This window comes from Actinoplanes sp. NPDC026670, assembly GCF_040638175.1.
GTDB lineage: Bacteria > Actinomycetota > Actinomycetes > Mycobacteriales > Micromonosporaceae > Actinoplanes.
The window spans coordinates 115,344-171,552 of the sequence record NZ_JBEZXU010000006.1 but is presented as its reverse complement, the minus strand read 5'-3'; the positions used below and the strand labels follow the sequence as shown (position 1 = coordinate 171,552).

54 protein-coding genes (2 of these 54 only partly in view) are annotated in these 56,209 nt (G+C 71.3%); 24 read left to right on the top strand and 30 right to left on the bottom strand.

Annotated features, from left to right (window positions below; translation table 11 throughout):
- From AB0E94_RS08535 to AB0E94_RS08525, 3 genes are all read left to right on the top strand, one after another.
- Window positions 1–3,361, top strand: partial view of a tetratricopeptide repeat protein gene (locus AB0E94_RS08535; protein WP_360324014.1) — the 3' portion only. 506 nt of this gene lie to the left of the window's left edge; the window shows 3,361 of its 3,867 coding nt (coding positions 507–3,867); the start codon falls outside the window, past its left edge; the stop codon is at window positions 3,359–3,361.
- 600 nt (window positions 3,362–3,961) lie between these two features.
- Window positions 3,962–4,186 (top strand): hypothetical protein, encoded by a 225-nt coding sequence (locus AB0E94_RS08530; protein WP_360324012.1) that lies wholly within the window; start codon window positions 3,962–3,964, stop codon window positions 4,184–4,186.
- Window positions 4,186–5,046: a pyridoxal-phosphate dependent enzyme gene (locus tag AB0E94_RS08525; protein WP_360324010.1), complete on the top strand. Its 861-nt coding sequence runs from the start codon at window positions 4,186–4,188 to the stop codon at window positions 5,044–5,046. Before AB0E94_RS08530 ends, AB0E94_RS08525 begins: the two co-directional genes overlap by 1 nt.
- 88 nt (window positions 5,047–5,134) lie before the next feature.
- Here AB0E94_RS08525 and AB0E94_RS08520 read toward each other — a convergent pair whose 3' ends face one another.
- The 4 genes from AB0E94_RS08520 to AB0E94_RS08505 are packed head-to-tail and all read right to left on the bottom strand — an operon-like array spanning window position 5,135 to window position 9,070.
- Entirely contained in the window at window positions 5,135–5,944 is an 810-nt protein-coding gene (locus tag AB0E94_RS08520) for an ABC transporter ATP-binding protein (RefSeq protein ID WP_360324008.1), read from the bottom strand.
- On the bottom strand, window positions 5,941–6,996 hold the full coding sequence (locus AB0E94_RS08515) for an iron chelate uptake ABC transporter family permease subunit (RefSeq protein ID WP_360324006.1): 1,056 nt from the start codon (window positions 6,994–6,996) through the stop codon (window positions 5,941–5,943). Before AB0E94_RS08515 ends, AB0E94_RS08520 begins: the two co-directional genes overlap by 4 nt.
- Entirely contained in the window at window positions 6,993–8,036 is a 1,044-nt protein-coding gene (locus tag AB0E94_RS08510) for an iron ABC transporter permease (RefSeq protein ID WP_360324004.1), read from the bottom strand. The genes AB0E94_RS08515 and AB0E94_RS08510 overlap by 4 nt, the downstream gene beginning before the upstream one ends.
- On the bottom strand, window positions 8,036–9,070 hold the full coding sequence (locus tag AB0E94_RS08505) for an iron-siderophore ABC transporter substrate-binding protein (RefSeq protein WP_360324002.1): 1,035 nt from the start codon (window positions 9,068–9,070) through the stop codon (window positions 8,036–8,038). Before AB0E94_RS08505 ends, AB0E94_RS08510 begins: the two co-directional genes overlap by 1 nt.
- 299 nt (window positions 9,071–9,369) lie before the next feature.
- Here AB0E94_RS08505 and AB0E94_RS08500 point away from each other — a divergent pair, with 299 nt between their 5' ends.
- Both AB0E94_RS08500 and AB0E94_RS08495 read left to right on the top strand, forming a co-directional pair.
- Complete coding sequence (locus tag AB0E94_RS08500) at window positions 9,370–13,962, top strand: family 78 glycoside hydrolase catalytic domain (RefSeq protein ID WP_360324000.1); 4,593 nt, start codon at window positions 9,370–9,372, stop codon at window positions 13,960–13,962.
- 198 nt (window positions 13,963–14,160) lie between these two features.
- Window positions 14,161–14,685, top strand: a complete 525-nt coding sequence (locus AB0E94_RS08495) for a hypothetical protein (RefSeq protein ID WP_360323998.1) — start codon at window positions 14,161–14,163, stop codon at window positions 14,683–14,685.
- Window positions 14,686–14,790: 105 nt separating this feature from the next.
- Here AB0E94_RS08495 and AB0E94_RS08490 read toward each other — a convergent pair whose 3' ends face one another.
- Window positions 14,791–15,144: a hypothetical protein gene (locus tag AB0E94_RS08490; RefSeq protein ID WP_360323996.1), complete on the bottom strand. Its 354-nt coding sequence runs from the start codon at window positions 15,142–15,144 to the stop codon at window positions 14,791–14,793.
- 363 nt (window positions 15,145–15,507) lie between these two features.
- On the opposite strand from AB0E94_RS08490, the gene AB0E94_RS08485 reads away from it, so the two are divergent.
- The 3 genes from AB0E94_RS08485 (at window position 15,508) to AB0E94_RS08475 (ending at window position 18,640) form a co-directional block, all read left to right on the top strand.
- Window positions 15,508–16,767, top strand: coding sequence for an FAD-dependent monooxygenase (locus tag AB0E94_RS08485; protein ID WP_360323994.1), 1,260 nt, complete (start codon window positions 15,508–15,510; stop codon window positions 16,765–16,767).
- Entirely contained in the window at window positions 16,742–17,455 is a 714-nt protein-coding gene (locus AB0E94_RS08480) for a helix-turn-helix domain-containing protein (protein WP_360323992.1), read from the top strand. Before AB0E94_RS08485 ends, AB0E94_RS08480 begins: the two co-directional genes overlap by 26 nt.
- Before the next feature lie 231 nt (window positions 17,456–17,686).
- Window positions 17,687–18,640 (top strand): hypothetical protein, encoded by a 954-nt coding sequence (locus tag AB0E94_RS08475; protein WP_360323990.1) that lies wholly within the window; start codon window positions 17,687–17,689, stop codon window positions 18,638–18,640.
- A 147-nt stretch (window positions 18,641–18,787) separates the two neighbouring features.
- Here the strand turns inward: AB0E94_RS08475 and AB0E94_RS08470 are convergent, their stop codons facing one another.
- The 8 genes from AB0E94_RS08470 to AB0E94_RS08435 form a co-directional block, all read right to left on the bottom strand.
- The gene (locus tag AB0E94_RS08470) at window positions 18,788–19,102 is read right to left on the bottom strand and encodes a hypothetical protein (protein WP_360323988.1); all 315 of its coding nucleotides are present in this window, start codon (window positions 19,100–19,102) and stop codon (window positions 18,788–18,790) included.
- A 1-nt stretch (window position 19,103) separates the two neighbouring features.
- A complete protein-coding gene (locus tag AB0E94_RS08465) occupies window positions 19,104–19,832 on the bottom strand; it encodes a hypothetical protein (protein ID WP_360323986.1) in 729 nt (242 codons plus the stop codon).
- 26 nt (window positions 19,833–19,858) lie between these two features.
- Window positions 19,859–20,194, bottom strand: coding sequence for a type VII secretion target (locus tag AB0E94_RS08460; protein ID WP_360323984.1), 336 nt, complete (start codon window positions 20,192–20,194; stop codon window positions 19,859–19,861).
- On the bottom strand, window positions 20,191–20,514 hold the full coding sequence (locus AB0E94_RS08455; RefSeq protein WP_360323982.1) for a hypothetical protein: 324 nt from the start codon (window positions 20,512–20,514) through the stop codon (window positions 20,191–20,193). Before AB0E94_RS08455 ends, AB0E94_RS08460 begins: the two co-directional genes overlap by 4 nt.
- A 101-nt stretch (window positions 20,515–20,615) precedes the next feature.
- The gene (locus AB0E94_RS08450) at window positions 20,616–23,312 is read right to left on the bottom strand and encodes a BTAD domain-containing putative transcriptional regulator (RefSeq protein ID WP_360323980.1); all 2,697 of its coding nucleotides are present in this window, start codon (window positions 23,310–23,312) and stop codon (window positions 20,616–20,618) included.
- Between the two features lie 86 nt (window positions 23,313–23,398).
- Window positions 23,399–24,181, bottom strand: coding sequence for a BTAD domain-containing putative transcriptional regulator (locus AB0E94_RS08445; RefSeq protein WP_360323978.1), 783 nt, complete (start codon window positions 24,179–24,181; stop codon window positions 23,399–23,401).
- A 58-nt stretch (window positions 24,182–24,239) separates the two neighbouring features.
- Window positions 24,240–24,554, bottom strand: coding sequence for a hypothetical protein (locus tag AB0E94_RS08440; protein ID WP_360323976.1), 315 nt, complete (start codon window positions 24,552–24,554; stop codon window positions 24,240–24,242).
- 184 nt (window positions 24,555–24,738) lie between these two features.
- Complete coding sequence (locus AB0E94_RS08435; protein WP_360323974.1) at window positions 24,739–27,495, bottom strand: BTAD domain-containing putative transcriptional regulator; 2,757 nt, start codon at window positions 27,493–27,495, stop codon at window positions 24,739–24,741.
- Between the two features lie 120 nt (window positions 27,496–27,615).
- On the opposite strand from AB0E94_RS08435, the gene AB0E94_RS08430 reads away from it, so the two are divergent.
- A complete protein-coding gene (locus AB0E94_RS08430) occupies window positions 27,616–28,305 on the top strand; it encodes a winged helix-turn-helix domain-containing protein (RefSeq protein ID WP_360323972.1) in 690 nt (229 codons plus the stop codon).
- 182 nt (window positions 28,306–28,487) lie between these two features.
- Here AB0E94_RS08430 and AB0E94_RS08425 read toward each other — a convergent pair whose 3' ends face one another.
- The gene (locus tag AB0E94_RS08425) at window positions 28,488–29,900 is read right to left on the bottom strand and encodes an FAD-binding oxidoreductase (protein WP_360323970.1); all 1,413 of its coding nucleotides are present in this window, start codon (window positions 29,898–29,900) and stop codon (window positions 28,488–28,490) included.
- Window positions 29,901–29,984: 84 nt separating this feature from the next.
- On the opposite strand from AB0E94_RS08425, the gene AB0E94_RS08420 reads away from it, so the two are divergent.
- Complete coding sequence (locus AB0E94_RS08420; protein WP_360323968.1) at window positions 29,985–30,407, top strand: HIT family protein; 423 nt, start codon at window positions 29,985–29,987, stop codon at window positions 30,405–30,407.
- A 57-nt stretch (window positions 30,408–30,464) separates the two neighbouring features.
- Here the strand turns inward: AB0E94_RS08420 and AB0E94_RS08415 are convergent, their stop codons facing one another.
- Complete coding sequence (locus tag AB0E94_RS08415) at window positions 30,465–30,893, bottom strand: OsmC family protein (RefSeq protein ID WP_360323966.1); 429 nt, start codon at window positions 30,891–30,893, stop codon at window positions 30,465–30,467.
- 216 nt (window positions 30,894–31,109) lie between these two features.
- On the opposite strand from AB0E94_RS08415, the gene AB0E94_RS08410 reads away from it, so the two are divergent.
- The 3 genes from AB0E94_RS08410 (at window position 31,110) to AB0E94_RS08400 (ending at window position 33,685) form a co-directional block, all read left to right on the top strand.
- Window positions 31,110–31,853 carry an SDR family oxidoreductase gene (locus AB0E94_RS08410; protein ID WP_360323964.1) on the top strand — a complete coding sequence of 248 codons (744 nt, stop codon included), beginning with the start codon at window positions 31,110–31,112 and terminating at the stop codon, window positions 31,851–31,853.
- Window positions 31,854–32,273: 420 nt separating this feature from the next.
- Window positions 32,274–32,477, top strand: a complete 204-nt coding sequence (locus tag AB0E94_RS08405) for a cold-shock protein (RefSeq protein ID WP_360323962.1) — start codon at window positions 32,274–32,276, stop codon at window positions 32,475–32,477.
- A gap of 362 nt (window positions 32,478–32,839) precedes the next feature.
- Window positions 32,840–33,685: an NBR1-Ig-like domain-containing protein gene (locus tag AB0E94_RS08400; protein WP_360323960.1), complete on the top strand. Its 846-nt coding sequence runs from the start codon at window positions 32,840–32,842 to the stop codon at window positions 33,683–33,685.
- A gap of 33 nt (window positions 33,686–33,718) precedes the next feature.
- On the opposite strand, the gene AB0E94_RS08395 is transcribed toward AB0E94_RS08400, so the two are convergent.
- From AB0E94_RS08395 to AB0E94_RS08385, 3 genes are all read right to left on the bottom strand, one after another.
- Window positions 33,719–34,117, bottom strand: coding sequence for a spore-associated protein A (locus AB0E94_RS08395; RefSeq protein ID WP_360323958.1), 399 nt, complete (start codon window positions 34,115–34,117; stop codon window positions 33,719–33,721).
- Between the two features lie 14 nt (window positions 34,118–34,131).
- Window positions 34,132–34,542: a spore-associated protein A gene (locus AB0E94_RS08390; RefSeq protein ID WP_360323956.1), complete on the bottom strand. Its 411-nt coding sequence runs from the start codon at window positions 34,540–34,542 to the stop codon at window positions 34,132–34,134.
- 164 nt (window positions 34,543–34,706) lie between these two features.
- On the bottom strand, window positions 34,707–35,504 hold the full coding sequence (locus tag AB0E94_RS08385) for a hypothetical protein (protein WP_360323954.1): 798 nt from the start codon (window positions 35,502–35,504) through the stop codon (window positions 34,707–34,709).
- Between the two features lie 88 nt (window positions 35,505–35,592).
- On the opposite strand from AB0E94_RS08385, the gene AB0E94_RS08380 reads away from it, so the two are divergent.
- Both AB0E94_RS08380 and AB0E94_RS08375 read left to right on the top strand, forming a co-directional pair.
- Window positions 35,593–35,862, top strand: a complete 270-nt coding sequence (locus AB0E94_RS08380; protein WP_360323952.1) for a hypothetical protein — start codon at window positions 35,593–35,595, stop codon at window positions 35,860–35,862.
- Window positions 35,862–36,554, top strand: a complete 693-nt coding sequence (locus AB0E94_RS08375) for a hypothetical protein (RefSeq protein WP_360323951.1) — start codon at window positions 35,862–35,864, stop codon at window positions 36,552–36,554. The genes AB0E94_RS08380 and AB0E94_RS08375 overlap by 1 nt, the downstream gene beginning before the upstream one ends.
- A 36-nt stretch (window positions 36,555–36,590) precedes the next feature.
- Here the strand turns inward: AB0E94_RS08375 and AB0E94_RS08370 are convergent, their stop codons facing one another.
- The 4 genes from AB0E94_RS08370 to AB0E94_RS08355 form a co-directional block, all read right to left on the bottom strand.
- The gene (locus tag AB0E94_RS08370; RefSeq protein ID WP_360323949.1) at window positions 36,591–36,887 is read right to left on the bottom strand and encodes a hypothetical protein; all 297 of its coding nucleotides are present in this window, start codon (window positions 36,885–36,887) and stop codon (window positions 36,591–36,593) included.
- Window positions 36,884–37,168 carry a hypothetical protein gene (locus AB0E94_RS08365; protein ID WP_360323947.1) on the bottom strand — a complete coding sequence of 95 codons (285 nt, stop codon included), beginning with the start codon at window positions 37,166–37,168 and terminating at the stop codon, window positions 36,884–36,886. The genes AB0E94_RS08370 and AB0E94_RS08365 overlap by 4 nt, the downstream gene beginning before the upstream one ends.
- A 455-nt stretch (window positions 37,169–37,623) precedes the next feature.
- Complete coding sequence (locus tag AB0E94_RS08360; protein ID WP_360323945.1) at window positions 37,624–39,087, bottom strand: amidase; 1,464 nt, start codon at window positions 39,085–39,087, stop codon at window positions 37,624–37,626.
- 24 nt (window positions 39,088–39,111) lie between these two features.
- On the bottom strand, window positions 39,112–39,666 hold the full coding sequence (locus AB0E94_RS08355) for an ABATE domain-containing protein (protein WP_360323943.1): 555 nt from the start codon (window positions 39,664–39,666) through the stop codon (window positions 39,112–39,114).
- A 99-nt stretch (window positions 39,667–39,765) separates the two neighbouring features.
- Here AB0E94_RS08355 and AB0E94_RS08350 point away from each other — a divergent pair, with 99 nt between their 5' ends.
- Both AB0E94_RS08350 and AB0E94_RS08345 read left to right on the top strand, forming a co-directional pair.
- Window positions 39,766–40,224 carry a DUF664 domain-containing protein gene (locus AB0E94_RS08350; protein WP_360323941.1) on the top strand — a complete coding sequence of 153 codons (459 nt, stop codon included), beginning with the start codon at window positions 39,766–39,768 and terminating at the stop codon, window positions 40,222–40,224.
- Complete coding sequence (locus tag AB0E94_RS08345) at window positions 40,221–41,363, top strand: aminotransferase class I/II-fold pyridoxal phosphate-dependent enzyme (RefSeq protein ID WP_360323939.1); 1,143 nt, start codon at window positions 40,221–40,223, stop codon at window positions 41,361–41,363. The genes AB0E94_RS08350 and AB0E94_RS08345 overlap by 4 nt, the downstream gene beginning before the upstream one ends.
- A 91-nt stretch (window positions 41,364–41,454) precedes the next feature.
- On the opposite strand, the gene AB0E94_RS08340 is transcribed toward AB0E94_RS08345, so the two are convergent.
- From AB0E94_RS08340 to AB0E94_RS08330, 3 genes are all read right to left on the bottom strand, one after another.
- Entirely contained in the window at window positions 41,455–42,510 is a 1,056-nt protein-coding gene (locus AB0E94_RS08340) for a hypothetical protein (RefSeq protein WP_360323937.1), read from the bottom strand.
- 182 nt (window positions 42,511–42,692) lie between these two features.
- Window positions 42,693–43,250 carry a dihydrofolate reductase family protein gene (locus tag AB0E94_RS08335; RefSeq protein WP_360323935.1) on the bottom strand — a complete coding sequence of 186 codons (558 nt, stop codon included), beginning with the start codon at window positions 43,248–43,250 and terminating at the stop codon, window positions 42,693–42,695.
- A 57-nt stretch (window positions 43,251–43,307) separates the two neighbouring features.
- Window positions 43,308–44,348, bottom strand: a complete 1,041-nt coding sequence (locus AB0E94_RS08330) for a hypothetical protein (RefSeq protein WP_360323933.1) — start codon at window positions 44,346–44,348, stop codon at window positions 43,308–43,310.
- Window positions 44,349–44,533: 185 nt separating this feature from the next.
- On the opposite strand from AB0E94_RS08330, the gene AB0E94_RS08325 reads away from it, so the two are divergent.
- Entirely contained in the window at window positions 44,534–45,580 is a 1,047-nt protein-coding gene (locus AB0E94_RS08325; RefSeq protein ID WP_360323931.1) for a GTP-binding protein, read from the top strand.
- A 42-nt stretch (window positions 45,581–45,622) separates the two neighbouring features.
- Here the strand turns inward: AB0E94_RS08325 and AB0E94_RS08320 are convergent, their stop codons facing one another.
- The 3 genes from AB0E94_RS08320 to AB0E94_RS08310 all read right to left on the bottom strand — a co-directional run bounded on the left by AB0E94_RS08320 (window position 45,623) and on the right by AB0E94_RS08310 (window position 47,905).
- Entirely contained in the window at window positions 45,623–46,057 is a 435-nt protein-coding gene (locus tag AB0E94_RS08320) for a hypothetical protein (protein WP_360323929.1), read from the bottom strand.
- A gap of 71 nt (window positions 46,058–46,128) precedes the next feature.
- A complete protein-coding gene (locus AB0E94_RS08315) occupies window positions 46,129–46,581 on the bottom strand; it encodes a hypothetical protein (RefSeq protein ID WP_360323927.1) in 453 nt (150 codons plus the stop codon).
- Between the two features lie 256 nt (window positions 46,582–46,837).
- Window positions 46,838–47,905, bottom strand: coding sequence for a DUF2855 family protein (locus tag AB0E94_RS08310; RefSeq protein WP_360323925.1), 1,068 nt, complete (start codon window positions 47,903–47,905; stop codon window positions 46,838–46,840).
- A 146-nt stretch (window positions 47,906–48,051) separates the two neighbouring features.
- On the opposite strand from AB0E94_RS08310, the gene AB0E94_RS08305 reads away from it, so the two are divergent.
- The 5 genes from AB0E94_RS08305 to AB0E94_RS08285 all read left to right on the top strand — a co-directional run bounded on the left by AB0E94_RS08305 (window position 48,052) and on the right by AB0E94_RS08285 (window position 51,944).
- Window positions 48,052–48,603, top strand: coding sequence for a sigma-70 family RNA polymerase sigma factor (locus tag AB0E94_RS08305; RefSeq protein ID WP_360323923.1), 552 nt, complete (start codon window positions 48,052–48,054; stop codon window positions 48,601–48,603).
- Window positions 48,604–48,695: 92 nt separating this feature from the next.
- Window positions 48,696–49,565 (top strand): zf-HC2 domain-containing protein, encoded by an 870-nt coding sequence (locus tag AB0E94_RS08300; RefSeq protein WP_360323921.1) that lies wholly within the window; start codon window positions 48,696–48,698, stop codon window positions 49,563–49,565.
- Window positions 49,566–49,570: 5 nt separating this feature from the next.
- A complete protein-coding gene (locus AB0E94_RS08295) occupies window positions 49,571–50,257 on the top strand; it encodes a hypothetical protein (protein ID WP_360323919.1) in 687 nt (228 codons plus the stop codon).
- Window positions 50,254–51,069 (top strand): hypothetical protein, encoded by an 816-nt coding sequence (locus AB0E94_RS08290; protein WP_360323918.1) that lies wholly within the window; start codon window positions 50,254–50,256, stop codon window positions 51,067–51,069. Before AB0E94_RS08295 ends, AB0E94_RS08290 begins: the two co-directional genes overlap by 4 nt.
- Before the next feature lie 11 nt (window positions 51,070–51,080).
- Window positions 51,081–51,944, top strand: a complete 864-nt coding sequence (locus AB0E94_RS08285) for an ABC transporter ATP-binding protein (protein WP_360323916.1) — start codon at window positions 51,081–51,083, stop codon at window positions 51,942–51,944.
- On the opposite strand, the gene AB0E94_RS08280 is transcribed toward AB0E94_RS08285, so the two are convergent.
- Window positions 51,928–54,693, bottom strand: coding sequence for a BTAD domain-containing putative transcriptional regulator (locus tag AB0E94_RS08280; RefSeq protein WP_360323914.1), 2,766 nt, complete (start codon window positions 54,691–54,693; stop codon window positions 51,928–51,930). The genes AB0E94_RS08285 and AB0E94_RS08280 overlap by 17 nt on opposite strands.
- A gap of 166 nt (window positions 54,694–54,859) precedes the next feature.
- On the opposite strand from AB0E94_RS08280, the gene AB0E94_RS08275 reads away from it, so the two are divergent.
- Entirely contained in the window at window positions 54,860–55,909 is a 1,050-nt protein-coding gene (locus tag AB0E94_RS08275; RefSeq protein ID WP_360323912.1) for a GGDEF domain-containing protein, read from the top strand.
- Between the two features lie 61 nt (window positions 55,910–55,970).
- Here AB0E94_RS08275 and AB0E94_RS08270 read toward each other — a convergent pair whose 3' ends face one another.
- On the bottom strand, window positions 55,971–56,209 hold the final stretch of the coding sequence (locus AB0E94_RS08270) for a helix-turn-helix transcriptional regulator (RefSeq protein ID WP_360324160.1). The gene runs 937 nt beyond the window's last position; the window shows 239 of its 1,176 coding nt (coding positions 938–1,176); its start codon lies off the right edge, out of view; its stop codon occupies window positions 55,971–55,973.

Here is a 56,209-nt window from a genome sequence, read left to right as displayed (position 1 = left end):
GTGGCAGGCCGTCGTCGGCATGGCCGTCGGCGCCGACAGACAGGCCCAGCAGCGCACCGCCTACGCCATCCCGGTGCAGGTGCTGGCCCGATACTGGCCCGACCTCGGCGAGCACGTCGACGAGGCGGCGCTGAGCCCGGCCGAGCAGGACGACCTGCAGGCGACCCTGGCGCTCCCGCTGGACCCCGGTGGCATGCTGCCCGGCCTGGCCGAGGTGGACATCCACGACCTCGGCGTCTCGCCGGCGATCTCCACGACCGCGGAACAGCCGCTCAACCCGTACGTGGAGCGCGCCAACGCCGAACGGGACCTCGAACAGGCGCTGGCCACCCAGCCGTTCGTCCTGCTCGTCGGCAAGTCCAAATCCGGCAAGTCACGGACCCTGATCGAGGTGTTGCGCCGCTGGTACGACGGCCGGGGCGCCCGGATCGCCGTCCCCCAGCCGGACAATCCGGGTCTCGCCACGCTCACCGAGCTGCTGCCCGTCGCCCGGCAGCCCGTGGTGATCTGGCTGGAGAACCTGGAGCGGTACCTCAAACCGGGCGGCCTCGACCTGCGGACCCTGCAGCGGCTCACCACCCGGCATCCGGACGTCACCATCGTGGCCACGATGACCTGGACGGCGTTCGAGTCCGCGCAGGGTTCCACCGCCGACCGTGGGGTGATGACCCGGATCCAGCGCGGCAAGGTGGTCCTGGACAGCCTGCTCACCGACGAGGAACGCGGGCACGCCAGCCGGCTCTACCCGCAGATGGACTTCACCGACCGTGGCATCGGCGAGACCATGGTCGCCGCGCCGCGGCTGGAGAGCCGCTACCACGCCGCCGCCGACGGGAGCCCCTACGAGTGGGCCGTCCTGCGGGCCGTGATCGACTGGCGGCGGGCCGGCGTGGACCGGCCCATCCCGGAACCGGCGCTGCGTGACCTGGCCCGCAGATACCTCGACGTGCCGGTGCCCGGCGACGACCGGGACGCCTTCGACACCGGGCTGCGGTGGGCCTGCCAGCCGGTGGCCGGCAGCATCGCCCTGGTACGCCCGTCCGGCCCCGGCTACCAGGCGTTCGACTACATCGTCGAGTTCGACGAGAGCCAGGGCCGGACCGTCCCGGCCGAGACGTGGGACTGGATCCTCGGGGCGGCCGAACCCGACGACCTGTTCCGGGTGTCGCTGGTCGCCCTGATCCAGGGCCGGACGGACGTGGCCGAGCGGGCCGCGCGCCGGGCGTACGAATCAGCCGCCGACGCCGAGACCGCGGCCCGGTCGGGCGCGCTGCTCGGGGAGCTGCTCATGGTGGCCGGCGACGAGGCGGGCGCCGACACGGTGCTGCGAGCCGTCGCCGAGGGGCCGGCCGAGACGGCCGTGCTGGCCCGGATCAACCTGGGTGTCCTCCTGCTGCACCGGGGTGACCTCAACGCCGCCGAAGAACTGCTGGTGCAGGTCATCGACGCGGCGGAACCGCATGTCGCGGTGGCCGCCGAGGCACAGCTCGGGCAGGTGTGGCTGGCCCGGGAAACCGGCCGGGCGCCGGTGCCGACCGGCCCCGCGACCGTCGACCCGCACGGCGACCTCGCCCTGCCCGAGGCGCTGGCCCGCCGGTTCCGGGCCGAGGTGGCGGTCCCGTTCGCCCAGATGAACCTGGGCAACCTGTTCATGATGCAGGGCGAACTGGACCGGGCCCGCACCCTGCTGGAGAAGTCGTCGGCATCGGGCATCGACGAGGTGGTGCCGCTCGCGCAGGCCAACCTGGGCAGTCTGCTGTTCCTCCAGGGTGACTGGGACGAGGCCCGGACCCTGCTGGAGACGGCTGCTGTCACCAACGACGCCAACGCCACCGCCCAGGCCAAGGTGACCCTCGCGTTCCTGCACATGCAGGGCGACGACGAGGACCGGGAACGAGCCCGCACCCTGCTCACCGAGGTCGCCGCGGCCGGTCACCCCTATCAGTCGCCGAAAGCCGCCGACTTCCTCGGCGACCTGCTCGCGGATGTCGACGCCGACGCGGCCGAGAGCGCCTACCGGCAGGCCATCGACTCCGGGCATCCGGAGTGGGCGCCGACCGCGATGGTCGACCTGGGACTGCTGCTGGCCCGGCAGCGGCAGATCGAACCGGCGATCGCGCTGCTCACCGAGGCCGGGCAGGCGGAGGCGGCCGGCCCCGCGATGCGTGCCGTCGACCTGCTCGGTGACCTGCTCGCCGCGGAAGGTGACCTGGCCGGCGCGGCTGACGCGTACCGCCGGGTGATCGATGCCGACCATCCGGACTGGTCGCCGGTCGCCGCGATCGACCTCGGCATCCTGCTCGCCGACGGCGAGCCGGCGGAGGCCCGGCGGCTGTTCGAAATGGCCGCCGACGCCGACAACGACCGGGTGGCGAGCAGCGCCCGGTTCTGGCTGGGCACCCTTCAGGCCCGGTCCGGGCAGCCGGAACAGGCGGTGGAACACCTGCTGGCGGCGGCCGGGTCGGAGGCCGCGGACGTCGCGTCGGCCTCCCGCTACCAACTGGGCCGCATCGCCGCCGCGGCAGGTGACCTGGACGAGGCGGAGACCCTGTTCCGGGCGGTGATCGCGGCGGAGGACGCCGTGCCGGCCGGGGTCCGGGCGATGGCCGAGACACAGCTCGGGGTGGTGCGGATCCGGCTCGGCGACCCCGACGCGGTCCTGCCGATCGGCGGCGAGGACGTCGAACGGCAGCGGATCGTCGAAGTCATCGAACAGGGCGAAGCCCTCTTCGTCGAGGACGAGGTCGAGGCCGCGATGACGATCCTGACCAGGGTCACCGAGGTCGCCACGGGGGAGACGCTGCTGCGCGCGCGGGTCTCCCTGGGTGCGGCGAGACTCGCGCACGGCGACGTCGACGAGGCGGCGGCGTTTCTGGAGCCAGGGATCGAAGCCCAGGATCCGGCGGTACGGGCGACCGCCCGCCGGTATTTCGGAGGCCTCCTGGTGCGCCGGGGCGAGCATCAGCGCGCGGTCGAGGTGCTGTCGCCGCTCGCCGAGGAGGAGTCGGCGCACCGCGCGGACGGTGAGTTGCTCCTCGGCCGGATCGCCGCGTTCGACGGCCGGATCGGCGAGGCGGTCAGATGGTTCACGGCCGCCGCCGACCACGGTGACGCGGACACCCGCCGCCTGGCCCGGGATCAGCTGGACGACCTGCTGCTCGACACCGAGCCGGAACCCGCGCCCCCGGCGCTGCCGGCCGGTCCCGGCGGTCTGGCCGAGTCGCGTTACCTCCTGCTGCTCGGCGAGGTGGCGGCGGGCGAGGACGCACCCGGCGAGGCGATGTACTGGTTCCAGCAGGTGACCGACACCGCCGACCGCGAACGGGTCACCGCCGGCATCACGTTCGTCCAGGGCGCCTGACCGACTGCGGTCGTTCGTTCCGGGTCAGTCTCCGCGGCGGGCACCCCCGCCAGACGCGGTCGCCGGTCCTTCGGCCAGACGCGGTCGCCGGCGCCCGGCCCGGCATGGTCACCGGCGCGCGACGACCAGCGCACACAATGCCGCAACGTGCGACTTCACCCTCGCCGGGACGACGACCAGCGCACACAGAAGGCACAACGTGTGCGCCCGTCCCCGTCAGAGCGAAGCAGACGCACACGATCGGCGAACGTGTGCGCTGACCATCGCTCCGGCCGGGCGAACGTGTGCGCTGACCATCGCTGCGGTCGGCAGGCCCACTCTCGGCGGTCCGCTCCCGGCATCGCCTCTGGGTAGCTCGCCAAGGTCATGAGACCACACGATGATCTTGCGAAGCTCGCTAAGGATGACGTTGACCAGCACGAATGCGAGACCCACCTCAGCTGCGACCCTGACCTGCAATGACGCTGCCCAAATGGCGAAACTCGAGTGGGCCGGTGATGGGGAATGATCGGGCGCTGTGGATTGGTCTTCGGTGTTCGAGTATCGGGATCGTCGGCCGGGAGTCACACCGCAGCGGCTGGCCGGCTTCGTGGCCGAGGTGTGTCAGCCGCTCACCGAGCAGAGATCGCTGACATCGCCGCCGGGGAGCGCGACCTGCTGGCGGCCCAGCCGATCCTCGCCGTCGAGGGCGGGCGGCCGCACGCGCTCCACCGGATGCTCGAAGGATCCGCGGACCTCCGGCCCTACGTGTTCTACGACGCGGAGGGAAGCCTCGAACCGGTGTGGACGCCGTCGGACAGCGGGCGTCAGGGGATACTCGGGTGATGATCACTTCGGTTCCGCTGGGTACGTGGCCCACGCCCGTAGAGGAGGCGCCCCGGCTGGCGGCCCGGCTCGGGCTGGCGGCGCTGTGGTTCAAGCGTGACGACCTGTGCGGGCTCGGCGGGGGCGGCAACAAGGTCCGCAAGCTGGAGTTCCTGCTGGGTGAGGCGGTGGCCGCCGGCGCGCGTACCGTCATCACGTCGGGTGGCCCGCAGAGCAATCACGCCCGGCTCACCGCCGCGGCCGCCGCCCGGCTGGGGTTGCGGTGTGTGCTCGTCCTGGCCGGTGACCCGCCCGCGGCCGCCGGTGGCAACCTGCTGCTGGACGAGCTGGCCGGCGCGGACGTCAGGTGGGCCGGTGACCGGCCGCTGGCGTCGGCTGTCGAGCAGGAGCGCGGGGACGCCTTCGTGATCCCCTTCGGTGGGTCGTCGGCGGTGTCGGTGGAAGGCTACGCGCGATGCGGCCGTGAGCTACGTGATCAGATCGGCGATTTCGACTCGGTGGTGGTGCCGCTGGGCTCCGGCGGAACGATGGCCGGGCTGGTCCGCGAACTCGGGCCGTCCCGGGTCGTGGGCGTCGACGTCGGCGCGCTGCCCGATCCGGCGGCGGCGGTCCGCGGGCTGCTCGGCGACGAGTCGCTGGACCTGCGCGTGGACCGGAACCAGGTCGGCGCGGGCTATGCCGCGCTGACCGGACCGGTACGGCAGGCGCTGCAGCTCACGGCCCGGCTCGAAGGCGTCTTCCTGGACCCGACGTACACCGGCCGGGCGATGGCGTCACTGATCGCGGGCGGCCACGGGTCCCGTGTGGTGTTCCTGCACAGCGGCGGCGTCCCGGCGTTGTTCGCCCACCCAGCCTGGTGAGCGCACCCAGCCTCGTGAACCCACCAGGCCTCGTGAACGCACCCGGCCTGGTGAAACGGGCCGGGGCGAGATGCCCCGGCCCGTTCGATCAGGCCGAGGCGGGAGCGTCGTGCCGGCCGATCGGGATCACCAGCGGCTTGCCCGACACCGGATCGTCGATGACCTTGCAGTTCATGCCGAAGACCGCCTGGACGGTGTCGACCGTCAGCACAGCGGCCGGGTCGCCCTGGGCGTGGATCGCGCCGCCGGCCATGGCGATCAGATGGTCGGCGTAGCGTGCGGCCATGTTCAGATCGTGCAGCACCATCAGCACCGTGGTGCCGCGTTCCCGGTTCAGGTCGATGAGCAGGTCCAGCACCTCCACCTGGTGACTGACGTCCAGGAAGGTGGTCGGCTCGTCGAGCATCAGGATGTCGGTCTGCTGGGCGAGGGTCATCGCGATCCACACCCGCTGCCGCTGCCCGCCGGAGAGTTCGTCGACCGGGCGGTCGGCCAGTGACAGGGTCCCGGTCATCTCCAGCGCCCGGTGCACCGCCTCGTCGTCCTGCGCGCCCCACCGGGTCAGGACCCGCTGATGCGGATGCCGGCCCCGGGACACGAGGTCGGCCACCACGATGCCCTCGGGGGCGATCGGCGACTGGGGGAGCAGACCGAGCGTCCGGGCCACCTCCTTGGTCGGCTGCTTGTGCAGGTCCTTGCCGTCCAGCACCACCCGGCCCGCCCGGGGGGCCAGTAGCCGGGACATGGCCCGGAGCAGGGTGGACTTGCCGCAGGCGTTCGCGCCGACAATGGCGGTGATCCGCCCGGGCGGCAGCCGCAGATCGAGCGCGTCGACGACGGTCCGCTCGCCATAGCCGAGGGTGACCTTCTCGACGTCGAGCGTGTGGGCTTCGGTCACAGGGAGCCTCCCGCGCGATTGATGCGGATGAGCAGGAACACGAGGTACGGGGCGCCCAGCGCGCCGGTGATCACGCCGACCGGATAGCGGGTGCCGAACGCGTACTGCGCGGCCAGGTCGGCGACGAGCACCAGCAGTGAGCCGACGAGCCCGGCCGGCACCAGGATCGACCCGGCCGACCCGACGAGCCGGGCCGCGATCGGGCCGGACAGGAAGGCGACGAACGCGATCGGCCCGGCGGCGGCGGTGGCGAACGCGATCAGCGCGGTCGCGGCGAGGATGGCGGCGAGCCGGGTCCGTTCCACCGGCACCCCGAGCGCGGCCGCGGTGTCGTTGCCGAGCCGGAGCTGTTCCAGGTTGCGGGTCAGCAGCAGGAGCAGCGGCACGAAGACGATCATCGCGGCCAGCAGTGGCTGCACCTGCTCCCACGAGGCCGAGTTGAGGCTGCCGGTCAGCCACCGCATCGCCGTCTGCAGGTCCCAGGACGCGGCCCGGATGATGACGTAGCTGACGATGCTCTCCAGCATCGCGGCGATGCCGATGCCGACCAGGATCAGCCGGGACCCGAGCATGCCCCCGCGATAGGCGAGCAGGTAGATGGTCAGTGACGTGATCAGCGCGGCGCCGATGGCCAGCAGCGAGACCGTCGTCGCGGACGGGATCTTCATGATCACGATGGCCCAGACGGCGGCGGCGCTGGCGCCGGTGGAGATGCCGATGACGTCCGGCGAGGCCAGCGCATTGCGCAGCATCGTCTGGAACATCGCCCCGGCGATACCGAACGCGAACCCGGTGAGCACGGCCAGCGTCGCCCGCGGCAGCCGCAGCACGCCGACGGTGAAGGTGGCGCCCTGGACCCGCTCGCCGAGGATGACCCGCCACACCTCGTCCGGGCCGTAGAAGGTCTTGCCGGCCATCAGGCTCGTGCCGTAGACGGCCACCACGAGGACGGCCAGGACGGTGACCGTGACCCGGAACCGGCGGGCCCGGCGGGCCCGGCCGCGGGCGATGCCGGCGACCCCTGCGGCCTTGGTGATCGTCGCGCTGCTCATAGGGCCGACACCTTCTGCCGTCGTGCGATGTAGATGAAGAACGGGGCGCCGACCAGGGCGGTGACGATGCCGACGTCGACCTCCGAGGGCCGGGCCACGACCCGCCCGATCACGTCGGCGGTGGTCAGCAGGATCGCGCCGACCAGCGCCGAGTAGGGCAGCAGCCAGCGGTGGTCGATGCCGATCAGCAGTCGGCACACGTGCGGCACGACGAGCCCGACGAAGCCGATCGGGCCGGCGACAGCGGTGGCCGCGCCGCAGAGGATGAACGCGCCGGCGGACGCGATGATCCGGGTACGGATCACGTGCTCGCCCAGCCCGGCCGCGACGTCGTCGCCGAGTGCCAGCGAGTTGAGCTTCCGGGCCGAGGCCGCGCAGATCACCACGCCGACCAGCAGGAACGGCAGGATCATCAGAGCCCGGTCGTACGTCGCGCCGCCGACCCCGCCGATCTGCCAGAACCGGAACTCGTTCATCACGGTGATCCTCGGCAGCAGGATCACGCTCACCAGCGAGCTGAGCGCGGCCGCGGTGACCGCGCCGGCGAGTGCCAGCTTGAGCGGGGTGGGCCCGCCACTGCCCAGCGACGCGACCAGGTAGACGAACGCCGCGGCCACCACACAGCCGGCGATCGCCACCCACACGTAGGCGAACGGGCTGGACAGCCCGAAGAACGCGATCCCGACGACGACGAAGAACGACGCCCCGGAGGTGACGCCGAGCAGTTGCGGGTCGGCGAGCGGGTTGCGGGTGACACCCTGCAGGACCGCGCCGGCCAGGCCCAGCGAGGCGCCGACCAGCAGGGCCATCACGGTGCGCGGCACGCGCTGGAGCACCGCTGCCTCAGCGATGCCGTCGCCGCCGCCGGAGAACGCCGACACGATCTCGTCCAGGCTGATCACCCGGGCGCCGAACGCGACCGACGCGGCACAGGCGAGGGCGAGAACGATCAGGGCGACAGCGAACCAGCCGGTACGGAGCACCGCCGGCCGCCGTGTGGTGACGGCGGCCGGCGGCGCTCCGGTGGTGACAGTGTCCACTAGATCTTGTCGGCGGCGGCGGACAGCGCGGCGAAGTACTGGTCGATGCCCCAGCCGATGGACAGCGGCGACGGGTTGGCCGAGGCCGCGAGCGGCGTCGAGTCCTGCATGCCGGCCACCGAGCCCCGGGCGATCGCCGGGATCTTCGACATCAGCGGGTCCTTCTGTGCGGCGGCGAGGATCGAGCCCTTGGCGTCGTCGTAGGTGATGATGATGTCGACGTCGGCGAACTGGTCGGCCTGCTCGGCGCTGATGGTCTCCCAGAACGTGCTGGACTCGGCCGACTTCTTCGCGATGGCGGCCGGCGTGCCGAACCCGTTGTCGGCCAGGAAGCCGGCCCGCGGGTCGTGCAGGGTGTAGAAGCCGACCTGGCTGAAGTCCTTCGGGTCCAGGTAGGAGAACATGACCTTCTTGCCGGCCAGCTTCGGGTACTTGGCGGCCGCGTCGGTTACCTGCTTCTTCAGCGAGGCGATGAGCGCGTCACCCTGGGTGGCGAGGCCGAGCGCCTGGCTGTTCAGCTTGATCATGTCGTCCAGCGTGGTGCCCCAGGCGAGCTTGGGGTACGCCACGGTCGGCGCGATCTGGCTGAGCTTGTCGTAGTCCTCCTTGGTCAGCCCGCTGTAGGCGGCCAGGATGACGTCGGGGTTGGTGTCGGCGACAGCCTCGAAGTCGATGCTGTCGGCCTCGTCGAACAGCACCGGGGTGCCGGCGCCGAGCTCGGTCAGCTTCGTCTCGACCCACGGCAGGACGCCGTCGCCGTCGTCGTCACCCCAGGCCGCCTTGGCGAAACCGACGGGCACGACACCGAGGGCGAGCGCCACCTCGTGGTTGGCCCAGGCGACCGAGGCGACCCGCTCCGGCTTCGCGTCGATCGTCGTGGTGCCGAAGGCGTGGGTGATGGTGACCGGGAACTGCGCCGTGGCCGGCGCGGAGGAGGTGGCCGCGGGCTCCTCCGACGAGCCTCCGCAGGCGGTGAGGGACAGCGCGACGGCAATGGACGCCGCGGCGGCAAAGAGCCTGGATGGGGTACGCAAGAGAACTCCACGTGTAGCTGGAAGGCAATTCCGACCCAGAGGTTAGGCTAACCTAAGCCTTCGCCGTCCAGCGGGTGTGATCCACACATGGCCCGCGGACCCCGGTTGCCGGGCATTCATCGGGGCTGCTAAGGCCATCCACTGTGGCCGATCGTTGCGCTCGCGTGACGGTGTCCGTACGATCGTGTTACCAATCACCCTGAAACGTTTCACCTACTCGGCGCGCCGTCACGTGCCGCATTTCGGCGTGCCCGATCCACGGCATCTCAGTCATGCAGACCCGATCAGAAGGGCAGACCATGAACCGAGAAACGAGATTGCACCGCACCGCCCGGAGGGCGGGCATCCGACTGCTCACCGTCGCGATCACCCTCGCGACCCTCACCGGCGTTCCCGGCCCGGCGGCTGCCGCGGCCGCTCCCGCACCGACCGTCACCGGCCTGACCGTCGAGGGCGTTCCCGGCGCCCTCGGCCTCGACACGCCGGCGCCCCGGCTCGGCTGGCAGATCGGCTCGGCACAGCGCGGCGTCACCCAGTCCGCCTACCAGGTCCGCGTCGCGTCCACTGCGGCCGGACTGTCCACCGGCCGGCCCGACGTCTGGGACAGCGGGCGGATCACCAGCACCGACTCCACCCAGGTCGCGTACGCCGGCCCCGCCCTGACGTCCGCCACCCGCTACCACTGGCAGGTCCGCGTCTGGGACGCCGCCGGCCGCGGCTCGGCCTGGAGCACCCCGTCCTGGTGGGAGACCGGCCTGCTCAACACCGGCGACTGGCAGGCGAAGTGGATCGGCCGGGACCGCCCCAGCACCTCCTGGTCGGACTACACCGTCGACGTCCGCCTGACGGTGACCCGTGACGCGGCCGGGGTCTTCTTCCGCGCGAAGGGGGTCAACGACGCGTACATGTGGCAGCTCGCCAACTTCGGCAACGCCCCCGTCCTGCGCCCGCACGTGCGCACCGGCGGCAGCTGGCAGTTGCTCAAACAGGTGCCGATCGACGCCGTGATCGCGCCCGCCGACTTCAACAAACCCCACGACCTGCGGATCGAGGCGGCCGGCAGCACCATCCGGACGTTCGTGGACGGCACCCTGGTCGACACCACCGTCGACACCAGGCGCACGAGCGGCACCATCGGGCTGCGCACGTCGAACCCGGAGTCGGCCGTCGTCCACTCGGTGCGGCTCACCGTCGCCGGCAGGATCGAGGTGGACGCCGACCTCACCCGGGGGACCAACCCGTTCACCGCCGGCACCCCGACGCCACAGGGACTGTCCGTCTCCGGCTCGACCGAGACGCTGCTGGCCGAACCGGGCGGCAAGCCACTGCTGCGCCGGGAGTTCCGGGTCGACCGTACGGTCAGCCGGGCCCGGATCTACTCGACCGCGCTCGGTGTCTACGAGTTGTCGCTCAACGGCTCGCGGGTCGGTGACCACCAGCTCGCACCGGGCTGGACCGACTACGCCAAGCGGATCCAGTACCAGACCTTCGACGTCACCGACCAGCTGGTCGCCGGGGACAACACCATCGGCGCGATGCTCGGCGACGGCTGGTACTCCGGCTCCATCGCCTGGCTCGGCGACAAACTCTACGGCGAACGGCCCGAACTGCTCGCCCAGTTGCGCATCGACTACACCGACGGCACCTCGCAGATCATCGGCAGCGACGGAACCTGGCGGTCCGCCGACGGCCCGGTGCTGCGGGGCGACAACATCCACGGCGAGACGTACGACGCGCGGCTCGACCCGCCGGGCTGGCGTACCTCCGCGTTCGACGACACCGCCTGGCCGGCGGCCACCGTCCGCGACACCTCCACCGGCAACCCGACCAGCCGCCTGGTCGCGCAGGTCGACCCGCCGGTCAAGGTGACCGGCGAGCTCGCCGCGAAGACGGTCACCCAGGTCAAACCCGGCGTGTGGGTCTTCGACCTCGGCCAGAACATGGTCGGCTCGACCCGGCTCAAGGTCACCGGCGACGCCGGGCAGACGGTGCGGATCCGGCACGCCGAGGTCCTCAACCCGGACGGCACGGTCTACACCGCCAATCTGCGGACCGCCCAGGCCACCGACTACTACACCCTCGCCGGTACGGGCGCCGAGGTGTACGAGCCCAGATTCACCTTCCACGGCTTCCGGTACGTCGAGCTGACCGGATACCCGGGAACGCCGCCGCTGTCCGCGGTGACCGGGCGGGTGATGGGCACGGCCGCGCCGTTCACCGGTGAGCTGACCACCTCCGACCCGATGGTCAACCAGCTGCAGAGCAACATCGTGTGGGGCCAGCGCGGCAACTTCCTGTCCGTGCCGACCGACACGCCGGCCCGCGACGAGCGGCTCGGCTGGACCGGCGACATCAACGTGTTCGCCGAGACCGCGACGTTCAACATGGACTCGCTGAGCTTCCTCACCAAGTGGCTGGCCGACATGCGCGACGCCCAGTCCGCCAACGGCGCCTACCCCGACGTGGCGCCCCGCAGCTGCTGCGGCGAAGGGGTCTCCGGCTGGGCCGACGCCGGCATCACGGTGCCCTACACGCTGTGGAAACGCTACGGCGACACGAAGGTGCTGGCCGACCACTACGACTCGATGCGCCGGTACGTCGACTACGTGCAGGCCACCAGCCGCGGGCTCCTGCGGCCCGACGCCGGCCCGTACCTGGACTGGCTGAACCTGGACGACCCGACTCCCGCCGGCGTGGTCGGGACCGCTTATGCCGCGTACAGCACCCGGCTCTTCTCCGAAATGGCCGCGGCACTGGGCCGCACCGCGGACGCCGAGAGATATGGCGCTCGCGCCACCGCCGTCGCCGGGGCGTTCGCTGACGCCTACCTCACCGCCGACGGCCGGATCCAGGGTGACAGCCAGACCGCGTACGTGCTGGCCCTGAGTTTCGACCTGGTCCCGGCCGCCCTGCGCGACGCCGCCGGAAAGCGCCTCGCGGAGCGGGTCGCGTCGCGCGGCTACCACCTGTCGACCGGCTTCCTCGGCACGCCCGACCTGCTGCCGGCGCTGTCCGACACCGGCAACCTGGACATCGCCTACCGGTTGCTGACCAACCGGGACTACCCCTCGTGGGGCTATGAGATCGCCCGCGGCGCCACCACGATCTGGGAACGCTGGGACTCGATCAAACCCGACGGCACCTTCGGCGACGTCAGCATGAATTCCTTCAACCATTACGCGTACGGCGCGGTCGGCGACTGGATGTACCGGACCATCGGCGGCATCCGCCCGGACGACAGCGCGCCCGGATACCGGCACGTCACCATCGCGCCGAAACCCGGCGGCGGGCTCACCTCGGCGCGGGCCACCTACCTCTCCCGGTACGGCCGGTTCGTCAGCGACTGGAAACTGGACACGGCCGGGCAGATGTCGCTGAACGTGACCGTGCCCGGCAACACCACGGCCACCGTGGAGATCCCGGCGGCCAGTCGCTGGGCCGTCACCGAGGGCGGCCGTCCGGCCGCCGGGGCCGACGGCGTCCGGTTCGTGCGGATGAACGGGTCCACCGCCGTGTTCACCGTGGGCGCCGGCAGCTACCGGTTCGCGGTCGACACCGTCCGCGGTGATCTCGGCGAGGCCCGGGCCGCCGCCGCTTCCCTGGTGTCCGCGGAACCTTCGGCCCGGGCTCTGCGGATCGCGGTCGAGGCAGCCGACCGTGGGTACGGCGTGGTGTCCCCGGCGGCCACCGCCGCCACCGTGCACGTGGCGCTGGCCGCGGCCGCCGACCTCGACCGCCGGGCCGGCGCCGGCCAGCGGGCCGTGCTGGCCGACATCCGTACCCGCCTGTCCCGGGTGTCGGCCGCCCTGGTCGGCGCGGTCGCGTCGGTGCATGTGCCGGCCGGTGACCTGCTTCCGGGCGCGGTCGTCCGGGTCGAGGCGAGATTGGAGAACCGGGGCGGCACGTCACTGACCGATGTGCGGTTCGCCCTGCCGGCGCCCACCGGCTGGACGGTGACTCCGGTCGCGCCCGCACCGGCGACCTCGGTCCGGCCCGGCGGCACGGTCACCGCGCGCTATGACGTACGGGTCGGCGCCGGCCAGGAACCAGGCGCCGCCGACCTGGCCGGCACCGTCGCCTACCGGCGGCCGATCGGCACCGCCACGCTGCCGATCAGTACCGCGCTGACCATCGCGCCGCCGGTGGAGATCACCGGTGTCGACCCGGGCCGGGACACCGTGGCCCCGGGCGACACGACCGATGTTGTCGTGACGTTGCGTAACCGATCGACGATCCCGGCACGAGGAGAACTCACCGTCACCGCCCCGGGCGGATGGACTGCCGGCCCGGCTCAGTCCTATGACCTGGCCGCCGGACAGGAGCAGGCGGTGACGGTGCCGGTCACCGCGCCGGTGACCGTCACCGAGGGCGCCGCCACGTTGACGGCCGCCACCGGCGCCGGCGCGGCGGAACGGGCCACCGCCGAGATCCGGGTCGTGGTCGCGGTGCCGCCGTCCGGCGCGGTCGACCACGCCGACCTGGGGGACAGCGCCTCGGAACAGGCGCACCATCTGACGGCCTCGGCCACGTCGGGCACCAACACCGAGGCCGGGCGGACCCGGCGGTACACCCAGCAGGGCGTCGCCGGCGGCTACTTCGAGTTCGACCTCGCGGTCACCGCCGGGCAGCCGTTCGTGCTCCGTGTCGTCGAGACCTACAACCAGGCCCAGATCAAGGACTACGAGGTCCTGATCGACGGTGTCGTCGTCCACTCCCGCTCCTACCAGCGCACGGCGGGCGGGGAGGGCACCGTCACCTACCAGATCCTGGTGGACCGGGCCGATCTGATCGCGGACGGCACGGTGCGCGTCCGCTTCCAGGAGGACGCCGACGGCCGCAACTACGACCCGTCCGTCTCCGACGTCTGGTCCCTGCCGGTCACCCCCGCCTGATCCGAGGTGGCCGCGGTCGTCACCCCGTCGACCGCGGCCACCGTATGTCCCCCGGTGGTGCGTCCGGACCCGGCGGTGGCGTCAACCTGGCCGTTCGGAGCAGCGAAATGCCAGCTCACAGGCGCTAGGCTCGCCATTTCGTGCTCACCGGGAGCACAGGCGGAAGCGGGGGAAGCGTTGACCGACGGGGTTCGAACCGTGGAGCTATCGGCCGGGACGGCCGGCCCGGCGAACGCCCGTGGCTGGGCCGCGGCCGCCGGCGCGGCGATCCTCACCGTGCTCTCGTTCTCCTCCGGAGACCTCGGCCTTTACTTCTTCCCGGTCGCACTCCTGCTCTGGGCGGCCGCGATCGTGCCCTGGGCGTTGCGCCGGGGCATCGGCCGCGCTGCCTCCCGCGCCTGGCACGTCACCGCCGCGCTGTTCCTGGCCCTGCCCGCAGCGCTGGCCGGCTCCGCGATCGTCACCGACAAGATGGAGATCGCCTGGTTCGGCGTGGTGCTCTGGGTCGTGCTGCCGCTCGTCCTCGCGGTGCTGTGCGCCTGCGGCGTGCGGGCCGGCTACGCCGTGACCGCGGCGGCCGGCGCGCTGGTCATGGTCGTCTCGCTGCTTGATCAGGGCTTCCTCTTCGCCGCCTTCTGGCTCTTCGGCGCGGTGTACCTCACGATCGGCGCGGCCGGTTTCGCCGCTACCGCCGGAAAGGGCCGACCCCAGCCGGTCGGATGACCAGCGGCAGCAGCCGAAACATCTGGCCTACCCGTTGCCTCCGCCGGACGACCGTTGATCCACTCCGGCGACGGGTGGAGCGTCGAAGGCCGACAAGGCTGCTGCTCACCGGGGTCGGCGTGGACGGTTCCGATCGGCGTGTGCCGGCCCGGATCGCCGGGGTCGCGCCGGGCCGTCCGAGGGGGCGCCGACGGCGCCGGGACTGGAGAACAGCACCGGAGCAACGGCGGGGCGGACAGCCTCCTGCGGCGGCCAGAGCGACGCCACCATCGCGGCGGCGGTGACAGTCACCGACGGCGTCACCCGGTCGAGCAACTGCTGGGCCTGGCCGGCGTCGATACCGCGGGCCGGGTCGATGCGCACACCCGCTTCATCGGCCAGGTCCTCGACGTCATGGCTGGTCACCGTCTTGGCGGCGAGATCGCTGAGCCGCCGGGCGAACTCCTGCACACTGATCATGCGTTGTCCTCTACAACTGGTGACACGACAGAGCCGAACAAGCCGCTGACTTGCCTCGGGCGATCGTTCAATGGGCCTCTGGTGCTGCCGAGTCGAGGCCAGGCAACGGCTGGACGCATCTCAGGGCGACGAACCATCGCAGGTTGGCCGGGCGGGTCGTCGCGCCCTCGATAGTAGCCAGCAACTGGATACCCATCGCGCCGTGACCCTACCGGCCAGCGGCGATCGGCGTCGAACAGCGCAAATGATCGGATACCCGACAAACGAGGCTTGGCGACCCATCGGTGACCGCCAGGCCGATGCATTGTCGTGACCTGAGACACAAACTGACCGAATGAATTATCTGGTCAGTATGGTTCTCGCATGAGTGAACGTAGGCGGGTTCTCATCGTCGGCCTGGGGATCAGCGGCATGGCCACCGCCATCCGGCTGCACGCCACGGGCTGGGCGCCGGTGATCGTCGAGCGGGCGCCCCAACGGCGCACCGGCGGCTACTTCGTGGCGCTGTTCGGCGCCGGCCGGGCCGCCGCCGACCGGCTCGGCATCAGCGCCCACCTGCACAACCGGGCCTCGGAGGTGCCCGGCGTCGACATCGACCGCCACGGTCGGCGCCGGCCCGGACTGACCTTCGCCGACGCGCCCGGCAGCCCGTGGATGCTGTTGCGCGGCGACGCGGAACAGGCCGCCTTCACCGAGCTGCCGCCGGACGTCCCGATCCGCTACTCGACCGGGCCGACCGCGATCGAACAGGACGCCGACGGCGTCACGGTCACCCTGCACGACACCGCAAACGACAAGACCACCATCGAGCGGTACGACCTGGTGGTCGGCGCCGACGGCCTGCGTTCCACCGTCCGGGCCCTGGTGTTCGGCCCGCACGAGCAGTACCTGCACCGGATGAACTACATGGTCGCCGCGTTCCTGTACCCGGGTGTCCCGGCCGGCCTGACCCGGGGCCAGGGCGCCACGATCCTGGAGCCGGGCCGGTCGGCGACCGTCTTCGCGTTCACCGACCGCGACCCGTCGGTGCTGCTCAGCTACCGCACCGACGACGTCGACGCCGAGTTCACCGCGACACCGGGGCAGCGGCTGCGGGCCGCGTTCGGCCCCGAGCCCGCCGGCACCCTGCTCGCCGACCTCCTCGACAGGTTCGAGACCGCCGAGGCGCCCCTGTTCGATTCGGCCGAACAGGTCAAGATGGACACCTGGCACCGCGGCCGGGTCGTCCTGCTCGGTGACGCCGCCTGGTGCGTCACCCTCTACGCCGGCATGGGCGTCTCGGCCGGGCTGGCCGGCGCCGAGTTGCTCGGCACCATGCTGCGGCAACACCCCGGCGACCTCGGCGTCGCCCTCGCCGATTGGGAACGGACCCTGCGGCCCTACCTCGACGACTACCAGCACAGCGCGTACGAGCAGCGCAGCTTCTTCGTCCAGGAGAACCGCCGGCAGATCAGGATGCGGCGCGCGTTCATCCGGCTGCGCACCCTGCCCGGCGCCCGGACCCTGCTCGCCAGGATCCCGCTCGGACCCGACACCAGCAGCAAGGATGCCGATATCGTGGGGTCGCTACCGGCCGCGCCACAGGACAGGATCCCCGTTGTCACCGAACCAGCAGCTGGCTGAGAAGAGCTCGATCAAGGCGGCCCGGGTGCTCGCCGCCGCGGGCGAGCTGCTGCTGACCCGCGGCAGCAGGGGTGTGACGATCGCCGACGTGGCGCAGCGGGCCCACATCGGCAAGGGCACCGTCTACCTGTACTGGAAGACCAAGGAGGACCTGCTGATCGACCTGATCGGCGGTGACTTCCTGGCGCTCGCCGACCGGGTGATGGCGGCCGTGACCGCCGATCCGGACCTGGCCCGGCCGTCCCGGCTGTGCGTCAACGTGCTGAGCACCGCCGCCGACCATCCGTTCGTCAGCGCCCTGCAACACCACGACGACCTGCTCGGCGTGCTCGCCCACGACCCTCGCTCGGCCGACCTGCTCGACCAGCTCGGCCCGGACTCGATGCTGCACACGGCACTGCCGTTGTGGCGGGCCAACGGCATGGCCCGCACCGACTGGGACCCGGCCGAGCAGACGTTCGCGCTGCACTCGATCATCACCGGCTTCCTGGAGACCACCCGCCGCCGCCCCTCACGACCCGCGGTCGTCGACCCGGAGGCGGTGCTCGCCGCGACGGTCACGGCCCTGCTCGGCCCCGACCAGGCGACCCCCGAGCAGGTCCGGGCGACCGCTGCCGAGGGCATCCGCCTGCTGGGCGAGGCCCGGACCACCGCCCTGAGCATCCTGAGACACCCCGAGCTGCTGTGAACCGCCGCCGATAGAGTGCGCGGGTGCTCTCGGAACCAGGTGACATCGACTGGCTGGCGACCAACCACGCGTACGGGCCGGCCGGCGACCTACCGGACGTGTTGCGGGACCTGCGGTCCCCGGACGAGCAGCGCCGCACCGCAGCCACCGACCGGTTCCGGGATCTGGCACTGCACCAGGGTTCGATCTATCCGGCGGCGGTCGCCGCGGTGCCGTACCTGATCGAATTGCTTGCCGACGACCAGGCGCCGGACCGCACGCTCGGGCACGAGCTGTTGGCCGAGATCATTCCCATCGAAGATCTGGACCGGTTGCACGGCATACGCCCCGCACCCGCTCGGCCCGCGACTGCACGAGCTGGCCGAACAGCGCAGCCACTGGTACCTCGCCCGGCAGGAGGACTGGCAGCGGCACGGCGGGTCCCAGCCGATCGAGGTGGACCCGGTGCACCGGCAGGCGTACGAGGCCGTGCGAGCGGGGATTCCGGCGTACCTGAAACTGCTCGACAACCCGGCCCGGGACGCCCGTGCCCTGAGCGCACACCTGCTCAGCCACTTCCCGGAGGCGGCGCCGCAGGTGGTTCCGGCGCTGACCGCCCGGCTCGCCGTCGAGCCGGACCGGGTGGTGGCGGCCTTCCTCTGCCTGGCCACCGGGATGCTGGGTGATCAGGGCGACCACGAGCTGGGCGCCGCCGTTGCCGCCCGAACGGACATGCCGGGAAAGGTCGAGCGCTGGACGGTCCTGATGGGGCTGGTCCGGCTCACCCTCGTTCCATACGAGGCCCTGCTGGAGCAACTGTGTGACTGTCTGTTCCACGGTCCGCTCGAGCTCTACGGGTGGACGTTCCATCGGGAGAACCTGGCCCTCGGCGCCTACCTGGCCCTCGGCGAGCTGGCGGCGATGAGCGTGCCGGGACTCGCGGCGATGCTCCTCGAACGGCTCGCCGAGGGTGGCGACGATGAGAGCCGGTTCGTGTACGCCGTACAGCTGCTGCTGGGTCTGGTTTTTCCGGAGGGGCCGTTGCCGGATGGCGCGTCGCCTTCGGATCTCTCGGACCAGCAGCGTGCCGCCGCCGGTGTGGTGTTGCGCAGCGGGCTGCTGGACAGTGCCTATGTGGCGCGTCTGCTGCGGGAGTGCAACCTGCCCGCTGACGAGGAGACCCTCAGCAGATGGTGCGCAGGCTGAGTCCGCCCACGAGACCCGCGCCGGTCACCACACCGCCCCGAGCAGCATCGGTGGTCACCACTCCAGGTTCGCCGGAGCGTGCAACCACGGGTTCGTTGCGACACGGTCTGCGTGTGGTTTCTGCCCGTCAGACTCGGCGTGCGCTGATCAGGATGGCTCGTCCAGGTCGCGGCCGTATGTCTCGCGCACCGCGTCCCTGAGCTGCCGGCGTCCCTCGTCGTCGAGCTCGGACTCCCACTTCTTGTACGCCTGGACGCCCTCGATGAGCCCCTGGGAGTAGACGGAGCTGCCGCCCACGTCGCGCAGGTTGATCCGGCCTTCGATCAGGTCACGGGCCATCTCGGCCATCACCGGGCCGGCCCGTCCCGCCCGCAGCCGTTCCAGGCTGTCCCGCACGGCTTTGACGAGACGTGGGTCGCCCGCCATCCTCTCGATCTCGCGGTCCAGCGGATCATCCGACATGTCAGGCTCCCGGGACGGCGTAGGGCGCGGACGGCAGCTGAATGCCGGACAGGTCGCCGCCCTGGTAGACGGCGCTCATGACCACGCCGAAGCCGCCCATGATGACGGTCGACGCGGTGCTGATGATGAGCGAGGCGCTGCTGGCCAGGTTGATCATGTCGGCGATGATGAGGGCGACGGCGGAGGATCCGACGAATCCGGCGCCCGCGCCGACGCCGCTCGAATACAGCACCGCGGTTCCGATCCCGAGAATGCCGGCGATGATCGCCTTGTCGACCAGTGCCTGCAGAAGGTTCGCCAGCTGAGTCGCGAAGCCCCAGGCGCCCTTCGCCGCGGTGTGATAGGACTCGCCGATCTCGAGCAGCGTGAATCTCATCTGCGCGACAGTGCTCGCCATCGTCGTGAAGTAGCCGGCGGCCGCATCGTTGGCGTTGCCGTCCCACGTCTCGTCGATGCGATTGAAGTCCTGCTGGAGGTTCACCGCGATCTGTCCCACGCATTCGCCGACGTTCCGCATCGCGTCGCCGAACCTCCAGATGGTGGACCAGTCGCCGCCGATGGCCTCGGTCAGGAAGCCGAGAACGTCGAATTCGGTGACGACGTTGATGATTTCATTGATCCACGAGGTGGGCGATACGTAGTTGAAGAGGAAGCCCGGATCGATGAAGCCGTTGGTGAGCGACTCGTCCGGCTCCACCGGCGGCACCAGGAAGTCGGTTGGTTCTTGCATGTGATTCCCCCGTTGTGGACGGATCCTCAGGCGCCGGCCGGATTGATCGGGCGCTGAGCGGCCGGATAGGAGGAGTCGATCTCGGCGGCGGATTTCAGATCAGTCTGCTCGTACGCGGTGGCGACGGCCTGCACACTCAGCGAGGAGGCGTCGAGCAGCTCCATCATGCGCTGCATCGTCTGGTTCAGCTCGGCCAGGAACTCCGCGTGCCGGCCGTGGAGTTCGCCGAGGATCCCGTTCTCCAGAAGGCTGAACGAGCCGATCTGGTTCGCATATCCTCTGGCGATCTCCGAGGACTCGGCGAGCCGGGCGAGAGTCGCTGCGAAGACCCGCAGATCAGTCGGTTCGACAGTGAACGTCACGGGGACGCCTCCCTCATCACCAGTGCGGCGCCCACGAGCAGCGCCATGCCGGCCACCCCCAGCAGTCCGCAGCGTCGCCAGAGTCTGCTCAGCCGCTGTCCGTCCGTGGTCCGGTGCAGGTTGACCGCATCAATGACACCAGGAACGAAGGCGAACCCGGCCGGGATGAGCAGAAGCCACGCGATCGGTGGTGGCGGGTCGCCTTTGAACAGCAGCACCACATCGGTGAGAAGCGCCAGGAAGTAGAAGAACGCGAACAGGAGCGTGAATTTCCCGACCAGGCGGGCAAGAATCAGCTTCGCCTCTGAGGCCGGATCCATCTCGTCTCCTCACTGGTGAGCCGGCCAACCGTAGCAACACCGATCAGCGGCGCGCTGCCCCTGTTCGTCGCACCGGAGACCCGGCGTACCGCCCGGAGGCATCAGGGACCGAGGGCGGCGAGTTTGGCGTCGACCTCGGCGGCCCAGGCCGGGTCGAGGTCGGTCAGCATGGCGCGGGAACGCAGCCAGGCCCGGTGGGCGGCCCCGGCGTCGCCGCCGGCCAGCAGGCTTTCGGCGAGGCGGTCCAGGGTGCACGCCTCGTTGAAGGTGTCACCGATGTCGTGGAACATGCCGATCGCGGTGTCATAGGACTTCGCGGCGGCGTCGTGGTCGCCGAGATGGTGCTGGGCGTACGCGATGGTGTCCCAGGTCTGGCTCTGCGCCCGGATGTCGCCGAGCGCGACGAAATGATCAAGCGCTTCCCGGGCGTACTCCAGAGCCTTCCCGGCGAAGCCGAGCTGAACCTCGAACCAGCCCATCAGGTTGAGGGTCTCGGCCTGTCCCCGCCGATGATTCAGCGCGCGATACCGGTCGAGGGCGGGCCGGGCGGCCGCGATCGACTCTTCGTGCCGCTGCTGCCTGGTGCGGATCCAGGCAAGACAGAAGCGGGTGTACGCCTCACCGGCACCGTTCCCGCTGCCGAGGAAGAGACCCAGCGCTTCGTCGAGCAGGGTCTCCGCTTCGTCGTAGCGGCGCATGAGCGCGTACACCCGGCCCAGTCCCCGCAGCGCGTGCGCGGTCGCGTCGGGGTCGCCGGACGTGCGCGCGGCGGCGACCGCCACCTCCTGTACCGCCATCCACTCGTGCCAGTGGCCGCGACGTTCCAGGTAGCGCTCCAGCGACCAGGTGATCCGCCACGCGTCGCCGGGGCGGCCGGACGCCGCGGCCAGGCGCGCCGCCGCCACCAGCACCTGCCATTCGGCGTCGAACCAGCGGTCCGGGGCCGCGAGCCGGGCCGCCTCCTCGGGCATGTCGGGCGCCGGGCCGAGCGCGTGTGCGGCCCGGTGGCTCTCGTCGCGGAGATGGCCGAGCAGGCGGGTCACGGCCGGGTCGCGTTCGGCCGGCGCCACCAGCTCGCCGGCGTAGTCGCGGAGCAGGTCGTGCATGACGTAGCGGCGCGGGGCGGGTTCGGTCAGCAGATTCGCGTTGATCAGCTCGGCCAGCAGCGGCCGGACCGTGCCCGCCGGAAGACCGGACAGCGCGGCCGCCGCCGGCGCCGAGATGGACGGTCCAGGATGCAGGGACAACAATCGGAACAGTCGCGCCCCGTCGGGCGTGAGCACACCGTAGGACCAGGAGAACACCGCCCGTGCGGCCGCGAACGCCGTCAGGCTGCCGGTGCCGGCCCGCAACTCGGCGGCGAGCGTGGGCAGGCCCCGTCCGGCGTTCGCGGCGGCGACCGCCAGGGCGAGCGGCAACCCGGCGGTGCAGCGGATGATCTCGTCCACCGCCTCCGGGGCGGCGGCGACCACGGCCGTGCCCACCCGGCGGGCCAGCGACTCCCGGGCCTCGGCCGGCGACAGCACGTCGAGCAGCAACGGCACCGCGCCGTCGTTGGCGACCAGGTCGGTCAGCCGGTTGCGGCTGGTCACGATGACCATGCAACCGGCCGATCCGGGCAGCAGCGGTCGCACCTGGGCGGCGTCGCGGGCGTTGTCCAGCACGATCAGCATCCGGCGGCCGGACAGCACACTGCGATAGGCGCCGGTCAGCGCGTCCGGCTCGGCGGGGATGCGGTGGCCCGGCACGCCCAGCGCGACCATGAAGCGGCGCAGCACATCGCCCGGGTCGAGCACGCTGCCGCTGCGGTCGAAGCCGCGCAGGTTCACGTACAGCTGCCCGTCTCTGAATCGATCGGCCAGCTGGTTGCCGAGCTGGATCGCGAGGGTGGTCTTGCCGATTCCCGCCATTCCGGCGATCGCGCTGATCACGACGGTGCGCGAGCCGTCCTCGGGGGCCAGCGCGGTCAGCCGGTCCAGTTCGGCCCGCCGGCCGGCGAACAGCGGCAGGGGAGCGGGCAGCTGTTCCACACGGGTGGCGCCGGTGGTGTTCGGTGTGCCGAGCCGCAGCGTGTGGCGCTGGGCGGCGAGCAGTTCCGGTCCGGGTGGCGTGCCCAGCTCCTGGCTCAGTCGCTGCCGTACCTCGTCGTAGTGGCGCAGGGCCGCGGCCCGGCCGCTGCTCTCGGCGAGGGCCCGGATCAGCCGGGCGTGCAGCGGCTCGTCCAGCGGACGCCGCCCGGCGGCGGCGGTCAGCGCGGGCAGTACGCGTGTGGTCAGCCCGGCTTCGGTGGCGTGGCCGAGCGCCTCCTCGACGGCGGCCCGTTCCTCGGTGTCGACGGCGGTGAAAGCGGGGTGGTTGCGTGACTCCGGGCGCACGGCGGACGCGACCGTGCCCAGCCACAGGGCGAGCGCGTCGGCGTACCGGTCGGCGGCCGTCTGCGGGTCCGAGGTTGCGCGGGCCGTGCCGAGCAGCGCACGGAACCGCAGCAGGTCGACCGCCTCCGGGGCGGCTGCCAGCCGGTAGCCACGCGGGCCGCTGAGCAGGACGCTTCCCTTGTGGCGCGGCGGCAGTCCGGGTTCCAGGACGCGCCGCAGCCGCATCGCATACTGATGTACGGTCGTCTCCGCGCTGGCCGGCGGCCGCCCGTCCCAGAGGATGTCCACCAGATCGGCCACCGACGCCTCCTGCCGCGGCGCCACGAGCAGTGCGGCGAGCACGGTGCGCTGGGCTGCGGGCCCGAGGTCGACCTCGACTTCGCCCCGCCAGGCACGGATCGCGCCGAGAACAGTGAACCGCACGGCCGAGAACGTACGCGCATGATCCCGGCCGGTGGCGGTGATTGTCGGGAACCGGATGGTTCCCACCGCCACCGATGGGCGTGCGGTTACGGGACGGTCAGGACCGGGGCGCTGCTCAGCACCTGCTGATACATCCGCTGGAGTCCCGGTCCGGGGTCGATGCCGAGCCGGTCGACGAGCAGACGACGGGTTTGGTGGAACGTTTCAAGAGCTTCGGCGCGACGCCCGGACCGTTGCAGGGCGAACATGAGCAGTTCCCGGGGGCGTTCGCGGAGCGGGTGTTCGGCGATCATGTGGGACAGGTCGGCGATCAGATCCTCGTCGCGGCCGCAGGCCAGCTCGGCGGTGATGCGCTCGATCTCGGCGCTGATCCGCAGCTCGTTGATGGCGGTCCGGCGGGCCTGCGCCCAGGCGCCCTGGATGCCGGTCAGTGGCTCGCCCCGGACCAGCGACAGTGCCTGCTGGAGCAGGGCGGGCACCGCATCGGGCCGGGTAGCGCGGTAGGCGCGGGCCTGCTCGACGAGGCTCTGGAACGTGCCGAGATCGAACTCGCCGGGCCCGTTGCGCAGCGCGTAACCGCCGGCCCGGGACTCGATCTCACGGCGGCCGAGGACGGTGCGCAGCCGCGAGACGTAGGTGCGCAGGGTTCCGGTCGCGGTCTGTGGTGGCCGGTCCTCCCAGATCGCGTCGATGAGGTTGTGCAGGGGGATGACCATCCCGCGGTTGAGCAGCAGCACCGCGAGCAGGGTGCGCTGCTGCGGCGAGCCGAGATCGAGCTCGATGCCGTCCCGGAAGGCCCGGACCGGGCCGAGCACCTGCAGAACGAGCGGTGACACCGGATGCCGTGAGGCGAACGTAGAACCTTTCACGAGTGGAGAAGTTACGCAGGGGCGACTGAATACCCAGTTAACGCCGAAGCGTGTGACCTCAAGTGACTGCCGGTAGTCGTACGAGACTTTTCATCACGTCGCGGTGCAGCACCCCGGCCGCGTGGGCGGCGCGCAGCGCGCCGAGGACGGCCACCCCGATCTCCGCGACCCGCTGCGGGGCCAGCGGCCCGTCGGCTCGGCGGTCGGCGCGGCCCGCCTCGGCCAGGCCGGCCGGAGGCGCCAGTTCCTTGACCGCGACGTCACGTCCGAGCAACTCGTCGCGAGCCATCCAGACGCGTCCCATGGTGCCTTCGCCGATGCGGGAGATCAGCCGGTAACGGGCGGCGACAACGCCGTCGATCATGTCGGGCATCGCGGAACCGTATCGGCCGCCGGCCATTTCTCCGAACGGCCCGAAGTGGCGTAGACGATTCGTTGATGTGAATAGCGAGAATGTTCGAGATCAACGACATTTCAGCTGGTGGTACGGGCTCCCGGCGCTGTTTTTGTGGTCCAGCGCGTCGGGCGTACCGAATGATGAGAAGGTGTGAGAAACCTCAAGGCGTCAGGCTTTTCAGTTTTTCTCGGGTCCGGTCGGCCAGTTCGGTGCCGAACTCCTCCAGCACACCGAGGGCGGACTCCCAACTGTGCCGGGCGGCCGCCGGATCACCCATGGCCAGCTCGGCGTCGCCCAGGTCGATCTGGCATTCCGCCACCAGATAGGGGTCGCCGACCTCGACGGCCAGGTCGATCGCCCGGTGCAGGGACACGGCGGCCGCGGTCGGCTCGTCCAGGCGCAGGTGCGAGTAGGCGACCGTGTGCAGGATCGACGCCTCCGCCTGCCGGTGCCGGCCACCGGCCAGGAGCTCCAGCGCCTGCCGGCCGCGGCTGATGGCCTGCCGGTGGTTGCCGTGCTGGGCGTGCGCCCAGCTGATCCCGCCGAGCGCGGACGCCATGCCGTAGTCGTCCCCGGCCCGCCGGTAGACACCGAGCGCCCGCCGTGCATTGGCGACCGTGCCGGCGCGATCCCCGGTCCGGTTCGCCAGCAGCGCCAGTCCGTACAGGACGTTGCCCTGCCCGGACAGGTTGCCGGCCGCCCCGTACATCACCAAGGCCTGCCGGAAATGATCGGCGGCCAGCGACCGGCGCTCGGCCCGGTGACCAGCGGCCTGGCCGACCTGCTCGCCGCTCATCGAGTACATGGTGGCGATCGCCGCCTCGACCCGGGCCCGGTTGTCGAGGTCACCGAGCCGGTCGAGGGCCCGGGCCGCGGCCCGCAGCACCGGGAAGCTGGTGTCGGTCGGCAGCCGCCGCAACATGTACGGGTGCAGGGCCCACTGCAACTGCCAGGTGGCCCGGTCCAGGCCCGTCCGCACGGTGGCGTCGATCAGCGCGAACAGCACCGCCTCCTCCGCGACGAACCAGGCCAGCGCCTGCGGGCCGCCGGTGATCGGCTCCGGCGTCACCCCGCCGGCCGGCGGATCCAGCTCGACCACCGCATACGACGGGTTCATCAGGTGGCAGCCGATCAGCGCGGTGTGCAGGTAGTGGTCCACCACCCGGCGCCGGGCCGGGTCCGCCTCGGCCGGATCGAGCAGCTCGTTCGCGTACGCCCGGAGAAGGTCGTGGATCAGATAGCGGCCCGGCCGGTGCTCGCTGATCAGGTTGTTGCGGACCAGTTCGGCCAGCGGCGCCCGGACGTCGCGGGGCGGCACACCGGTGAGGCTCGCCGCGGCGGCGGTGCTGACGTCCGGGCCGGGGTGGACGCCGAGCAGCCGGAACAGCCGGGCCGCCGGCGCGCTCAACCTCCGGTACGACCAGGAGAACACGATCTGGGTGTCGCCGAGGGAATCCAGCCGGTCCGTGTCGTGCAGTTCCTCGGCGATGGCCGCCAGCGGGAACGCCGGGTTCAGCGCCGCCCGGGCCGCCACCATCGACAGTGCCAGGGGCAGCCGGGCGCAGTGGGCGACGATGGTCTCGACCGCCTCCGGCTCCGCGCTCACCCGGGGCTCGCCGAGCCGGCGGGCGAGCAGGGCGCGGCTGTCCGCGGCCGACAGCACGTCCAGGTTCAGCGGCACCGCACCGCTGGTGATCAGGCCGTGCAGGCGGACCCGGCTGGTCACGATCACCAGGCAGCCGGGTGTGCCCGGCAGCAACGGCCGGACCTGCTCGGCGTCGTGCGCGTTGTCCAGCAGCAGGAGCATCCGGCGGCCGGCCATCCGGGCCCGGAACGCCGCGGACAGCGCGTCCAGCCCGGACGGCACCTCGGCCGGCGCGGCGCCGAGCGAACCGAGCAGCACCTGCAAGGCCCGTGCCGGGTCCAGGGTGTCGTCGTGCGGGTCGAAGCCGCGCATGTTCAGGTACAGCTGGCCGTCCGGGAACCGGTCGGCGACCCGGTGCGCCCAGTGGACCGCCAGGGCCGTCTTGCCGACCCCGGCCATGCCGCCGATCGCGCTGATCACCACCGGCCCCGGCGCTGTCGCACCGTCCAGCAGGGTCATCGCCTCGGCGAGCTCGGCGGCCCGCCCGGCGAACGCGGGCAGGTCCCTGGGCAACTGGGCGGGCCGGTCCGGATCGTCGCGCAGCACCGCCTCGCGGGCGGCGGTCAGCTCCTCGCCGGGATCCAGGCCGAGTTCGGCGGCCAGCCGGCCGGCCACCGCCCGGAAGTGGTCCAGTGCCGCGGCCTGCTGCCCGGCCGCGGCCAGCAACGACACCAGCCGGGCCTGCAACGGCTCGTCGAACGGGTGCAGGCCGGCGGCCCGCCGCACGGTCGGCAGCAGCCGGTCCGCGGCCCCCTCGGCCAGCGCGATGTCGGCGGCGGCCCGGACCGCGGTGGACAGCTCCAACTCGATCGCGGCGAACACCGGATGGCTGCGAAGCCGCTGGGGTGCGTCGGCGGCCACCGGGCCCTGCCACAACTCCAGGCCCGTCGCGTACGCCTCCGCCGACTCCGCTGAGGCGAGCAGACCGCGCAACCGCAGCAGATCCAGGTCGTCCGTGGTGACCGCGATCCGGTAGCCGCCCGCGCCCAGCAGCAGCCAGCGGCCCTGATCGCGGCGCGCCAGACCGGGCTCGAACCGGCGGCGCAGCCCACCGACGTACTGACGGATCACGTTGGGGGCGGTGGCCGGCGGCTCATCCGGCCACAGTGCCGCGATCAGCTCCGAGATGCCCAGCGGCCGGCCGGCGGCGGCCAGCAACAGGGCGAGCAGCGCACGCTGGCCCGGCGAGCCCAGCTGCACCTCGGTGTCGTTCCGCCACGCGCGCACCGGCCCCAGCACCGTGAACCGCAGCACGGCGTCGGTATCCGGCATGGCGCACATTAAACCCGACGGCCGATCGGCTCGCCGCATGCTGCCCGAGGTGGCCGGCCGTGGAGGGTCAATGGCGTGTCAATGATTCATCTGCGGCCGGCCCCTACCTTCGCCGTCACCATGCGAATTGCAGAGGCGGCCCATGCCGCGCACGAGTACACCGGAGCGGCCGTCACCGTGCTGGGCGCGGTCACGATCCGCCACCGTGGGCCGGCGACGCTGGTCACCAATCATCCGCAACGGGAGATCCTGCTCGCGCTCGCCGCCCAGGTGGGCCGCAGCGTGCCCAAGGACGAGCTGATCGACCACGTGTGGGGCCCGGAGGCTCCGCCCACCGCACGCAACATGATCTACCGGCACGTCGGTGAGCTGCGCCGGATGCTCGAACCCGGCCTGCCCCGGCACGCCGAAGGACGACGGATCGTACGCACCCGGGACGGCTACCGCCTGATGGCGACCCTGGACACCCTGGACCTGCTGCGTTTCCGGGACGGCGTCGGCCGGGCCCGGGTGCTCGAAGCCCGCCGGGAACACCACGCCGCCCTGGAGACCTTCGCGGCCATGCTCGCCCTGCGGGCCGGGCCGATGTCGTTCGGTCCCGGCCGAGGGCTGCCGGGCCGCACACCTGTCACCGCGGTACGACACGAGTACCTGGCCGTCTTCAAGGACGCCGTCGACCTCGCCCTGCGCGTCGACCGGGCCGGTGACCTGGTGCACCTGGTCCGCCGCCACGCCGCCGATCTGATGGCCGACCCGGACATGCGCGCCCGTGTCGAACTGCTGCGCCGTACCTGCTCGCCGGCGCCCTGACCACCCGGCCGGCAGCGAGCGCCGGATCCCGCTCGCCGGACACCATCCGCTCCGCGCCACTGACCGGACGGCCCGTTCTGCTGTAAGCGCCGGCGAGCATCTGGGCTGTCAGGAGCCCCGCGATGCCGCAGCCGATCACCACCGCGAGGCAGCACGGGCCGCCGGTGAGCAGCGCCGGGAGGTCAGGCCGCGGGTGGCACGTTGTGGTTGATCCGGAACAGGTTCGCCGGGTCGTAACGCCGCTTGATCTCGGCCAGCCGCCGGTAGGACTCCGCCGTGAACGCCTGTTTCACCAGCTCGGGCGTGGTGTCCTCGGTGGAGAGGAAGTTGGCGTACGCCCCGCCGGTGCCCCACGGCGCCATCCGGTCGAGCAGCCGCTCCAGCGCGCCCCGGATCCGTTCGGGGTCACCCGGCACCGGCGCCGGAATGCTCGCCATGAACAGGTTGAAGCCGGCGTCCCGGTTGCCGACCGCGTTCGGCGTCTGCGGCGCCCGCGACAGCGCGCCACCCAGCAGACGCACCTCGACCATCATCAGCGCGTCGCCGGCGGAGGCAGCCGGCCCGGCCAGCCCCAGCAGCGTCTCCAGCGCCTCCTCGGGCAGGTCCCGCAGCAGCATGGTCCGGTCGATGGCCACGGCCGGCTCGGTGGGATCGTTGTGGATCGAGGCGATCTCGGTGAACGGCATCTCCTGCACGGTGTCGATGAACGGCGTCGCCACCGACCGCAGCGGCGCCACCAGGGCGGCGCCGGTGTCGGCCGGCCCGAGGTAGGAGACGCGCACGTGCAGGGTGAGCCGCCCCCGCATCGGCTCCGGGACGAACTCCAGATCAGGCAGCCGCAGCAGCACGAACGACGTGCTCAGCTCCTCGGGGGCGGTGGCCGCCCAGGACCGCCACGCCCGCAGCACTGCGGAGATGTCGTCGGCGTGGTAGTAGAGCCCGCCACCGTACAGGCGGGTGATCGGGAACAGGTCGAACTCCAGCGCGGTCACCACCCCGAAATTGCCCTTGCCGCCGCGGACCGCCCAGAACAGGTCGGGCTCCTTCTCCGCGGTCAGATGTCGCAGTACGCCGTCCGCCGTGACCAGCTCCACCGACCGCACGTGATCGGCGGCGTAGCCGTGCGTGCGGCCCAGCGTCGGGCTCAACCCGCCACCGAGCGTGTAGGCGACCGCACCGACCAGCGGCGACGACCCGGCCATGGGCGCGAGGCCGACCTTGGCGGCGGCCGAGATCACCTCGTGCCAGCGGACGCCGGCCTGGATCCGGCCGGTCGACTCGACCCGGTTGATCGACACGCCGTTCATCCGCTTGGTCGTGATCATGACAGTGCCGTCGGCCGACACCACAGCCCCGTGGCCGGTGGCGTTGACCGAGACCGGACGATTGCGGCGGGCGGCGAACCGGACCGCGTTCTGCACGTCACCGGAGTGGGTGGCGCCGATCACGACCGCCGGCCGATGCGGCAGCGTCAGGTTGAAGGTGGCGGTCTCCGCCGTGTACCCCGGATCGTCGGGTGTCAGGACCGGCCCGGCGATCTGAGACTCGAGCCAGGCGCGGTCGACCGAACTGATGGGACTCTCGTTGAATGTCACCGAACCATCAGGCCAGCAGCACGTCGATCGTACGTTGACGATTGTTTGACGGAATCACCGAAGCCGGTGATGCAGAATTCCGTCATGCCAACAGTTTTCACTCAGATCATCGCCGGTGACCTGCCCGGCCGGTTCGTCTGGCAGGACGAGCAGGTCGTAGCCTTCCTGACCATCGCGCCGTTGCGCGCCGGGCACACCCTCGTCGTGCCACGGCGGGAGATCGACAAGTGGACCGACCTGCCGCCGGAGCTGCTGAACAGGGTGATGACCGTGGCCCAGGCGGTCGGCCGGGCGGTCGAGCAGGCCTTCGGCGCCCCGCGGGCCGCGCTGGCCATCGCCGGCCTCGAGGTGCCGCACGCCCACGTGCACGTCAGCCCGATGTGGGACATGAGCGACCTCGACTTCAACAAGATCGCCGTCGAGAACGATCAGGATGCCTTGGACGACGCCGCGGACCGGCTGCGGACCGCGTTGCGCGAGCAGGGCCATCAGGCGTACGTGCCATAGCCTGCACTTTTCGGCCGCATGCCCGCCGGTCCAGGAGTGGACCGGCGGGCACGGGTGTCAGGCCAGCGTGGCGTCGAGGCTGATCCGGGCGCCGGGGGAGAGCAGCCGCGAGATCGGGCAGTTCTCCCGGGTGCCTTCGGCGATCTTCTGGAAGGTGTCGTCGTCGATCCCGCGGACGTAGGCGACGGCGGCCAGGTCGATGCGGGTGACGCCGAACCCGCCGTCGACCTTGTCCAGGTGCACCTTCGCGGTGGTCACGACGCTGGTCGGGGTGTAGCCGGCGTTGGTCAGGTCGTTGGACAGCGCCATCGAGAAACAGCCGGAGTGCGCGGCGGCGATGAGTTCCTCCGGGTTGACCCCCGCACCCTCCTCGAACCGTGAGGCGAACGAGTAGCTCCCTTGGTAGCCACCGCTGCCGGAGGTGATGGTTCCGGAACCGTCGGTGAGGTTGCCTTCCCAGCGGGCAAATGCAGTACGAATTGGCATGACAACGACGCTATTTCCGACAACGGATCCAGCGGGATCCACCGTTCCGGCCGCAGGAGTTACCGACGTTTTATCGACCTCCGGCGACTTGAATTCGCGCCGGGCCAGGTATCGGACCAGGATCGCAGCCATGGACGAGAAAACTGGCAGAGTCGGCGAACGCGCCGTCCGATCACCGCCAGACGGCCGGGGCTGTCATCGACCAGGCTTTCCGCCATGAACAACGCACTTGATGGCAAGGTGGCGCTGGTCACCGGTGGCGGTCGTGGCATCGGCGCTGCCGTGGCTCTGCGCCTGGCCGAGGAAGGCGCCGCTGTGGCGCTCACGTTCCAACAGGATCAACAACGCGCCGACGATGTGGTGGAGCAGATCAAGGCCGCCGGAGGGCGGGCAATCGCCATGCGGGCGGACAGTTCCGACCCGGCGGCGGTGGTCGCCGCGGTGGACCGTGCCGTCGGTGAGCTGGGTCGGTTGGACGTCCTGGTCAACAACGCCGGCGCGTTCCTGCTCGGACCGCTGGAGCAACTGAGCCTGGAAGAGTTCGAACAAACCGTCGCGGTCAACATCCGGGCGCCGTTCGTCGCCTCACAGGCTGTGGTGCGCCACATGCCGGCCGGTGGTCGGATCATCAACATCGGCAGCAACATGGCCGAGCGGGCAGTCTTTCCAGGATTCTCCCTGTACGCGATGAGCAAGACCGCGCTGATCGGGCTGACCAAGGCGCTCGGGCGCGAACTCGGAGGCAGAGCGATCACCGTGAACCTGGTCAATCCAGGGCCGACTGACACGGACCTGAACCCAGCCGATGGCCCGAACGCCGATACGATCAACGGGTTCACCGCCCTTGGGCACTACGCGGCCCCAGCCGACGTGGCCGCGGCGGTGGTGTTCCTCGCCAGCCCGGACGGCCGTTACATCACCGGAGCGACGATCAACGTCGACGGCGGCTTCACCGCCTGACCGACGCTGTGGAAAGGGTTGCAAGATCGGCGCGGGTGCGGAAAGTCGTGCAAGATCCGCGGGCGACAAGATCGCGAGGAACGGGGCTGCAACGGCGGCGCGGCCGGCCGTAGATCACGGCCGATGCCGCCGGGGCGGCCGGCGATCGCGGTGTCGAACGCCGCCCCACCGCGTTCGCCGGCACCGGGTTTCGCCTGGCCGGAGACCCGATTTGCGGATTTTTGGTCGGCCGCCGAATGATTGTGCTACGGTTACCGCGTTGCAGTTTTGATCTCCGTAGACGTTCTCAGCGCCTGATGGGTTATCTGAAACCCTTCGAGGCGCTTTTTCGTTTTCCGCGCTGATACGGCGCAGGTGATCAAAACAGCGGCGTGAGAGCCCGCACAGTGCGGACTCCGACAGCTTGCTAAGGAAAAAGACATGGTCACAGGCACCGTGAAGTGGTTCAACGGCGACAAGGGCTTCGGCTTCATCAGCCAGGACGAGGGCGGCCCCGACGTGTTCGCCCACTTCTCGGCGATCTCGGCGAGCGGCTTCCGCACCCTCGAAGAGAACCAGCGGGTGGAGTTCGAGATCACTCAGGGCCAGAAGGGCCCGCAGGCCGAGAACATCCGCGTCATCTGATCCACGCACCACCGACGGCGGCTCGACTGATTCAGCGAGCCGCCGTCGCGTATTTCTGCACCACGATTTCCTCAGAAATTCCCTCGACGTTGAGGATCCCATGACGGCGATCACCGAAGAGCCACGCGAGCCCATTTCCCGTCCGCTTTCCGACCCCCTCGGGCGCCTGACCCTGTTCCGTGCCCCGGCGGCCGCGACGGCCCCGGCGCCTGGGCTGCGTGATTCGGACCGTGGTGAGCAGGCGATGCATCGACTCCGTAACCCGTTCGCAGCGGAGTGACGAGCGCGATCTGACTGCGTCCCCCGGCTGAACGCGCCCGCTGGATGGCAACCGCTAAAGTGGCGGTCTTCCAGTGGACAATGTGGACGTTTCGGTGGGGTGGGCGGCGATGGAACAGGTGCCGGCAGGGCGTCGAGGGCGACGGACAGCACGACCCGATCCGGCGTCGGGACCGGTCGGGGAGTTCGCCGACCGTCTATGGCTGCTGAAACAGGAAGCCGGCGACCCCTCCTACGACGAGATGACGAGGCTCGGCGCCGCCGCCTCGAAATCCTCACTCGCCGCGGCAGCCCAGGGCCGGACCCTGCCGAGCTGGGAGATCGTCTGGGAGTTCGTCCGGGTGCTCGCCGTGGACCGCCTGGGACGCGACCTCGCGGACACCGAGAAGCAGTGGCGCGAGCGCTGGGAGCAGGCCAGATCCGTCCCGGCGGAACCCTCCACCGAGCCCGAGCAGGTGCCGCGCAGCCGGCGGACCGTTGCGGTGGCCGCGCTCACGGCGGTGGTCGCCGGTGGGCTGGTCGCCGTGGTGACGTCCGCGATGAGTGGCCGCGACGACGAGCGAGCCGAGGCCGGGCCGGTGGCCGAACACGACGACTCGGCGTTCGAGGGCGACATCACCTATCCGGACGGGACCGTCGTACCGCCGAAGTCGACCTTCACCAAGACCTGGCGCCTGCGCAACACCGGCACCGTCGTCTGGGCCAACCGCTTCCTGGCCCGGGCCAACGAGCAGGCCTGCGAAGCGCCGGACCTGGTGGCGATCCCGCAGACCAAACCGGGCGAGACCGTCGATATCTCGGTGCCGGTCACGACGCCGGCCGGGCCGGCGACCTGCAAGATCTATTTCAAGATGGCCGACGAACAGGGCCGCACCTTCTTCCCCGCGAAAAGGCCGATCTTTCTTGATGTACGGGTGAGCCAGCGGTGAGGCCACGCCCGGCCCCACCGCTGGTGCCGGTGGTCAGCCGCAGTTCGTGCCGCGCTTGCCGCCCTCGGTGCCGCTGATCCGGCCCATCCAGTCCACGCACTTGTCAGCCGCGGAGAGATAGAGCGGTCCGGCGTACGACGTGAAGTAGCCGCCGTCGAACTTCGTCCAGTGCGTGCCGACCGGGTGGACGGCCAGCCCCGCCTCGACCAGAACGGCCGTCCCGGCGCTGTTGCGCTTGGCGACCACGCAGTTGTAGCCGTTCGACGCGTTGTAGGTCAGGAACACCGTGCCCTTCGTACCGATGGCGTCCGAGTTGACCACGGCATAGCCGGACCCGCACTCACCGCCGTAACTGGCCGCCTGGGCCGGCGCGGCGGTGGCCAGGGTCGCGACCGCGGTCACCGCGAAGGCTGTGGCAACGAACTTCTTCATGATCCGGGTTCCCCTCAGCCGCAGTTGGTGCCGTAGCGGGTCTTGGTCGCGGTGCCGATCGTGCCGCCCCAGTCGACACACGAGCCGGCCGCCGACACGTAGACCGGTCCGGCGTACGTCGTGAAGTTGCCGCTGTCCTTGACGTACGACGAAGTACCGCTGCGCCGCAGGAACGCCTCCATGAGGGTGGCGGTGCCGGGGTTCTCCCGGATCGTGACGACACAGTTCTTGCCGGACGAGGCGCTGTAGGTGAGGTACACGGTGCCGCGCAGATCGGGCAGGTCGATCAGGTTGACGACGCCGTACCCGGAGCCGCACTGGCCACCGTAGAGCGCGGCCTGCGCGGGCGACGCCGCCACCGTGACCCCGGCCGCGGTGGCGGCCACGGACAGCCCGAGAGCGGCGAGCTTGCGTGAGATTCGCACGAGCGAATTCCCCTTTCTGGTACCGGATGTTCCGGCCCAGACGCTGGCATGCCAGCCGGCGGGGATGCATCAGATCGTCGTCCATGGACCGTCCGGCGGAGAATTCGGACAAAGAATGCCCAGGTCACGGTACGCCGCAGCCAGCCGGACGTCGTCGAGGGGCCTCAGCCCAGGAGCGCCTCGCGCAGCTGGGACGGCATCTCGCGGACCTTGTCCTTGGCCGGCGCCTCGACCGTGATCGGGGCGCCGAAGTCCGAATAGCGCACCTTCATCTCGGTGCCGGCGGCGCCTGGCTCGTTGAGCGCGCCCGTGTCGACGACCAGCTCGGTGAGCCGGCCCTGGTCGTCGACCCGGGCGGTGAACGGCACCTGATCGGCGTCCGGGTCGGGCGAGGCCGGTGCGACGGTGCTCCCGGCCTCGAAGGTCTCCAGGTCGAGCACGCCCTTGAAGGTGACGGCGTCTACCTTCTCCACCGTCACGACGCCGCCGAGGAAATTCTGGGCATCGACGACCTTGCGTGGATTCAGTGGGCTGTCAGCCGGGACCGTGGACGCGTCGAGGTGCATCCACTCACCGGCGCCGAGGCCGAGGCCGGCTGCCTCCGGCCCGACGACCTGCATGTAGAAGTCAGTGCCGACCAGGAGGATCCGCAGCTCTCTGCTTTCGCTGCCCTGTCCGCCCGTCATGGTCATATCGGCGCGGGCGTTCTTCGCGTCGGCGACACCGGTGATGTCCATGGCACCGGGCACGGTCATCGCCATCCTGAGCGACTGTTCCTCGAGCTTCTTCGCCGCGGCGGTCAGCTCGGCCGCCGCATCGACTGGCACGGCCGGGGCCGGGGAGCGTCCCGGGCCGTCGCTGTCGTCTCCGGCGTCGCCGCAGCCGCCCACAGCGATCACGGTGGCAAGCACCAGGCTGGCGACGGCAAGCGGACGAATTCTCATACAGCGCTCCAGGATCACGACGGCGGTCGGAACACGATATCGAGCAGGTGTGATGCTGTCCGCCCGGTCCGGCCGTTGCGGTCACAGCCACCAGTACGCTTCATCGGTGCCTGACGACGACCTCACGATCAAACTCACCAGAGACCAGGCCCTTGTGCTGTCCGACTGGCTGTACCAGATGATGGGCACCGCGGCCTTCGACAACCTCGTCAACGAGGAGCGCGCGGTCTGGTCTCCGCTGTATGCGATCACTGGCACGCTCGACAAATCACTCGTCGAGATCGCCATGCCAGACTATTCCGACCGCGTTCACCACGCCCGCGAGCGGCTGTTGGAAGGGCTCGGCGACATCGCCAGGCCACCCGCCGAGTCGTGATGATCGTATTGACGGGGGCGGTGCTCGGCCTCCTGGCGTTCGTTGGCGACGCTGTCGACGGCGCGGCCGGGCAGGTCATGATCGCTGTGGTCAGCAGCGGCCTCGCCTGGGGCGCAGCGGCGTTGCTGGCCGGGCACGCCGCCCCGGATGGCCGCAGCGCGGTCAGGGGTGCGACCGTGTTGCTGGCTTCGGCCACTCTCGTCTACTACGCGATGATTCTGGTGATCAGCCGCCGCTGGAGCGGCGGCACACTGGCCGATGGATCTTCGGCGGACTGGTACGGGTTGCGTTCGCTGGCGGTCATGACCACGGCTTGGCTGCTGGTGTCGGTGGTTGCGGGACCGTCACTGGGCCTGATGGGACAGATGGCGCGCACCGCCCGGTTGCCGCGAGCTGCGCTGGCCGCGGGCGTCGCCTGCGGGCTGCTGTCCGGGGAGGGATGGCTGCACGTCGCCATAGCACCCCCTTGGCGTCTGTGGGAAGTCGACGGACCGGACGCTGCTTTCGCGCGCGGGGCCCTTGCCACGGAACTGGTCCAGGTCATGGTGCCGCTTGCCGTTCTCGCGTGGCTGGCGTCAGCCCGACGCCTCTGGCGCGCTTGGCACCTGATGGTCGCCGCGTTGGCGATCACCGCGACGCTGAGCGCTCTGCTATGGCACCTACTTCGTGTCGCCGCGAACCATCTGGGCTGATCGCTCACCGCCTTACGGCGTGACGTGGTCGTCTGGCTAATCGCCCACAAACCACAAGTAGAGGTGAGAGCCATTCTCGACCTCCCGGCACAGTCTTTCGACCTCCGTGGCGGCGGCATCTCCAATGATGTCGCGAATGGAGCGGTCGGCGACCTCTTGCCGGAGCCTCTCGGTCTGCCGCGCGTTGAACATGGTGTCGGCGTAGGGCAGAAGGCTGCTCAGGTACGGGAAATCGTCCGGGTCCAGCTTCGCCAACGGTTCGGACCAACGGATCCCCTGCGACCCGTGGGTCACTACTTCGCCGTTCTCACCACGTACCTGAAAATCGATCATGGACGCTGCGCGGAACAGCGCGGCGAGCGCGCAAGCATCAGGGAGGCGGAGCCGAGATCCAGCGGGTTGATGCCCTCGTCGAGGTGGATTTGAGCTCCGTCCGGAGCCCGATCGTCGGAGAGCGCGAGACACATCCGGGCGAGATCCCGGAGCCCGGCGGCGTCTCCGAAGATCTCTACCGAGCCGTTCACCACCTCCACGGTGACTGTGCCTCCCTCGGCGGGAGCCACGACTCCAATCGACGGGTTGTAAGTCGGCACGGACAGCGAAAGCTCAGACATGAAGGCGATTCTCTCTCACCGCGTTCGCGCCTCGGGGCCTTCTCGGCCTGGGAAGGGCAGCCCTCAGGTGGATGACGTCTCCTCGGCCGAGACACCGCCTCCCACGGCTCGTCGGCTACGCCTTGTCGTTCGTCGCTGGGAGAGGATCTTGCACGAATACTCACGCTTGCGCCGATCTTGCAGCTCTTTCCGCACCCCAGCGGGACGCACCCCAGCGGGAAGAAGGCTGCAAGGTCTCCCCGGCGCCGTAGACCTTGCACGACAAACCGCACCCAGACGTGAAAGATCGTGCAAGATTGCCGCCAAGGTGGAGAACCGTGCAAGATCCACGAGGGCGGAAGGGTCGAATCCACAGCGAATGCGACATTCCCGCCCCGGGCCACGGAGCTACAGCGGTGCTGAGGTCGATGGTCGAAGCCGGACCGGCAACACCCGGACCGAAGGCTGGGCCCTCTCTACGCGGGCGGGGGTGGGGTGAAGCCGCCGAATTCGCGTTCGAGCAGTTCAGCGAAGTGGATCGGGGTGTGGTCCTCGAAGAGCGGGCCGATCAGCTGTACGCCGATGGGCAGCCCCTGCACCGAGCGGGTGACCGGCACGGCCGTCGCCGGGAGGCCGGGCGCGGTCGCGATGCCGCCCCACGCCAGCTGGTCGAAGTAGTCGTGCTTCTCGCCGTCGATCAGGATCGTGCGCTTCCACATCGGTTCGCTCTGGTCGTGTGGGAAGGCCGGCGTCGACGAGACCGGCGCGATCACGATGTCGACGTCCGTGAACACCTCGGCCCACTGGGCCCGCTGAACGGCGCGGACGGTGTCGGCCGCCGCCCAGTCGCGATGGCTCAGAACCACACCCCGGGCACGTTCGGCGAACAGTGACGTGTCCGACGGGTCGAGGGCGGCCGCGGCTGTCAGAGCGGCCGCGTAGACCTTGGGCGGGAAACCGGCCGCGAGGCTCGACTGGAGGAGCCGCATGTAGGAGCGGGCGCCTTCGGCCAGATCGGGCAGGTACGGGCTCTGCCGCCGGACCGTCACCCCGGATGCCTCCAGCCGCGTGGCCAGGCCGTCGATCGCGGCGCGTACCTCGGAGGAGACCGGGACGAGCGGGTGCGTCTCCAGAACCAGGACCCGGAACGCGCTCAAGTTGTCGTGCCGGGCTGGACGCAACACGGTCCGGTAGGCGATGCCGGGGCCGGCCTCGTCGGGGTCGGCGAGCAGGCGGACCATCATCGCGAGGTCGGCCGCGCTGCGGGCCATCGGCCCGACGACGCCCAGGTCGCCGCCGAACTCGGGCAGCGGCCGGGTGCCCGGGAACGTGTGCCCGCGCAACGGGAGCAGGCCGGTCGAGGGCTTGTGCGCGTACACCCCGCAGAAGTGCGCCGGCACGCGCAGCGAGCCGCCGATGTCCGAGCCCATCGACAGGGCGCCGAAGCCGGCGGCGAGAGCGGCGGCTGAGCCGCCGGACGAGCCTCCTGGTGTACGGCTGAGGTCCCACGGATTGTTCGTGGTCCCGTGGATCGCGTTGTAGGACTGGTAGTCACCGAGCGCGAGTGGCACGTTCGTCTTGCCGAGGATGACAGCCCCGGCCGCCTTGAGCCGGGCGACCACGACCGCGTCGGCGGCCGCCGTGTGGTCCTTGAACGGCGGGAACCCCCAGGTCGTGGTCAGTCCGGCGATGTCGATCGAGTCTTTGATGGTGATCGGGACGCCGAGCACGGGCCCGGCCTCGCCCCGGGAGCGCGCCGCATCGGCCTCGCCCGCGGCGGTGAGGGCCCGGTCGAAGTCGGGCACGCAGATCGCGTTGAGGTCGCCGTCGAGCCGCTCGATCCGGCCGATCGCGGCCGTGGTGAGCTCGACCGCGGAAACCTCGCCCTTCTCCATCGCCGTGGTGAGTTCGGCAGCGCTCGAGTACGCGTAGTCGGTCATGCCTCCCACACTGCCTCATCAGTGTCAGTGCCGGGCCGCGGCCTTGCGGGCCCGGTAGTCGGCGGCCTTGACCCGGTTGCCGCACTCGGCCATGCCGCACCAGGCGCGAGTGCCGCCGCGTGAGCGGTCGACGAACAGGCGGGTGCAGGCGGGGCGTTCGCATTCGCGGAGACGCGGGCCTCCGCCGGCGTAGATCTCCCCGAGCAGTCCGGCGGCCGCCCGTGCCACCTCGGCGGCGACAGCCGTGGCGTCCCCGACCCGGGTGGCGCCGGCCGGGGTGAGCTCGACTGCCGCGCCCGGCCGGGCCGCGGCCGCGTTGACCAGGCGTAGATCGGCGGCGGCCGGCGGGTCGCCCGCCATGACGGCGCGGAACAGCCGGTAGATCGCCTCGCGCAACCTCAGAAGGGCCGCCAGATCGGTGGCGGAGAAGCTGGGCTCGCTGGTCAGCATCGCGGAGGCGACCGCCCACCGGGCCGCGTCGGCGGGCGATCCCAGGCACTCCTCGTTCGTGGTCCGCCGCCATTTCCGGGTGCCGAGCAGATCAAGGGCGAGGTTGCCGCCGACGAAGACGAAGGTCACGTCACCACCTTGACAGGTGACGCGGCGATCCCGCAAGGTCAGATGGCGTCACCGGCTTAGGTGGTGACGCCACTCGACGGGAGGCTGCTGGTGATATCGGTGAACGACTACCTCTACTTCGTCGGGCGGGCGCTCGACGGGATGTCCGGGATCGTCGCCGGGCTGGGTGACGACCTGGCCACCGCCCGGCCCGCACTGCCCGGGGCGAACTCGCCGTATGCCCTGCTCACCGACTGTGTGGCGGTGGCCGACTACTGGTCCGGCACGCTGGTCGCCGGCCGAGCCGTGGCGCGCGACCGGGATGCCGAGTTCACCGCCACCGGACCGGTGGGCCCGCTGCTCGCCAAGGTCCGCGCGCTGCGTGACCGGCTGGCCGCGGACGTCCGAGGAGCGGATCTCGACGGCCCGTTGCATGTCGAGCCGCCCCGGTCGTTCCAGGGCCCGGACCGTCCTCTGACCCGCGGCGGCGCGCTGCTGCACGTACTCGAAGAACTTGCTCAGCATCACGGGCAGATGGAGATTCTGCGCGACGCGCTCCACGCCGGGTCGCGGGCGTGAGCGCCCGCGGCGTCTTCGACGCGGGCGCAGACCTCGGTGCGCTGCGAACCGGTTACGGGGTCAAGTGGGGCTCGCTCGCGCCGGACGTGCTCGGCGCCTGGGTGGCCGACATGGACTTCGCGGTGGCGCCGGTGATCCGGCGGCGCATTCACGAGATTGCCGATTTCGGATATCCGCACTGGCCGGCCGGTGATCCGGTGATCACCGCGTTCGAGCAGCGCATGACCGCCCGGCACGGATGGGCGCCCGCACCCGGCCGGGCCCGGGTGTTCAGCGACCTGATCCAGATCCTCCAGGTGGTGATCGAGCACGCCACCGAGCCGGGCGACGGGATCGCCATCCACGTGCCGACCTATCCGCCGTTCCTGGCGAGCATCGTCCGCGCCGGGCGCCGGGTCGTCCCGCTGCCGCTGCCCGGTGACGGGCCGGCCGATCTGCGGGGCTGCACGATGCTGGTCCTGGTCAACCCGCACAATCCGAGCGGCCGGGTGTTCACTCGTACCGAACTGGTGGCTCTTGCCGACGCCGCGGCGGACCACGACGTGCTGGTCCTGGCCGACGAGATCCACGCCGACCTGGTCTTCGCGCCGCACCGGCACGTGCCGTTCGCGTCGCTCGGTCCCGGCGCCGCGGCCCGTACCGTGACCGCGACCTCGGCCACCAAGGCCTTCAACATCGCCGGATTGCGGTGCGCGGTCGCGCACATCGGCCCGCGACGCATCCGCGACGCCCTGTCGCGTATGCCGCTGGACTATTTCGGTCAGCCCGGCGTGCTGGGCCGGGCGGCCACCGTGGCCGCCTGGACCGAGGCCGACGACTGGCTCGACGGCCTGCTGCGTACCCTGGCCGCCAACCGCGACCAGGTCTCCGAGTGGGTGGCGAGCCTGCCGTGGGCGGCCCGGTACCGCCCGCCCGAGGCGACCTATCTGGCCTGGCTGGACTGCGGCGACCGGTTCGGCCCGGATCCGGCCGCCACGCTGCTGGACCGGGCCCGGGTCAAGCTGAGTGCGGGCGCCGAGTTCGCGCAGCACACGACAGTCGGGACCGCCTCGCGGGTCCGGCTGAACTTCGCGACCAGCCCCGCGGTGCTGACCGAGATCCTGACCCGCCTCACCGCCGCGGTCGGGCCGGCGGCGTAGGCCCCGGCCCGATCCCCGGTCCGACCGAGGCGAGTGCGGGGGCGCGCTTCAGCGACGAAGCAGGCGTACGCCGCCCGGGCGAGCCAGGCGCTCAGAAGGTGAAATACATGTAGCTGTAGGGGCGGCCCCGGTCGTAGATGGCACGCAACCGTGGCTGCCGGACCTCGGGCAGCCGGGCCAGAACGCTGAGGAAGATCCGGCCGTCGGGCTCGAACCGGTAACCCGGGAGTTGTGCCGGCAGGGACTCCGGCGGGATCGGGACCGACCGCACCGCCGGCTTGGTGACCCGGTGGAACGCGAGGTGCCGCCAGGCGTCCCAGGCCAGCGGGACCGGCTTCACCGGCGCGGCCACCGGCCAATGCTCGCCGGTCTGCGGATGCACCGGGATGAGCGCCAAGTCGCCGTCGGCGTCCGGCAGGCCGGGCCCGGCCAGGTCCAGAGTGTGCGCCGATGCCGGGCCGGCCGGGCCGACGAGGCGATCGAGAGTGGGCCGGAAGACCTCAGCGACTCGGTGATCCGGGATCATCACCGGGTCGCCACCCGAAGCGGCCAGCAGGTGCGCCAGCGCCGAGGCGACGGCGGCCGCCCACATCGGATGCCAGAAACCGTCCGGCTCTTGCGGCGGGATTCCAGGCCGCTGGTCGATCAGGTCCGCCCACTCGAGCAACGGGTGCGGGCCGGGACCGTCATCGAGAACCCGGGTGGTCAGCGGGTCCAGCCAGATCGCCTGCTGCAGGCCACAATCGTCGATCCGGACGGCCACCGGAGTGCCGCAACCGGTGCAGACCATGTTGGGTTCGCCGCCGTCGAGGCCACAGCAACCGGAGTCGCCGACCAGCGCCGGGTCGATGACGGCGCCGTGCACATCGCCCGGGGCGAGCAACACCTGGCCGGACGGCCCGGCGGAGATGCCGAATCGGGGCGCATACCAGCCGAGCGCCTCGGCCGCACCGGATTCGAGTTCGTCCCACCGGCGCCACGGCGAGCCGGAGGGCAACGGATCCACCGCGAACGTGCCGGGCTCCAGCGCCGGAGGGAACGAGCCCGGCCCGTTGCCGTACTTCTGATCCGCGTGCACCGGCAGTGCCACCCTCGACACCGAAACCGTCAGACTGGTGCCGCAGTTCCGGCAGCCGAAAACCGTCATGCATCCCCCGTGCGTCGACTGAGGTCAATCTAGATCATCGACCCGGTCACGTCCGGCCTTTAATCAAGAGATCAAGATCAGTCAAACCCTCTGCCGGTACGGCCACCGCTTCCCAACCGCGATGACCGGTTCCGAATCCGAGGTCACGTTCCAGCTCGGGCCGGCGGCGATCGGTTCGCGATTCAGAGGGCGCGGCGGTAGTGCACAGCCACCGCGCCGTTGCGCAGCGGCTGCGCCGAGACCAGTTCGAGCTTGCGGGTGCCGGGCAGCCCGTCCTGGTAGAGCGTCGGCCCGTGGCCGGCGATCCGGGGATGGACGAGCAGGCGGTACTCGTCGATCAGGTCCAGCCGGTCGAGTTCGGTCGCGAGCTTGCCGCTTCCGAGGAGGACCCCGGCCGGGTTCGCGTCCTTGAGTTTCTGCACGCCTGCACGCAGATCGCCGGCGAGGTGGTGGCTGTTGGTCCAGGGGAAGTCCGTGCGCGTCGACGACACCACGTACTTGGGTTTGGCCTCCAGCTTGACCGCCCATTCACGCATGGCGGCCGGCGCCTCCTGGTCGCCGCGGGCGACGGCCGGCCAGTAGCTCTCCATCATCTCGTAGGTGACCCGGCCCCACAGCATGGCCCCGCCCTCGTCCATGAGCCGGGTGAAGAGCGCGTGCGTCTCGTCGTCGGCGATCCCCTCCTGATGGTCGACGCAACCGTCCAGGGTGAGGTTGATGCTGAAGGTAAGCAGTCCCATGCCCGGCGACTCTAACGCCACGACGGCACCGGATCAGCGCGTTCGCCGTGCTTCGGCTCACGGCCCGGTGAGCAGTGCGGGCAGGTCCGCGGACGCCTGCCAGATCGTGTCGCCGGTGGCGCCGGGGGCGACGAGACGCCGGCAACCGTCGAGTTCCACGTAGATGTAGCCCTGGGGAGTCTCCAGCCGGGCGAACCGGTTCGCCGGGTTGGCGCATGTCTTCGCTTCTCCGGAGGTCCGGACCGTCCGCTTGACGGCTGCCCACCGGCTGGCCGGCAGCATGCCGCCGGAGACGAAGTCGCCCTGCGGCTTCTCGCTGTCCCGCCCGTCGGCCGTCACCTGGTAGACGCACAGCCGGACCGATGCGGAGTCGCCAGCCAGCGGCGCGAGATCGCCCTGCCGGGACGGCGGGTAGACGCCGGTGAACCAGACCATGTCGGTGTCGACCTGGTCGCATCCGCTCGCCGCGGCGCCGGCTGACTCGACCTCGCCGAGCACCCGGGTGGTGACTCGGGTCCAGCGCAGGCCGTCCATGGCGGCGGTCGCCTCGGCGAGGGGCTTGTCGCAGGTGTCGCGGGGAATCCGGGGGCGTACCCATCGGCCTTGGCTGTCGAGCAGCACCAGCCGCGGTGCGAGGTATCCGTCCGCGGTGCAGATCAATTCCGGATCCGACGGGTCTGATGACGGCGGCAACTCGTCGGGCAGACGCAGCGCCGCGATCAGGTCGGCCACGTCGTCGGCGCGGTCCTCGACGGCGATCGCGTCCGTGCCGCCGTCGGTCCGCCGCTGCGTGTCCTCCCGGCACAGGACGGCGGCCACCGGGCGGAACGCGTCGCCGAAATGCGGGAGCGGTGCGGCGTCGAGTCCCTCGTCCTGCGGTTGCATGGACGGCTCGCCGGCACACGCCGGCCAGCGCGGGTGGATCTCCGCTGCGGGTTCGGCGGTGGCGAGCGACTGCGTCTCCGCCGGGCCCGTGCCGTTCACCTGCCCTGCGCAGCCGGCGGCGGCCAGGGTGAGCACCCCGCCGACCGCGAGTGCCGCGCCGAGCCGGGCCATCGCGGCGGAAGCCCCGGACACCGGAAACCGCATCTTGATCATTCGGCTGAGCCTAGGACGCGCCGGCGCATCCGCGACCGGTAGATGAGTCCGACCGGTCTCCCGAACGGGTAGTCTTCCTCGGCCCGCCGGCACACGGGGAGTCGCCGGCTCCTGCCATCGGCGATGAGCGAGGATTCCACGGCGAACAGCAGGACGACCCGGCGCATGCAGGAGGACGGGACCGAGTGGCTGACCAGAAGACCCGGCTGGGTGGTGCCGGCCGTGTGCCGGTCATCGCGCTCACCGGCCACCTCGGTGCGGGCAAGACGAGCATGCTCAACCACCTTCTGCGCCGGCCCGGCGCCCGGCTGGGCGTCGTCGTCAACGACTTCGGCGCGCTGAACGTGGATGCGGCGCTCGTCTCCGGCCAGGTCGACGAGGCGGCGGCGATCTCCGGCGGCTGTGTGTGCTGCCTGGACGACAGCGGCGGCCTGGACGAGGCGCTCCATCGGCTCTCGCGGCCCCGGCTCCGGCTGGACGCGATCGTGGTGGAGGCCAGCGGTGTGGCCGAGCCGATCACGCTCGCCCGGCTCATCGGCCGCAGCGGCGCCAACCGGACCCGGCCCGGCGGCCTGGTCGAGGTGATCGACGCCGTCGAACACTTCCGCACGGTGGACCTCTGGCCGGAACCGCCGGCTCGCTACGCGGCGGCGACGCTCGTCGTCATCAACAAGGTGGACCTGCTGCCGGAGGATCAACGCGAGCAGGTGCTCGCCCGCATCCGGGAACGAGTCCGGCAGCGCAATCCACGTGTGCAGATCGTCACCGCCCGGCACGGCCGGATCGACCCGGGGCTCGTCTTCGACACCGCCGACGACGGGGACCCGGCCGGTGAGCTTCCGCTCGCCCAGCTCATCCGCGACCAGAACCGCGATCTGCACGACCACGAGCACGCACGGGCGGCCTCGGTGGAACTGACGCGCCCGATCTCGCCGAGCATGCTGATCGACCTCCTCGAGGATCCACCGGAGGGCGCCTACCGGCTCAAAGGCCGGGTCCGGGTCCGCGGTTCGCGAACGGAGCAGGGTTTCGTCGTCAACGTCGTCGGCACCCTGATCCACATCGCGCCGCTACCGGCGCCGCCGCCGACCGGCGAACTCGTCGCCATCGGCATGCGGCTGGATCAACCGGCCGCGCAGCAGCGCCTAGACGCCATCGCGGGCACCCCGGCCGACGAACCGGACACCGCCGGACTCCGGCGGCTACGCCGTTACCGCACGCTCAGCACCTGACACGGGGAAGGTAAGAAGAGCTGCAAAGGGAGCGGGACCGCTTCAGGACATCGAGTACGGGGCCGACACCGGCTTGCGGGCGAAGAAGGCGCGCACCGAAGGAGGCAGGGTCAGTCCCAGCAGTACGGCCAGGGGCGCGGCGAACATGGCGAACCCGAGGAACGGGAATCCGTCTGCGGTGAGTGAGACGACCAGCATGAGCGCGCCGAAGGGCACGGCCATGGAGGCCAGCACGATGGCCGTGAAGTATGCCCACGACCGGCCGCGGACCACCTGATATGCCAGGGGCAGGAGAAACACCGAGGCGGCGACCGGAATCGCGTTGAGGAACAGGTACATCATCAGGGGGCCGGTGGCCCAGTCGCCGTACGCCAGAGCGGTCTGCACGATGACCCGGCTGATGTTCAGGACGCCCAGCAGCCCCAGTCCACCTGCGACGATCTTCACGCTCTGTGGCGCGGCGGTCTCTTGTGGCATCGAGAGTCCTTCGCAATGAGTGGCTGCCCAGGGGAACAGGCGGCCTGAACGAAGATCGTAGATGGCCCGGGCTATTCGCAGGCGAGCCACTTGCCGTCGCGTTTGATCAGGTTGATCCGGTCGTTCTCGCGTAGCAGGCCGACGGGGAGCGGCGCGCCTGCCTGGTCGAGGAACTGCTGACCGGCGGGGGAAGCGTCATCGGTGCCCTGCACGTCGACCGCCATCGAGCCGACCGCGGTGGTGTCGGTCTGCTCGGTGATCGGGCCGGCCGTCAGGTCGTAGCCGAAGTCGTCGAGCGCCGGGTCGGCTTCCTTGGCCAGAGCCTTCACCTCGGTGAGGGTCTTCTCGCCGGCGAGCGCCTCAGGGCAGATCAGCGCCGCGATCGCGTCGTCGTCGGACTCGTTGGCCGCCGCTGCGAGCGCTTGGAGGGCGCCCTCGGGCGTGGTGTTGTCGCTGCTCCCGCCGCAGCCCGCCAGCACGAGCGCGGCGATGAGCGTCATGGCGACAGATGCCCGCGAAGTCATGCGATCGAGCATAGTGGATGGGTGCTGCGTGCCCGGTCACGTCGAGGGCCTGGTCAAGAGGGTCCCGGCTGTCACCGCGCGTGGCAGTCGGGCCTTTCGGTCGGTCACGCTCCGCAGCCCGCCAGCCGTCGCTCACGCGCCTTTCGGGACCCGTTTGACCGTGCTGAGCGACGGCCGAGGCCGCCGGCCGTCGCTCAGCACGGTCAAACAGGTGGGATTGCGTCGCTGAGCGACGGCTGGCGGGTTGGTGACCTGGTCAGAGCTGGATGACGTGACCTGTGCGGGGCGTCGAGCGGCCGTCGAGAACCGTCAGCCAGGTGTCTCGCAGGTGGTCCGGTCCTTCGCCGACGGTCACGTCGACACTGCCGGTGACCGCGCCGGCGAAGTGCCGCCACGCCTCGCCGAACCGCTGTTCGAGGCCGTCGCGGCCCCAGTCCAGGCTCCGCTTGCGCATCTGCACCGGCGCGAAGAACACCTCGCCGGCGGCGGCCGCGTTCGGCACCTGGTTGGTCAGGCCGACGGCGATGTCGCGGACGAGCCGGTCGCCGAGTCGTTTCCGCAGCGCGGCGCGGGTGGCCGGCGCGCCGGACAGGTCCAGATAGACCGTGGAGGTTTCGTCGATCCGGTCGACGTCGTCGTACGAGAGCACCGTGTCGTAGCAGCCCAGCGACCTGGTGAACGCGACGTTGCCGGCCGAGGTCAGCGCGACCAGGCGCGGGCCGGCTCCGTGCAGCAGCAGGGCGGCGGCGTAGGCGGTCTTGCTCGACGCCGAGGACACGACGATCTGGCCGGCGCCGTAGAAGTCGTTGTCGATCACCTGGTCGGCGAGCATGAACGAGGTGAAGAACAGCGGCCGGTACAGGATGAGCAGATCCTCGTCGGCGGGCCGGTAGACGGGGTCGCCGGTGGTGGTCCGGTACACGTTGTAGGGCGACGGCAGTTCAGCGCGGTGGGCGCTCGCGTCGCGGAACCCGGCGGCGTCGACCCGCTCGGGGCGCACCACCAGGTGGCTGGCCGGTGGCAGGTAGCCGTAGACGCGCTGACCCACTGTCACGTCGGGGACGGTCGACGCGACGACCTCGGCGAAGCCCCACAGTGGTGGCAGCCCCCACTGGCCGGTGAGCCCGCGGGGTTCGGGCGGGAAGAACTCCCAGTAGCGCATCGCGTCGCCGAGAACCGCATACGTCACGTTGTTGGCGGTGAGGCCCACCCGGTCGACACGCAGCAGAACGTCGCCGTCATGCAGGTCCGGCACCTCGGCGCCGGCCACGACGGTCTGCTTCAGGTCGTCGCGCGCGACGGCGAAACTCCAGGGTCCAGACATGGATCAGACCGTATTTCGCCTGCCGGGAGCCGACAAGTGCACTGAGAGTGCAAAATCTCACCGAGAAGAAAGCGGTGAACCTTTCCCGTCCGAGGCTGCTACCCACCCGGAAGACAGTGGACGCTGTGTCCGGGGGAGGACGACGGATGGAACCGGGCGGTGATGAGGCGTTGCTGCGGTCGGTTGCGGCCGGTGACGCGGTCGCGCTGTCCCGGCTGTACGAGCGGCACGCGCGTGGTCTCTTCGGGTACCTGCACCGGCTCGCCGGGGACCGGATGACCGCCGAGGAGATCCTGCAGGACACGATGCTCGCGGTCTGGCGGTCGGCGGGCGCCTTCGAAGGCCGGGCGAAGGCGACGACGTGGCTGTTCGGGGTCGCCCGCCGCCAGGCCCACAACCGGCTGCGTGGCCGGTCCGCGCCCGAGCCGGCCGTGCCCGATCTCGCCGAGCGGCCCGATCAGGGCGCCGGACCGGAGGAGCTGGCGATCGCCGCGGCCGGTGGCACGCCGGTGGCCGCCGCCATCGACCGGCTGCCTGAGCATCATCGGGACGTGATCGCGCTGGTGTTCGTGGCCGGACTGCCGCTCGCCGACGTCGCCGAGGTGCTGGCCATCCCGGTCGGCACGGTCAAGAGCCGGCTGCATCACGCCCGAGCCGCCGTCGCCGCGGCACTGACCGCCCAGGAGGTGCCGGAATGAAGGACCCGGAGGGCGGCCGAACAAAAGGCCGACGAGGTGCCGGAGCGAAGGACCCCGAGGGTGGCCGAGCGAAAGGCCGAGGAGGCGCCGGAATGAAAGACCTGTTGCCCGGGTACGCCGCGGGGTCACTGCCGGAAGCCGACCGGCAACGGGTCCACGCGCACCTCCCCGGCTGCCCCCGATGCCGGGCCGAACTGGCCACCTGGCAGGCGCTCGCCGTCCCGGACACCGCGCCCCCGCCCGACCCGGCGGCGCTGGTCCGGGCCGTGCTCACCCGCAGCGCGCTGGCGCCGCAGGCGACGAGCCCGCCGCGCCGGCTGCGGCACCTGGCCGGGCTGATGATCGCCGAGGCGCGGCTGATCCGGATCGCCGTGCCGATCGCGTCGGCGCTGGTGATGGCGCTCGGCGTGGCGCTGGGGCTGGCGCAGGCCACCGCCGGCGCCGACCTGGTGCTCGCGCTGGTGGCGCCGATCGTCGCGGCGGCCGGGATCGCCGGCACCTACCGGTTCGGCCACGACCCGGCCGGCGAGGTCGTCGCGGCCACCCCGACATCGGGCCGGTTGCTGCTGCTGGTCCGCATCGCGCTGGTCTTCGGGTACGACCTGGTGCTGGCCCTGACGGCGTCGGTGATCCTGGCCGCGGCCGGGGCGGTCGGCGCCGCCAGCCTGCTCACGCTGGTCACCGCCTGGCTCGGGCCGATGGCTCTGCTGTCGTCGGTCAGCCTGCTGATCGCCGTGCGGTTCGGGCCGGACATCGCGCTCGGCGCCGCCGTGACCATGTGGGCGGTCCGGGTGCTGATCGGCGGGGTGCTGGTGCGCGACGGGTGGGCGGCCCGGCTCGTCGTGGACGCCTGGACCACGAACGCGCCGGTGCTGACGATCAGCGCCGCTCTCACGATCGCCGCGTTCGTCGTGGCCGGACGTGAACCTCCGGACGGCCGGCACGCTACCCACCGGATGTGAGACCGATGACCCTCTGGCGGTACGAGGCACGCCGCGCCGGACCGGCCGCAGTTCTGGGCCCGCCACTGGCCGTCGCCCTCGGTGTCGCGGCCGCGTTCGCGTATCCGGAGCCGAGTGACACGACCACGGCCCGGATCCTGCTCGGTGGACTGGAGATGGCGGTGCCGCTGGCGGCCGCGGTCGTCTGCTCGGCGCTGATCGGCCGGGACCCGGCGCGCGAGATCCAGTTGGCGGCGCCCACGCCGTACCGGATCACGTTGTTGCGCCGGATGATCGTGGTCCTGGCCTGGACCGCCTGCGTCGCCGCCCTGGCCGCGGCCGTTCTCATCGCGACCGGCTGGTGGGCGCGCTGGCCGCAGAACCACGGCCTGGTCGCGGGGCAGTTGACCTGGCTGGCGCCGACCGTCGGGCTCAGCGGGCTCGGGTTCGCGGCCGGCGCGGTGTTGCGCAGCCCGGCGGCGGCCGGGGCGATCGTCACGACGGTGTGGGCGATCCAGCAGTTCTTCGGCCCGGCGGTGCAGGAGCACCGGCCCGGGCGGCTGCTGTACCTGTTCGCCACGACCCGAGGGGAGTCGCCGGCCGAGTGGACAGCGAACCGGCTCACCCTGCTCGGCGCCGGCGCCGCGCTGATCGCTTTCGGTCTGCTCCTGCTGGGCCGCGCGGAACGACTGATCAGCGAGGAGGACGAGTGACCGCGTTCCGCGCGAGCGTGCGCTACGAGTTCCGGATGCAGGTCCGGAAACGGTCGGTGTGGATCGTACCGGCGCTGACTCTTGTCCTTTTTGTTTTGATCGGTGGGAGTCTGCTGCGGGACCTGTTCGATCCGGGGGAGCGGCCGCTCGATCCGCGGACCGGGGTGGTCGGCCTGGCCGTGCAGTTGCACGCGTTGCTGTCGATCGGATTCGGTTGCCTGCTGGCCGACCGGATGGTCCGGGACGACCGGCTCGGGGTGGCGCCGATCCTGGACGCCACCCCGGCCTCGCCGGGCGCCCGGCTGGCCGGAAAGTATCTGGGCGCGGCCGCGGCGACGGCCATCCCGATTGCGGTGGCCTACTTCGGGTTCGCCGCGGCGTACGCGATCGATATCGGACAACAGGTGGCGATGGCGTGGGCGCTGGCCGCGTTCGCGGTGGTGATCGTGCCGGGGCTGCTGCTGGTGGCGGCGTTCGCGCTGGCCGTGCCGATGATCATGCCGGCGCCGCTGTTCCGGGTCCTGTTCGTCGGTTACTGGCTGTGGGGCAACATCGTGTCCCCGGAGATGATGCCCACCCTGGCCCGGACGCTGTTCCACCCGCTCGGCGGCTACCCGCTCGACGCGCTGTTCGACTTCCACGGCATCGACGGCGAGGACACCTGGGCCGGGCCGGTCGCCGGCGCGACGCTGAACGTGCTGCGTCCCGAACCGACTCCGGCGCTGGCCTGGCTGTCCATCGTCCTGCTGATCGCCGTCTCCGCCGCCACGCTCGCCGGGGGCCACGCCCTGCGCGCCCGCCGCATCCACTGAAAGGGACAGTCATGCGCATCGAGATCTCCGGGCTGACCAAGACGTACCGCGGCCGGGTGCACGCCCTGGAAAACCTCGACCTGGACATCCCCACCGGCATGTTCGGCCTGCTCGGCGCCAACGGCGCCGGCAAGAGCACCCTCATGCGGATCCTGGCCGGCATCGTACGGCCCACCGCCGGCCGTGTCGTCGTCGGCGGCCACGACCTGGCCACCGGTTCGGGGCGCACCGCAGTCCAGCGTGAGCTCGGCTATCTGCCACAGGACCTCGGCGTCTACCCCGATCTGACAGCCCGCCGGTTCCTCGACTACGTGGCGCTGCTCAAAGGCATGGACGACAGTTCGGCGCGCCGCCGCCGGGTCGGTGAGCTGCTGGAGGTGGTCGCTCTGACCGAGCACGCCGACCGCCGGCTGCGCGGCTTCTCCGGCGGGATGCGGCAGCGGGTCGGAATCGCGCAGGCGCTGCTGGCCGACCCGCGGCTGCTGATCGTGGACGAGCCGACCGCCGGACTCGACCCGGAGGAGCGGATCCGGTTCCGGACGCTGCTGTCCCAGTTCGCCGGTCGCCGTACCGTGCTGCTGAGCACCCACATCGTCGACGACATCGGGCAGACCTGCCGGGAGGCGGCGGTGCTGGCCAAAGGCCGGCTGATCTTCCGCGGCACGGTCGAGGAACTCACCCGCCGCGCTGAGGGCCGGGTGTGGTCGGTCGTCACCGACGGCCCGGTGCCGGCCGAGGGCACCGTGGTGTCGGCGCTGCCCCACGACGACGGCATGCGGTACCGCGTGGTCGCCCGGACCGCGCCGTCCCCGCAGGCCCGGCCGCTGGAACCGAACCTGGAGGACGGCTACCTGGCCGTCACCGGCCGGGGGTGACCGCCTGCGGTGGGGCGAGACGGCTGCGGACCGCGTCGGCGTCGGCGTGTTCGAGGTCCTCGAGGATCGACAGCGACCGGGCCCAGCACTCGCGGGCCTCGTCGATCTCGGCTGCGGCGGCGTGCACGTCACCGAGGCGGGTCAGGGTGTCGGCGCGCTGGAAGTCGTTCTCCAGCCGGCCCCACAACTCGACGGCGGCCCGGTAGCAGGTCGCGGCGTCGTCGAACCGGCCCGAACGCTGGTGGACCAGGCCGAGGCTGTCCCACGAGCCGGCGGTGCCCTGCACGTCGCCGAGCTCCTGGTGCATGGCCAGCGACTCCCGGCAGTGGGCCAGCGCCTGGTCGAGATCGCCGAGCCGGGCCATCGACCAGCCGATGTTGCCCAGCGCGATGGCCTGGCCGCGACGGTCGCCGTTCTCCCGGTACAGGCTCAAGGCAAGCAACGACTCGTCACGGGCCGCTGCGTCGTCGCCCCGCCGGTCGTACACCAGGCCGACGCCGAAACAGACCTGCGCCTGGTGGGAGCGGTCGCCGAGAGCCGCGAACGCCGAACGGGACCGGTTCAGGTGGGTCAGCGCCTCGTCGTCGCGGCCCAGCCACGAGTAGGCCATGCCCAGACCGTGCTCGGCGTGCGCCTGCCCGGCCCGGTCGCCGGTACGGGTGGCGGCGTCCAGACCGATCCGCTGGATCGTGGCGGCCTCCCGCCACAGCGCGTGCGCCTCCATGATCAGGCTCTGGCTCCAGGCCAGCCGCCACGCGTACCCCTCGAAGCCGGTCGCCGCCGCCTGCGAGACCGCGGCCGACAGCACCCGCTGCTCGGCGGCATACCAGACGTTGGCGGCGGCCGGATCGGCGAACCGCTGCACCGGCACGTCCGGGCCGGCCGGCGGCAGGTCGAGTTTCTGCCACTCGCCGTACTGCACCAGCCCACACGCCTGCACCGAGTGCAGCAGGTGGTCGAGAAGACGCCGGCGCGCGTCCGGCTCGGGCTGCTCCCGCACACATTCGCCGGCGTAGGCGCGCAACAGGTCGTGCATGGTGAACCGGTCGCCGGCGGTCTCGGTGATCAGACTGGCCTCGGCGAGCTCGGCCAGCAGACGGCGGGCCACGGCCGGCGTCTCACCGGTCAGCGCGGCCGCGTGCGCCACCCCCGCGTCCGGGCCGGGATGCAGGCCCAGCAGCCGGAACAGGCGGGCCGCCGGATCGCTGAGCCGCCGGTACGACCAGGACAGCACCGCGCGTACGTCGGTGTTCTCGTCGCCGCCCTGGAAGACGGCCAGATCACCGCGGTGTTCGCGCAGCTCGGCGGCGAGCGAGGCCAGCGGCAGCGCGGGACGGGTGGCGGCCCGCGCGGCGACGACCACCAGCGGCAACGGCAGCCGGGCGCAGCGGGTGAGGATCTCGGTGACCGCGGCCGGTTCCGCGGCGACCCGGGCCGCGCCCAGCCGCCGGGCCAGCAACAGGCGCGCCTCGTCGGCGCTGAGCACGTCCAGCGGGACCGGCAGCGCCCCCTCGGCGGCGATCAGTGGAGTGAGCAGGCTGCGGCTCGTGATCAGCACCAGGCAGCCCGGCGAGCCGGGCAGCAGCGGCCGGACCTGCGCGGCGTCGCGGGCGTTGTCGAGCACGACCAGCACCCGGCGGCCGGCGACCAGGCTGCGATAGAGCGCGGCCTGCGCGGCGAGCCCAGCGGGTACGGACGACGCCGGCACCCCGAACGCGTCCAGGAACCCGCGCACCGCGTGAGCCGGGTCCACCACTGCCGTGTCGGGGCCGAAGCCGCGCAGGTTCACGTACAGCTGACCGTCGGGGAAACCGGCGGCGGCCCGCTGCGCCCAATGGACGGCCAGGGACGTCTTGCCGATGCCGCCGCCCCCGGAGATCGCGGCGATCACCATCGCGCCGTCCCCGTCCCGGGCGCTGTCGAGAACACCCAGCTCATGGTCGCGGCCGGTGAACGCGGACACGGCGGCCGGCAGCTGCGCGGGCACCCGTCCGGCTCGGGCCGGGACGGCCGCCGGGGTCAGGGCGGCCTCCTGGCGCAGGATCGCCGTCTCCAGCTCGCGCAACGGCGGGCTGGGGTCGATGCCCAGTTCGCTGCGCAGCCGTTCGCGCAGCTGCTGGTAGGCGCCGAGGGCGTCGGCCTGCCGCCCGGCCCGGTAGAGGGCCAGGATCAGCCGGCCGTGCAGCTGTTCGTCGAACGGGTGCGCGGCGGCCAGCTCGGCCAGCTCCGGCAGCAGAGCGGCGTCGTTGCCGATCGCCTGTTCGGCCTCGGCCAGGTCACGGCGGGCCCGCAGGCGCAGCTCGTCGAGACGGCGGGCCTGGTCGTCGAGCCATGGCAGCTCGGCCACGTCGGCGAGCGACGCGCCCCGCCACAGCGCCAGCGCGGTCCGCAGCCGGCCGGCCCGCGCCCCCGGGTCGGCGGTGCCGGCGGCCTCGCGGATCAGTTGCTCGGCCACGGCCACGTCGGTCTCGGTGGTCTCGGCCGGCAGCAGGTAGCCGGGTGGCCGGGCCACGATCGCGGCCCGGTCGCCGAGCAGCTGCCGCAGATGGGAGACGTGCTGCTGCAACGAATTCGCGACCGTCGACGGCGCGCCGGCCGCCCACACGCTGTCCACCAGTCGTTCCACCCCGACGACCTCACCACGGCGCAGCGCCAGGACGGCGAGGACGGCCTTGCGGCGCAGCCCGGGAACCGGCTGGGGCAGACCGTCGCGGACCACTTCGACGGGCCCGAGCAGATTGATCCGCATGAGTTCACTGTGGCATGTGCCGGACTCGTTGCCGGGTAGGCGTTCTGTCGGGTTTCCGCCGCCTGCGTGATCTTCGCCGGGGCCGTCGCTGTTCAGGTCCGCGGACGGGCGGCCGATATCGGTGGGGTGAACAGGCGTCTTCCCGGAAACCAGAGGAGCTCGCACGATGTTGCGGCTGTGTCCTGACGACTGGGACCGGGAGCGATTCGTCGCCGCGCACGCCGGAATCAACCGCAGCCGCCGGCAGGTGTGCCTGGTGCTGCTGGTTCCCGGCATCCTGGTGGCCTGGTTGTGGTCGGCGCCGACGGTCTGGGCCGCAGTCGGTCTGTGCCTGCTGGTGGCGGTCGCCAACGACCTGATCGCCCGGTACCGCTCGGTGGTCGTCGCCGGAGTCCTCATCGCCGGTGGTTTCGAACTCGCGGTCGCCGCGGTGGTCGCAGCCACCGGCGGCATCCACAGCCCGATCCTCGGCTGGCTGATCCTGCCGGTGATGATGCTCGCCGCGCGGTACCGGCGTGCCGTGCTCCTCGCCGCGATGGGCTGCGGCGCCGTCGCGGGGACGGTGGCCTGCCTGCTCGCCGACGTGCTCGGGACCGCGAAGCCGTACCCGGCTGCCCTGCTCGGTCTGACCACCGTCACGCTCGGCGTCGCCAGCGGGATCGTCGCCATGAACCTGCAATCCGCGGACATCGCCTCGCGCCATGACGCGACCACGGACCAGCTCACCGGCGCCCTCAACCGAAAGGCGCTCACGCCGCTGTTCGAGCGGATGTCGAAGGAGGCCGACGCCCGCGACAGCCACCTGAGCATGCTGCTGTGCGACCTCGACCACTTCAAGAGCATCAACGATCGGTACGGGCACGCCGCCGGCGACGACGTGCTCTGTCACGCCGCGACGGTTATCCGGCAGGCCATCCGGGCCGAGGACCGGCTCTTCCGGGTCGGCGGCGAGGAGTTCCTGGTGCTGTTGCCGCATGCCGACGCGACGGTTGCCGCGGGGGTCGGCGAACGTATCCGGGCGACCTTGGCGGCGAGCCCGGCCGGCGACATCGCGGTGACCGTGTCGATCGGTGCGGTCACCACGCCGGGGCAACGCCGATCCGGCGAACGCGAACTCCAGGAGATCGCCGACCGGGCGCTCTATCAGGCGAAATCGTCAGGCCGCAACCAGGTCGTCACCGCCGAACCGCCCTGGGCGGACGCGGTGACGACTTGACCGACACAGACGCCAGCCGTGATGGCCCGGCCGAGATCACCGACCATGCGGTACGCCTTCGCTACTCGCCGAGGGCAGATCGTGCTGCGGTCGCTTCGTCACGGAGGTCTCGGCCCTCGGGGATGCCGAAGCGTTCGACGGCGGTCACGACTTCCTCGGCACGCCACCAGGTGGCGGGTACGACTCGGCCGGATCGCAGCGCAGCGCCTACCTCAGCCGCGGCTTCGTCGGGACGTTTGCAGTCACCGGACAGCAGGGCCAGGCCGAGGTCGATGCGGGCTGTCGCGATTCGCCGTGGTC

Excerpts from the sequence above, each read along its gene's own strand:
- AB0E94_RS08395 (WP_360323958.1), bottom strand. The coding sequence starts at position 34,117 with ATGAAGAAGTTCGTTGCCACAGCCTTCGCGGTGACCGCGGTCGCGACC.
- AB0E94_RS08315 (WP_360323927.1), bottom strand. The coding sequence starts at position 46,581 with ATGACTTCGCGGGCATCTGTCGCCATGACGCTCATCGCCGCGCTCGTG.
- AB0E94_RS08295 (WP_360323919.1), top strand. The coding sequence starts at position 49,571 with ATGACCCTCTGGCGGTACGAGGCACGCCGCGCCGGACCGGCCGCAGTT.
- AB0E94_RS08415 (WP_360323966.1), bottom strand. The coding sequence starts at position 30,893 with ATGCCAATTCGTACTGCATTTGCCCGCTGGGAAGGCAACCTCACCGAC.
- AB0E94_RS08405 (WP_360323962.1), top strand. The coding sequence starts at position 32,274 with ATGGTCACAGGCACCGTGAAGTGGTTCAACGGCGACAAGGGCTTCGGC.
- AB0E94_RS08365 (WP_360323947.1), bottom strand. The coding sequence starts at position 37,168 with ATGTCTGAGCTTTCGCTGTCCGTGCCGACTTACAACCCGTCGATTGGA.
- AB0E94_RS08370 (WP_360323949.1), bottom strand. The coding sequence starts at position 36,887 with ATGATCGATTTTCAGGTACGTGGTGAGAACGGCGAAGTAGTGACCCAC.
- AB0E94_RS08360 (WP_360323945.1), bottom strand. The coding sequence starts at position 39,087 with ATGACCGACTACGCGTACTCGAGCGCTGCCGAACTCACCACGGCGATG.
- AB0E94_RS08330 (WP_360323933.1), bottom strand. The coding sequence starts at position 44,348 with ATGATCAAGATGCGGTTTCCGGTGTCCGGGGCTTCCGCCGCGATGGCC.
- AB0E94_RS08320 (WP_360323929.1), bottom strand. The coding sequence starts at position 46,057 with ATGCCACAAGAGACCGCCGCGCCACAGAGCGTGAAGATCGTCGCAGGT.
- AB0E94_RS08340 (WP_360323937.1), bottom strand. The coding sequence starts at position 42,510 with ATGACGGTTTTCGGCTGCCGGAACTGCGGCACCAGTCTGACGGTTTCG.
- AB0E94_RS08490 (WP_360323996.1), bottom strand. The coding sequence starts at position 15,144 with ATGATCAGTGTGCAGGAGTTCGCCCGGCGGCTCAGCGATCTCGCCGCC.
- AB0E94_RS08420 (WP_360323968.1), top strand. The coding sequence starts at position 29,985 with ATGCCAACAGTTTTCACTCAGATCATCGCCGGTGACCTGCCCGGCCGG.
- AB0E94_RS08285 (WP_360323916.1), top strand. The coding sequence starts at position 51,081 with ATGCGCATCGAGATCTCCGGGCTGACCAAGACGTACCGCGGCCGGGTG.
- AB0E94_RS08500 (WP_360324000.1), top strand. The coding sequence starts at position 9,370 with ATGAACCGAGAAACGAGATTGCACCGCACCGCCCGGAGGGCGGGCATC.
- AB0E94_RS08335 (WP_360323935.1), bottom strand. The coding sequence starts at position 43,250 with ATGGGACTGCTTACCTTCAGCATCAACCTCACCCTGGACGGTTGCGTC.
- AB0E94_RS08525 (WP_360324010.1), top strand. The coding sequence starts at position 4,186 with ATGATCACTTCGGTTCCGCTGGGTACGTGGCCCACGCCCGTAGAGGAG.
- AB0E94_RS08440 (WP_360323976.1), bottom strand. The coding sequence starts at position 24,554 with ATGCCCGACATGATCGACGGCGTTGTCGCCGCCCGTTACCGGCTGATC.
- AB0E94_RS08515 (WP_360324006.1), bottom strand. The coding sequence starts at position 6,996 with ATGAGCAGCGCGACGATCACCAAGGCCGCAGGGGTCGCCGGCATCGCC.
- AB0E94_RS08310 (WP_360323925.1), bottom strand. The coding sequence starts at position 47,905 with ATGTCTGGACCCTGGAGTTTCGCCGTCGCGCGCGACGACCTGAAGCAG.
- AB0E94_RS08410 (WP_360323964.1), top strand. The coding sequence starts at position 31,110 with ATGAACAACGCACTTGATGGCAAGGTGGCGCTGGTCACCGGTGGCGGT.
- AB0E94_RS08465 (WP_360323986.1), bottom strand. The coding sequence starts at position 19,832 with ATGCAAGAACCAACCGACTTCCTGGTGCCGCCGGTGGAGCCGGACGAG.
- AB0E94_RS08280 (WP_360323914.1), bottom strand. The coding sequence starts at position 54,693 with ATGCGGATCAATCTGCTCGGGCCCGTCGAAGTGGTCCGCGACGGTCTG.
- AB0E94_RS08435 (WP_360323974.1), bottom strand. The coding sequence starts at position 27,495 with ATGCCGGATACCGACGCCGTGCTGCGGTTCACGGTGCTGGGGCCGGTG.
- AB0E94_RS08275 (WP_360323912.1), top strand. The coding sequence starts at position 54,860 with ATGTTGCGGCTGTGTCCTGACGACTGGGACCGGGAGCGATTCGTCGCC.
- AB0E94_RS08470 (WP_360323988.1), bottom strand. The coding sequence starts at position 19,102 with ATGTCGGATGATCCGCTGGACCGCGAGATCGAGAGGATGGCGGGCGAC.
- AB0E94_RS08305 (WP_360323923.1), top strand. The coding sequence starts at position 48,052 with ATGGAACCGGGCGGTGATGAGGCGTTGCTGCGGTCGGTTGCGGCCGGT.
- AB0E94_RS08455 (WP_360323982.1), bottom strand. The coding sequence starts at position 20,514 with ATGGATCCGGCCTCAGAGGCGAAGCTGATTCTTGCCCGCCTGGTCGGG.
- AB0E94_RS08375 (WP_360323951.1), top strand. The coding sequence starts at position 35,862 with ATGATCGTATTGACGGGGGCGGTGCTCGGCCTCCTGGCGTTCGTTGGC.
- AB0E94_RS08485 (WP_360323994.1), top strand. The coding sequence starts at position 15,508 with ATGAGTGAACGTAGGCGGGTTCTCATCGTCGGCCTGGGGATCAGCGGC.
- AB0E94_RS08300 (WP_360323921.1), top strand. The coding sequence starts at position 48,696 with ATGAAAGACCTGTTGCCCGGGTACGCCGCGGGGTCACTGCCGGAAGCC.
- AB0E94_RS08430 (WP_360323972.1), top strand. The coding sequence starts at position 27,616 with ATGCGAATTGCAGAGGCGGCCCATGCCGCGCACGAGTACACCGGAGCG.